This is a genomic window from Gilliamella sp. wkB112 (genome assembly GCF_001690685.1).
Lineage (GTDB): Bacteria > Pseudomonadota > Gammaproteobacteria > Enterobacterales > Orbaceae > Gilliamella > Gilliamella apicola_J.
In genome coordinates this window covers 461,372-519,042 of the sequence record NZ_LZGL01000017.1, presented here as the reverse complement: position 1 = coordinate 519,042, position 57,671 = coordinate 461,372, and the positions used below count along the sequence as shown (strand labels likewise).

The window sequence follows — 57,671 nt, the reverse complement described above, 5'->3', positions numbered from 1 at the left end:
AAAGGAATATTACCATCCTTATCTTCTATTCAATATCAAATTAATCCTGATATTACATTACAACCATTAGAGGGTGTTAATCAAATATCCAATAAAGCTAAATTATCAAGTATAATGACCAACAATAGTGCTATGTTGTTATACACATTAGCAGAAGATGCACCAGATAAATTAAAAAAACAATTGATAAAACTTGCTAACCATGCAAAATAAATAAACATAAGAAAATAATTTAATATAATTAAATAATGAACAACTACAAGGAGTGAAATATGGATAAAGATATGATGACTTATCTTGTCATTGGGTTAGTAATTGGTTTTGTTATTGGATTAATTTTTATGAGTATCATTAGTCCGAAAGCCCGTAAATATGCTAAAGTTAAACGTGAACTTGAGCAAACTCAAGAAGAATTAAGTGCTCAAAAACAAATGATTGTTAAACATTTCTCACATAGTGCTGAAATATTAGATAATATGGCTAAAGATTTCCGACGACTTTATCAACATATGGCTGAAAACTCCGGACAATTAATTTCCGGCAATGATATGCCAGTGATTGATCTGGATACCAATAATGATTCTAGTCTTACAAAAGAACTTACTCTTGAAAAACAACCTAAAGACTATTCTGATAACCCATCTGGGTTGTTCAAAAATGATGAAAATAAATCCTAATTGTTACTGTCTATTTTCGCCAGAGTAATCTGGCGAAGCATTATCGAAAACATTAAATTCTTTAACATAAGCGAGAGAGTTGTATTATGAACAATTCATTACGAAAATCTAAGAGGTTATTAAGTTTGGTTGCTTTAAGTTTAGGTATTAGTTTGGTTTCTTTACCAAGCAGCTATGCCACTTTCCCAGCAATTACCAACAGTAATGATACCGAACAACCGAGTTTAGCTCCTATGTTAGAAACTGTGTTACCTTCTGTAGTAAGCATAAAAGTAGAAGGAACAGCACAGATGCAAAATAACATGCCAGAGGAGTTTAGACGATTTTTCGGTTACCCTGATAGTCAATCAAGATCATTTATAGGTCAAGGCTCAGGGGTAATCATAGATGCTGATAAAGGATATGTTGTAACAAATAATCACGTTATTGATAATGCCGATAAAATTACAGTAGTACTCAATGATGGGCATGAATATAAAGCTAAACTAATTGGTAAAGATCCTCAAAGTGATATTGCATTACTTAAAATTGATGATGCCAAAAAATTAATAGCAATTAAGTTAGCTGATTCTGACAAATTACGTGTTGGTGATTATGCGGTAGCCATTGGGAATCCATTTGGTATTGGTCAAACAGTGACTTCGGGGATTATTTCTGCATTAGCTCGCAGTGGCTTGACTATGAATGGTTTTGAAAATTTCATTCAAACAGATGCTTCTATTAATCAAGGTAATTCCGGTGGAGCGTTAATTAATTTAAATGGTGAATTAGTCGGTATTAATACAGCTATTATAGCACCTAGTGGTGGTAATGTTGGTATTGGTTTTGCAATTCCAAGTAATATGGTTAAAAGTTTAACTTCACAACTTATTGAATATGGAGAAGTTAAACGAGGGGTACTTGGTATAAAGGGTAACGAATTAACTTCAGATATAGCCAAAGCATTTGATTTAGATGTTCAAAAAGGAGCTTTTGTTAGTGAAGTTATGGATGATTCAGCAGCTAAGGCTGCCGGTATTAAATCAGGTGATGTTATTATTTCCATAGATGATAAACCAGTGAATAGCTTTGCTGAATTGCGGGCTAAAATTGCTACGACTGGTGCCGGTAGAACTGTACAGTTAGGACTAATCCGTGATGGTAAACAGTTGTCAGTTGATGTTAAGTTAAAAAATAGTGATGAATCCACAACTGAAGCAAAATCACTTCATGTGGCTCTCGATGGTGCAACTTTAAGTAATGGTGAGGTTAAAGGGCAAAAAGGTGTTTTAATAGAAAGTATAGCTAAAAATTCACCAGCATCTCGTTTAAGTTTACAAGAAGGGGATCTTATTACTGGAGTTAATAAAGAACGGGTGAATACTATTGCCGACTTACGTAAAATTATTGATAGTAATCCATCAGCAATTGCTTTAAATATTATACGTGGTGATAGTCGTATTTATCTAATTTTACGGTAATTTTTTGTTGTATTGTCGGTGCATAGGCATCGACAAAAACAAAAATTTTAACCTGTATCTAGATATGATAAAATCATTTATACTTATTTATTATGATCTTTATTATAAATGCTTAAAAAACTACTATGGCCAATATTAATTGGTGCTGTTTTAGCGCTGGTATTATTAATTATTTTTCCTTCATTACGTAATGGAAAGCAATCTAGCTTTTCAGTATCTATTTTTAATAATGATCCATTAAGTTATTCTGATGCCGTGAAAATGGCAGCCCCCGCAGTTGTTAATATTTATAGCCGTTCCATTAATACTATACCTCAACAATCACAAGATAACTCCATTACACCTTTAGGTTCAGGAGTAATTATGAGTGAATCTGGCTACATTATTACTAATTATCATGTTATTGATGGAGCTCAACAAATCATTGTTGCTTTGCAAGATGGTCGTATTTTCGAAGCTTTATCTGTTGGTTCAGATAAGCTTGTGGATATTGCTGTACTGAAAATTGAGGCCGCTAACATTCCTACTATTCACATTAATCCTAATCGCGAACCCAAAATAGGGGATGTTGTTCTGGCAATAGGTAACCCTTACAATATAGGGCAGACTATTACACAGGGAATTATCAGTGCAACAGGGCGTGATGGTTTAAGCCCATACAGAAGGCAAAACTTTATTCAAACAGATGCTTCGATTAATCATGGTAATTCTGGTGGTGCATTAGTTAACACTAAAGGGGAGTTGGTTGGTATTAATACACTTACCTTTGCCAAAAATATGGGTAATGAAGTTCCTGAAGGGATTGGTTTTGCTATTCCAACCTCATTAGCTGTAAAAATAATGAATAAATTAATCCAAGATGGTAAAGTTATTCGGGGTTATATTGGTATTGATGGCTTGGAGTTTGCACCAACACAAAATCCTAGTGATAAACCTGAAATGTTAGGTATTTTGGTGACTAATGCAGAAGGCCCTTCATTAGAGGCGGGTATCCAAGCTAATGATATTTTAGTCATGGTAGATAATAAACCAGTAAAATCTATTGTAGAAACCATGGATCAAATAGCAGAGTTGAAACCTGGCACAATCGTCCCCATAGTAGTGTTGCGTAATGGAGAAAAAATTGAATTGCAAGTGACAATAGGTCTGTTACCAGTTTAATAATATTCATTCACTTGCTTATATACTTAATCAAGCGTATAATCCGCAAGCTTATCATGTTTTTTAACATCCGTATGGTGTATAGATTTTGCTTTTATATATTGCTATCTATATAGCGATACGTACAAATTTTAGAGGTTTATTATGAAAGAAGGTATTCATCCAGAATATACAGCGATTACTGCAACTTGTTCTTGCGGTAATGTTATTAAAACTCATTCAACTATTGGTCACGATATCCATCTTGACGTGTGTGGTGAGTGTCATCCGTTCTATACGGGGAAACAACGTGATGTTGCAACTGGTGGACGTGTAGATAAATTTAAACAACGTTTTGCAATGGTAGGCGGTAAAAAATAATATTTACCAATTAGATTGCAAATAACTATATTAAAAAGGCGCTTTATGCGCCTTTTTGCTTTTCAATAATTAAATCACTTGACTTGGCAGTGATTAACTAATCTTCTAATAATTCCGGATTTATACCTAAATCACGCATCATTTTTTGAGCTTGCTTAGGAATACCATCATCATGATCTTTTTGTAAATCTTCATCACATGGTAGTGGCTGACCAGTGTAGGCATGCAAAAAAGCTTCACATAATAACTCACTATTAGTTGCATGGCGTAAATTATTAACTTGTCGTCGAGTACGTTCATCAGTCAATATTTTTAGGACTTTTAAAGGAATTGATACAGTTATTTTTTTGACCTGCTCACTTTTTTTACCATGTTCAGCATAAGGGCTTATATATTCACCATTCCATTTCATCATATTGTTTACCAAATCGCATCACAAATAATGTGGTTAATTTTAGCGTTTTTTTTATTATGCTGCAATCTATACATCAAGATAGTTAGACGTCTAGACATATTGACGTCCCGTGTATATGTGATATTCTTATAAACTAATACTAATTGACCAATAATTGTTATTTAGGAATGTTACTATGGCTACTCAATCTAAAGATCTAAGTCAAGGAACCATTGCAGTTCGTGGTGGTTTAAATACTGACGAACAATATGGAAGTGTTGTACCTGTTATTACTCCTTCTACTTGCTACCGTTATCAAGAATTTGCTGTACCAAGAGAGTTTGATTATGCGCGAAAAGCTAATCCGAGTAGACGTTTGGTTGAAGAAACGGTGGCTAAATTAGAGAGTGGTGTAGATGCGATTTTAACTAATTGTGGCATGTCAGCAATTCATTTAATTAGCATCGCACTTTTAACGCCTAATGATCTAGTAATCGCTCCTCATGATTGCTATGGTGGTAGTTATCGTCTTTTTAATAGTTTAAGTCAACGAGGTTACTTTAAGACTAAATTTGTTGACCAATCAAATCCAGAAGCATTAAAAGAAGCATTAGATTTAAAACCAAAATTAGTCTTGATAGAATCACCAAGTAATCCATTATTACGTGTAGTTGATATTAAAGAAATTGCTAAACAAGCTCATGAAGTAGGTGCTTTGGTATTAGTGGATAATACGTTCATGACCCCTATTCTACAAAAGCCTTTAGACCTTGGCGCCGATATTGTTACCCATTCTTGTACTAAATTCTTAAATGGTCACTCGGATCTACTTGCGGGAATATTGGTCTTTAAAGATCAAAAGCTAGCGACTGATGTTTTATGGTGGGCAAATAATATAGGAACATCAACCTCGTCATTTGATAGTTATCTATTATTACGCGGATTACGTACTCTGGCTGCTCGAGTAACATTACAACAAATAAATGCACAAAAAGTGGTAGAATTTTTGGTTAATCATCCAAAAATTGCCAAAGTATATCACCCTTCTTTACCTACAAATCTTGGACATAATATTGCTAAAAAACAACAAAAGGGATTTGGTTCTTTATTAAGTTTTGAATTAATAAATAAACCAGATGCTATCGCTAACTTTCTAAAAGCGCTAAAGATTTTTACTTTAGCACAATCATTGGGTGGTGTTGAAAGCCTTATTTGTCATCCGGCAACTATGACCCATTCAGGAATTACAGCTGAAGCAAGAAAAACGGCAGGTATTTCAGAACAGTTATTACGAATATCTGTAGGACTTGAAGATGTTAATGATTTACTCACTGATTTAGAACAAGCATTAGCGATAATTTAAATAATTATTATGCATTAGGGTCGATAAAATTGTTGCAAAAGTACAGATCAGTAAAACAAAAGCAAGATACCATTTAGAATATAGGGTACAGACCAAGTTACTAACGGTGGAACTTAATCACGTTAAAATTGGTCGTCCCGAAAGACTTTACAAAGGATTAGGGAAATAGTCGGATTAAATATATAAAATAATTTGATTATCAGATCATTATAATTAATTTATAAGATTATGTTATTTCAAAGGTAAATAAACATCGGTTATCATCTGTTCAGGAGAAATATTTATACCAACATTAACATAATGAAAAATTGGAGGGAAATCACCAATTTTTTCCCCACTATATGGCAACCATTCTTCTAGCAAATAAATAATGGCTTTGTTGTTATTTCGAGATCCAATATCTCGGCATTTTGCACAACGAAGAGTTGGAATGGTTTTATTGATAATACCATAAGAGTTCTTTGCTATTGGTTGAACAATAGAAATAGCAAAATCGACATGATGGTGTTCAATAGGTGTAATAGATGGGTTGGTATAATGAATACCATAGCTTTGATATTTTTCATTATCTAAAAAATTATTTTCTTGCCGCCACTTAACTAATTTATCAACTGTTTTATATTCCAGTAATGGTGAACCAAAGTGTTCTAGTACAGCTACGAGTGTTAATGGAAATTTTACAATTGTTACATCCATAGCAACCTCAAAATTAGATATTGTTTATTAATTAAATTAATATATTGCTACCCAACTATTACATTATTAATGATTAATATTGAGATAAAAACCAAGTAATGTCAATTAAGTCAGCAGAACAACTATGGCTTGTTGTTGTACAACATTCAAACCCTTAAGCTCTCTCATTGAGGCTAAATTGGTATCTTGATTATAAGCAAGCAAATGTAACATGGTTTGTAATCAGTTTATTTCTTCATTATAAACATATTGTTGTATTTTATTCTAAATAGCTGAAAAGATTGTTTTAGTAGTCGCATAGACAGATTTGTTTTTCCTCTAGCTCCTGATTGATTATGTTATTTGAAAAGTTTTTCTTCTACTGTGTTAGTCGAATTATTTTAGTTGATTATTGACGATGCCTTAGCAAATAACAAATACTTCATCACTAATCGTTTGTATATTGACTGTCAAGCCAATTGTTCTAATTTACCAATGGTACCGAGTAACAAGCAAAAGTAAAATACCACCTCATTTATTGTTACCCGCTTTTCTTTTTATATGGCATCATCTTTTAGTTTAATTACGCAAATATCAATAATCATTATGAGATGTTTGAGCGAGTACTTCTCTATTACCGTTATGGCTAGGAGCACTAATAATTCCTTCAATTTCCATCTGCTCTACAATTCTTGCCGCACGATTATATCCAATTCTAAATTTGCGCTGTACACTTGAAATGGAAGCTCTTCTAGTTTCTACTACAAAGGCAACGACCTGATCAAATAATGGATCCAGTTCTTCATCAATCGAATCAATACTACTACTATCATTATCATCGGTTGCAACAGTAACATTTTCAATATATTTTGGTACACCACGGGCTTTCCAATCTTGAACAACAGCATGTACTTCTTCATCACGCACAAAGGCACCATGCACACGTATTGGAATTGAACTATTTGGTGCTAAGTAAAGCATATCCCCCATACCAAGCAGTGATTCTGCCCCCATTTGATCTAAAATAGTGCGAGAATCAATTTTACTTGATACAGTAAAAGCAATACGGGTTGGAATATTGGCTTTAATTAAACCGGTGATAACATCAACTGATGGGCGCTGGGTAGCCAAAACCAAGTGTATACCAGCAGCACGTGCTTTTTGCGCCAATCTGGCAATGAGCTCTTCGACCTTTTTACCTACCGCCATAATAAGATCTGCAAATTCGTCTACCATCACCACAATATAAGGTAATTTTTCCAGTGTTGGAATATTAAGATCCATACTATCAGTTGGTTTCCAAAGTGGATCTGGTATCGGTCTATTCATGTCCTCAGCTTGTTTTATTTTTTCATTATAGCCGGCAATATTACGTACCCCTAACGCTGACATTAGACGGTAGCGTTTTTCCATTTCATTAACACACCAATTTAACGCATTAGCAGCATCTTTCATATCAGTCACAACTGGTGTTAATAAGTGAGGAATGCCTTCATAAATAGAAAGTTCAAGCATTTTGGGATCAATCATAATAAAGCGCACATCTTCAGGTTGCGATTTATATAAAATACTTAATATCATTGCATTTACACCAACTGATTTACCAGAACCGGTGGTACCTGCAACGAGCAAATGTGGCATTTTGGCTAAATCTGCAACCACAGACTGACCTGCAATATCTTTACCTAATACAATTGTAAGAGGGGATTGGGCATCACGAAATTGAGGACTATCTAATACTTCTCTAAAAAAGACGGTTTGACGATTTTTATTTGGTAATTCAATCCCAACATACGGTTTACCAGGAATCACTTCTACCACACGTACTGATGGCATGGATAAAGAGCGAGCTAAGTCCCGATCTAAGGTAGAAATTCTTGCAGCTTTGATTCCGGGCGCTAGCTCTATTTCAAAACGAGTGATCACCGGACCTGGTAGATAATCGACAACTTTAGCCTTGACTCTATAGTCAGCTAAACTTTTCTCTATTAGTTCAGACATGGCATTTAATGCAGCATGATCGATTTCAATTCGAGTTTTCGGTGGAGCAGTTAATAAACTCAATGATGGTAATGGGGTGGTCGGCTTTGGTAATGGTTTATCATTTCGCCTTAATAGTGGATGAATCAAGCTGTCTTTATCGTCATCTAATGTATCGGTATCATCTTGTAAATCGTCAATACTAGCTTCTGCTGGTGTATTTTCTAATATTTGATGGGGTTGTTCATCTATAGCTAAGTTAATTGTTGGCGATTTTTCGTGCTCAGTGAATAGGTATTCTTCGGTTTCTTCTGACACATCATCAGTATATACATCAATTATAGCTTGCTGATCTTCATTATTATTGGTTGCTACTATTGATTCATTATTAACTTCTGTAAACAATGGTTTACTCGGGGCATCTGCAATTGTGAATTTATCTTCTCCAATAACTGGTTCGTCTTCTGAATTATTGGTTTGGACTTCTGACATTGTTGATTCATTTGATTTAATGGCTATTTTACGCTCATTCATATTTTTAATAATTAATTCCATACGAGCTAAAATATCATTAGGATCAACGTCTTTTTTAAGTTTCTTATCATCAGTTTCATTTAGTACATCTGATTTTTGAGGATTAGTGTTTTCTAGTGTTTGTATTAGTTCTGCTGCTGTTTTTATTAAAATCTTTTCATCTTGGGAAGCAGTGGTTATTATTTGCTCCGGTTTGGCTGATATAGAAAGTTCTGAATTACTGTCACTTTTACTTACTGGTAAAGAATCAGAAGCATTACTGTCTAAATTTTGCTTATCCAGAGGTAATGTAAATTTGTGTTGTTCTGGTTCGTTCGTTAATACTACTTTCTCTTCACGAATATTAGCTTCTTTGTTTTGATTATGTTGGCGAGATGTTAACAGCCATCGAATAGGTGCCAGTAGTAACATAACAAAGGCACCTAACTTTTCAATAAGGTTTAACCATGATAACCCTGTTAACAGGGTCACGCAGGCGAGGCAAGTACCGAGCAACACCAATGACGTAACAAAGCTATTCATAACTGGTAATAGGCTTTCAATGACTATTGACCCTAAATAACCACCTGCGGCAAATTGTTCTGTATCTTGAATATTAAGGGTAAAAAAACCAGTAGTGCTAAAAATAAAAGCTAAAATACCAATTATTCGAAAAGATAGACTAAAATAATTAATAGGATCGTGAGCATGCCTATAAAAGTAGATCATTAACTGTAAACAAATAAAAATGGCGATAAAAGGTATGCTGTAAGCAATGAAACCAAAAAATTGCAACAAAATATCTGCGGCGTAAGCTCCTATATAACCGCCAAAATTAGTTACTGGGTAGTGCCATGCAGTTCTAGACCAACCAGGATCAGAAGGGTCGTAAGATATTAATGATAATAATAAGCCAACAGATAATGCTATTATAGCTAATAATAAAAGTTGAATAATTATCTGCTTTCTTGTGATTTTTGATTTTTTCAAACCAGTACCTAAAAAACTATCGCGATTAAAATTATTGGCATTTTAGCATAATTTAACCCTCTATACAGTGTGAATACTGTATAAAAATTAAATTTCTAGAGAGGATTATTCTTTGAGTAGGTAAAGTGTTTGGTTAAATCGCTGTCCATTTTTAGTATATCTTTCTGCATTAGCAATATTAGCAGCGATTTCAGTATCCGTTAATTTGCGAACGATTTTAGCAGGCGATCCCATAATCAAACATCCTTCTTCGTAGGGTATGCTATGAGTAACAAGTGAGTTAGCTCCAACTAAGCAATTTTTAGCTATTTTAGTATTATTCAAAATAGTACTACCCATACCAATTAATACATTATTTTCGATGGTACAACTATGAATAATAACATTGTGGCCAATTGTAACATTTTCACCCACAATGCAAGGAATATCAGTATCAATATGTACGGTTGAATTATCTTGTACATTACTATTTTTGCCTATGCGAATAGGCGCAATATCACCGCGTAATACAGCATTAAACCAGATAGATACACCTTCTGCTAACACGACATCGCCAATAACATCTGCAGACTTAGCTATAAAACAATTCTGATGAATTTTAGGTTGCAAATCACCTAGTTTATATATCATTTCTGTTTCCTTTTGATATCTCTAACACTCAAAAATAATGCAACTGCAATAAAATTGCATAATACCATTGATCCAACCATAAGCCATTCAGTTATATTATTAGTGACAGTAGAAGTTACAGTATCAGAAGAGGCAAACATAGAAAGTAATATCCCAATTACACCAGCAACAGCAAATCGTATTGTACCAGCTAGTGAGGAGGCGGTGCCGGCAATGTGTGGATAAAAATCGAGCACTACCGCCATGCCATTACCTGCAATAATCGACATACAACCAATATAACCGGCAATACAAGCAACTAAATATACAAAACCAAGATTAAATAGTGTTACCAACATTAATCCAACAGCCATAACAAATTGAACGCTAAGTCCAAATTGCATCATTTTAATTGAACCAATATGCCTAACAAAGCGGCTATTGAGGGTATTCATGAACACCATCACAATAATATTAAGAGCAAAATAATAACCAAAATTAATTGAAGCAACCCCATGTAGGTTCATATATACAAAAGGTCCTAAACTGAGAAATGAAAATAAGCCAGCTCCCGAAAATGCGCCTATCATCATGTAAGTTAATACTTGCCTATGACGAAATAATGTTATGAAATTACTTAATATGCGTACTAAACTAAATTTTGCTCGTTTAATTTTAGGTAGTGTTTCTGGAATAAAAGCAATTACCAAGCATAAACACAATAGGGCTATAGCTCCAATAGTATAGAAATTGGCTTGCCAATTAAACCAGTTTAAAATGAATCCACCAATAATAGGTGCTAGTAACGGCGCTACATTTGAGATCAGCATGACAAACGACATCATTTTGGAAAATTCATCACGGTCATGAAAAATATCTTTCATCAACGCATTAATGATAATAGTAGTTGCTGCCGCAGCGATACCATGGAAAAAACGAGCGGTAATTAATTGGTTAATATTGATTGCAAAGCCACAACTTAACGCTGCACAGGTGAAAATAATTAAACCAATAATTAGCACCTTGCGGCGACCATAACTATCAGTGATGGGACCAAATAATAGTTGACCAAATGAAAAACCTAATAAATAGCAACTGATGGTAAGCTGAACAGATCCATCTGTTACATTAAAATCATGAGCGATAGTTGGCATACTTGGTAAATACATATCTATTGATAATGGCATTAACATAGATATAAAACCGAGAACGAAAATCAGCGCTTGTTTAGAAATTTTAATTTCTACTTGGTTTTCCGACGTTAACAACTTAGTACTTCCTTTTTGTTTTAAAAGTTAAAATAGATACAGCAAATTAAATATTTATCAAAATGCTAGACAATATTAATTAAACGAGTCGATTTCATCTCGGGTAAGTGGACGATATTCACCCTCGGGAATATCCAGCATAATCGATCCAATTTGTTTGCGATGTAATTCAACTACATGATTTTTCACTGCAGCAAACATCCTTTTAACTTGATGATAACGTCCTTCACTAATAGTTAATTCGGCATGGTAATCATCAATAATATTCAATAAAGCTGGTTTGGTAAGTGATTTTTCATTATGCAATTGAATACCATGTTCAAAAGTATGAATTAGATCCGCATTCAACGGCTGTTCAACCGTTACCACATAGACTTTTTGACAATGGTGTTTTGGGGAAGTGATACGGTGTGACCACTTACCATCATCAGTTAATAAAACTAGTCCAGTAGTATCTAAATCAAGGCGTCCAGCAGCATGTAGTTTTTCTGACATAGGTTCATCAATAAAATAAAGAATGGTTGGATGATCAGGATCATCAGTTGAGCAAACATAACCTTGAGGTTTGTTCAACATAAAATAACGATTATTGGTTATAGGTGTTATTTCGTAACCATCATATTCAACAATTTGTTGCGGAGTTAATTGATAAGCTCCAGATTTTATGATTACACCATCAATGGTTACTTTTTTTGCTTTTAATTCTTTGTTTACAATTGTGCGGCTAGCGCCAAGATGATGAGCAAGAAATTTATCTAATCGCATAATCAAACAATCCTCCTATATTACTTCAATGGGAGTATAAATATCAAAACGATGATTTTTCGTCTTTATGTTGGCAATTGGCTTTTGGTCAGCTAAAAAAGGAGCATAAACTGGTCTTTTTACTACTACACGTTTTTTAGCCAGCAGTCTTGCTGGTTGCAGTAAATTATCGGCATCAATATCACTACCTACCAATTGTTGAAAAATTCGCATCTCTTTTTTAACCAGGGCACTTTTTTGTCGATGCGGAAACATGGGATCCAGATAAACTACATCCGGTTTTTCATTATATGAACTAAGTCCAGATATACTGGAATTATAAATCAAATATAAATGCTGTTGGAGCAAACTTCCTATAGTCGGATCTTGGTAGGCACGTTGTAGACCGTCTTCTAATAGAGCCGCAACCACCGGGTGCCTTTCAAACATAGTTACCTTGCACCCTAAAGATGCTAACACAAAAGCATCGCGACCAAGACCTGCCGTGGCATCAATCACTGTTGGTAAATAATCACCTTTGATTCCTACAGCTTTAGCAATAGCTTCACCACGGCCACCACCAAATTGACGGCGATGGGCCATTGCTCCAGATACAAAATTAACGTAAACCGCACCTAACTTGGGTTCATCTAGTTTTTGTAACTCAAGTTGATTTGCTTGGGATACTAAGTTAAATGGAAGATGTGCATGCGCAGTTAACCATTGCTCAGCTAATAATTTTAGCTGAGCTAAGTTAGAACTAGTGGATACCATAGTGACGAAGTAATGCCTCTAATTGTGGTTCACGTCCACGGAAGTTTTTAAATAAAGCCATAGGTTCATCACTACCGCCTTGTGACAATATATTGTCAAGGAATGAATTACCAGTTTTGGCATTAAAGATACCTTCTTCTTCAAAACGAGAAAACGCATCAGCTGATAATACTTCTGCCCATAGATAGCTGTAATAACCTGCGGCATAACCACCAGCAAAAATGTGACTAAAGGCATGCGGGAATCGTCCCCATTCAACGGTAGGCACTACGGCAACTTGTTGCCTAACTTGTTTTAAAGTTTCTAATATGTTGGCATCTTTTTGAGTATGTAATTTAAAATCAAATAGACCAAATTCTAATTGACGTAAAATAAATAGCGCAGCTTGATAGTTTTTTGCGTCTAACATTTTTTCTAACATTTCTTGCGGTAATGGTTCACCAGTTTGATAATGTCCTGAAATAAAGGCTAAGGCTTCAGGTTCCCAGCACCAATTTTCTAAAAATTGACTTGGTAATTCGACCGCATCCCATGGTACACCATTAATACCAGCAACAGATGAAACTTCAATTTCAGTTAACATGTGGTGTAATCCATGGCCAAACTCATGAAATAATGTCGTAACTTCATTATGAGTAAATAGTGCAGGTTTATCACCAATTGGGCGATTGAAATTACAAGTTAAATAAGCGACTGGTTTTTGCAAATGACCATCAGCAAAGCGCATACGCCCAATGCAGTCATCCATCCAAGCACCACCACGTTTATGTTCACGCGCATATAAATCTAAGTAAAAACTACCTTTCAATTCACCGTTAGCAGAATAAAGATCATAAAATCTAACTTCTGGATCCCAAACTTCGACGTCATTACGCTCTTTAGCTGAGATGCCAAAAATTCGCTGTACCACTTCGAATAACCCACTGATTACTCTTGATTCAGGGAAGTAAGGACGTAATTCTTCATCATTAATGGTGTACAGATATTGTTTTTGTTTTTCACTATAGTAAGCAATATCCCATGGTTTTAATTCGCTGGCACCAAAAAATTCGTAAGCATAACGTTTTAAATCGGCTAACTCTTTTTCGCCTTGCGGTTTAGCTTTAGCTGCTAAGTCAGTTAAGAACGCAATAACTTGTTGAGTCGATTGAGCCATTTTAGTGGCTAGGGATTTATCGGCATAAGTATCAAACCCTAATAAGTGGGCAAGTTCATTACGTAACGCTAAAATTTGCTTAATGATTTCAGTGTTATTCCATTTACCGGCATTAGGACCTTGATCTGAAGCTCGGGTATTATAAGCTTGATAAAGTTCAAAGCGTAAATCACGATTATCACAGTATGTCATCACTGGTAAATAACTAGGTATGTCAAGGGTAAGTAACCAACCGTCTTGATTTTTATCCTTAGCTTGCTGTTTAGCTGCTGCTAATGCACTTTCTGGCATACCGGATAATTGTTCTACATTAGTGATTAATTTTGACCAACCCATAGTTGCATCGAGTACGTTATTGCTGAATTTAGAGGATAATTCCGATAATTTTGCCACAATTTCGCCATAGCGTTTTTGTTTGTCATCTGGTAAGCCAATACCCGATAGTTCAAAATCACGCAAAGCATTATCAATGACTTTTTTCTGTGCTTTAGTGAGTTTGCTATATTCTGTACTTTGTTTAAGCTGTTTGTAAGCTTGGTATAAAGGTTTATGTTGGCCAACCCAAGTACTATATTCAGAAAGTAATGGCAAGCATGCTTCATAAGCTGCGCGTAATTCAGGGCTATTTTTCGCTGCATTAAGGTGACTAACTGGCGACCAAGCCCGACTGAATTTTTCATCCATTTCATCAATTGGTTGAATTAAATTATCCCAAGTGTACTGACTATTTTGTTGAAGAACTGTTTCAATCGTGTGGCGGCAATTGTCCAGAGTCTCTTTTATAGCCGGTAAGACATGTTCAGGCTTAATCTGCGAAAACAATGGTAATGGAGCAGAGGTTAATAATGGGTTAGTCATATTGTGGTACCTTTATGCAATGATGTTCTCTAGTTATGCGATTATAAGTGGTGGCAAAAACCATCAATTCAAGTCTGTTATAATTGAATACTTATAATCCCATTAGTTTGCGTTCACGTTGCCATTCCGTAGGTGTATAGGTTTTAATTGAAAGCGCATGAATACGATTATCATTAATAAATTCGGCTAGTGGAGCATAAATTACTTGTTGTTTCTTTACGCGACTTAAGTCAGCAAATAACTCACCAACTGCAATAACTTGAAAATGACTATCGTCATCAGTCATCACATAAACATTATCAAGGTTAAGTGAACTTTTTAATTTATTTATGATTTCTTGCTTATCCATTAGTAAAACTCTTTATTAGTATTATTTATTTTGCTTATTTTTGTAAAAATGTTTCAGGTCCAGTATGCGTTTGAGTATATTATTTAGTTAGTACTGGTTGTAAATCATACAGAGCAATTAATGTTTGTAACTGTGGATTAATCCCTGCCAGTTGCAATTGATATTTAATGCAGAAGTAAACTAGGGTAGCGAGTCCAGCAGAGTCAACCCGAGTAAGCTGTGCTACATCAATTGCTTTTGTGCTATTAAATAGCGATTTTTGTGTAGTCCAAATTTCATTTAATGAGTGAACATCAAGCTCACCCTTTAAATATAATATTTGTTGTTGATTTTCTGCTGAGATTCTGGACATTATTAACTAGCCTTTTTGCTTAGCATTGGGATCAATTTTACGATTAGCTAGGTCAGAAAGTTGCTTAGTTAAAGCGTCAATACCATCTTGTCGTAAAATTGTTGACCATTCATTTTGTTTAGTAGTGATCATACTTACGCCTTCAGCGATTAAATCGTAAGCTTTCCATTCACTAGTGACCGAATTTTTGCGCCATTGGAAATCAATACGTAGTGGTTGTTGATTTTTGTCAGGTTGAATCAATAAAATTCGAATAGAAATTAAATTCTTACCATTTAAATCAGAGGCTGGTTCTACTTGGTAAGTTTGGCCATTATACATTGAAAGCGCTTGCGCAAATGCTTGTACTAAATAATTTTCAAAAGCATTAAAATAAGCTGTTCGTTGTGCATCAGTGGCGCTTTTATAGTAATTACCTAAAATCAATGCTCCGGCATATTTTACTTGCACATAAGGTAATAAATCTGTTCTCACTATGTTTTTTAACTTATCCGGATTAGCTTTAATAGCTGACGATTGTGATTTCATGGTATTAAAAATCTTATCAGCAGCAACTTGCATTTCGTTGTATGGATTATTTTCTGCAAAAGCAGTAGCACTAAACACTAAGGTTAGCACTAAAAAAATGGTTTGCTTTAATCTAATTATCATATTAGCTCCTTACTTTTCGCTAGTATCTTGTTTTTTATCTTTATCTGATGAACCGCCCGCGCTATAAAGGAATTGACCAATTAAATCCTCTATAACCATGGCCGGCTTGGTATTATTTATGACAAAACCTTCTTGAAAATAGGCTGGTTTATCGTTGTTATTTGTTGTGGTATGAGTGATACCATTGGGGGCATCTAATGCATCAAGTTCCATTTCGGTACTTGGATCTAAACCGAAGTTAATATCAATAAATTGTTCACCTAATAATCCGGAAGTTTTTATTGACAGGGAACTACTGCTCGGGATTTTATTGTATTGAGTGTCGATTTCCATAGTAACATAAGGTTTATAAATCGCATTATCTGATGATTTTAAAGTAATATCACTGACGCGACCAATCACCACTCCTCCAATTTTAATCGGTGAACGCGCTTTTAGACCACCGATATTATCAAATACAGCATAAACACGATAGGAATTATGACTAACAAATGATGTTGGGTCGGTGACTCTAAAACACAAAAATAGTACCGAGCAGATAACTAACACCATAAATAACCCAACGGTAATTTCAACTTTACGACTCATGTTTAATGACCTCAATTACTAAACATTAATGCGGTTAAAATAAAATCTAACCCCAAAATAACTAATGATGAATAAACAACAGTATTGGTTGTTGCTCGACTAATTCCTTCTGATGTTGGCACACAATCATAACCATTAAATAGTGCAATCCAAGTACTGGCTATAGCGAAGGCAAAACTTTTTACAAAACAGTTACCTAAATCATGCCACCAATCAACATTACTTTGAATAGATGACCAAAAGAATCCGGCATCAATTCCTTTCCAATCAACACCTACTAACACACCACCTAATATACCTACAGCCACAAAAATAGCCGTTAAAAAAGGCAAACAGAAAAATCCAGCCCAAAAGCGCGGAGCAATAATGCGCCTTAAAGGATCAATAGCCATCATTTCCATACTTGATAATTGTTCGGTAGCTTTCATTAAACCAATTTCTGCCGTCAATGCCGAACCAGCACGCCCGGCAAATAGTAACCCGGCTACGACCGGACCTAATTCACGTAGTAACGCTAAAGCTACTAACATACCTAAGCTGGCTTCGGCCCCAAAGGTGGTAAGAATAAAGTAACCTTGTAGCCCCAGAACCATGCCGATAAATAGACCAGAAACAATAATGATAGAAAGTGATTGTACCCCGACGAAATAAAATTGTTTAACCAGTAATGGCAATTGTTTGCCAAATTGTGGAGTACCGATTAAGGAACCAAACAGCATCATACCAGAACGGCCTATCAAGGCAACGAGGTTAATTAGCCATTGTCCCATTTTTGCAAATAGATTCAACATTATTTGGTACCTCTGCTTAGGTCTAATTTATAATCATCAGCAGGATAATGGAAAGGAACCGGGCCGTCCGCCAGTCCTTCAAGAAATTGTTTTACTCGTAAATCATCATTGCTACGTAGTTGTTCCGATGTACCACCAGCAATAATGTGTTGTTCAGCTACAATGTATGCATAATCAGCGATACTCATCACTTCGTTTACATCGTGACTAACCACTATACAAGTTAAACCAAGAGATTGGTTAATTTCGGCAATAAGCTTAACAATTACCCCCATAGAAATAGGATCTTGCCCAGCAAAAGGCTCGTCAAACATAATTAAATCAGGATCGAGCGCGATAGCACGTGCTAAAGCTGCTCGCCTTGCCATGCCGCCAGATAATTCAGAAGGCATCATAGATGCTGCACCACGTAGCCCAACGGCTTGTAATTTCATTAATACTAAATTATGTAATACAGGTTCCGGTAAATTAAGATGTTCACGTAGAGGGTAAGCAACATTATCAAAGACGCTTAAATCAGTAAATAATGCTCCTGATTGGAATAACATACTCATGCGTTTGCGCACTTCATAGAGTCGGGAACGCGTCATGGTCGGAATATTTTCACCATCAAATAAAATTTGCCCAGATTGTGGTTTTAGTTGACCGCCAATTAAGCGTAATAACGTAGTCTTACCAATCCCTGATGGTCCCATAATAGCAGTCACTTTGCCTTTAGGAACGTTTAGGCTCATATTTTTATAAATTGGTCTTGTACCACGATAAAATGACATATCATGGATTTCTACCAAATTTTGCTGCAATGCATTTGCCACAGTCATTCTTCATACTACCCTAATTAAATTTGCGCCTATTCTACTTGATAATAATGAATAATGAAATCTATTAAAGTTATTGTCTTTATATCACTAATCCGGAAGATAAATGCAGGTAAACAATATATATTTAAACGTATAGCTGACCTGAAACATCTTGCATTAAAATAAATTAACTATGCTTTAATGGAGATCTTCTGAAGAATCATACTAAATAACCGGACATAAAGTTTGCACTTTAGTGCCCGGTTGCAATGTTTTTAATGTTGCGTAGCTAAGCGACTATTCATGTCTTGCTTTGCGTGCCAAGTAGTTCCCCATACTTTGTACAAATTGAACTGTGATAATGAGTATAATTACCGTAATTATTACTGCTGTTGTATCAAAACGTTGGTATCCATATGAAATTGCTAAATCACCAATACCCCCAGCGCCGACAGCACCGGCCATGGCAGTTGCATTGATTAGACCAATAGTTGCGGTGGTTAAAGTTAGGATTAAAGAACTGAACGCTTCCGGTAACATAAAATGCCAAATAATTTGTAGTGGGGTAGCACCCATTGATTCCGCCGCCTCAATGATGCCTTCATCCACATCTAGCAAAGAATTTTCAACTAACCGGGCAATATAAGGTGCAACATAGATTGTTAAAGGTACGATAGCTGCTGCTAACCCAATTGATTTGCCAACAAGCAGTTTAGTAAATGGAAGGATAGCGACTAATAAAATAATAAAGGGTAATGATCGCACCATATTAATAATCGGATTAAGAATACGGTATATTTTATGGCTTTCTAGTAAGCCCGAGGGCCTGGTAGTAACTAAGCAGATACCGAGAGGAATACCGAGTGAGGAACCAATTATCAGAGCAAAAAATACCATAATTAGCGTTTCATAAGACGCTTCTACAAATTGGATTGCGGTCAAATTTGTTGAAAAAGAAGATGCTAAATAATTAATAATATTATCGAATATTTCCATTTTAGTTAATCTCCCAATCATGAATTTCGGATACTTGCACGCCATTTTGGCGCAAATAATGTACCGCATCGTTGATATCAATATCGTTCCCTTGTAATTGCACAAACATGCTACCAATAACAGTTTTTTGGATTTCTGACATATGAGCAAATAAAATATTAACTACCACTTTTCGTTGTAAAATAAGAGCATTAACTACTGGCTCAGAGGCCGATAGTCCAAGGAATTCAAGTTTAAACAATTTGAAATTATGTTTAATTTCTTCGGTTTCCAGTAAATTTTCGACTACTCCTGAAGGGATTTGATCATTAATGACAGAACTAACAAAATTTTGGGTTGTTGGTTGCTGAGGGTGACCAAACACTTCAAGCACATTGCCATACTCAATAATTTTACCTTTTTCCATAACCGCAACTTTATGGCAAATTTGTTGAATAACATGCATTTCATGAGTGATTAATACCACAGTGATTTTATACTGCTCGTTAATTTTTTTGATTAAATCTAAAATTGCTTGGGTTGTTTGCGGATCAAGCGCTGAAGTAGCTTCATCACAAAGTAGAATATCTGGATTATTAGCGAGAGCTCGGGCAATGCCAATGCGTTGTTTTTGTCCTCCAGATAATTCTTTCGGATAGCTATTAGCTTTATCTTTTAACCCTACAAATTCAAGCAACTCCGCAACTCTTTGCTCAATATTATGTTTTTTTTCTTTTAGTAAAATTAATGGGATAGCGACGTTTTCAAATACCGTTTTCGATTCAAGTAAATTAAAGTGTTGAAAAATCATGCCAATCTTTCGCCTTACTTTACGTAATTCGCTATTAGATAGATCGTTAAGGATTTGATTTTGAATTGTCACTCTGCCTTGTGTCGGTTTTTCTAAAAAATTGATTAAGCGAACTAAGGTGCTTTTGCCTGCTCCGCTATAACCAATAATGCCATAAATATCGCCTTTATTAATGGTTAAATTAATGTTTTCTAGCGCTTGGGTTGTAACACCATTGCGTTCATATTGCTTGGATACATTTTCAAATCTAATCATTATGCAACCTATTTATTATTATGTTTTAAATCGATAAGTGCTTGCTTAGCCAGTTCATATAGATAATTAGCTGCTGGGGTTAACATATCCAGATTAATTTGAAATTTAGGATGGTGCACCGCATACGAACTTTGCGAACCAAGATTTATAAATGCCCCAGGTACTAGGTGCAGGTAATGAGCAAAATCTTCTCCTCCCAGACCAGATTTAGAATCAACCACTTCATAACCTGTTTGTTTTGCTACTTGCTTTGCCAATGTAACCCATTTAGCCACATTAATAACCGATGGCGGACCATCAAACCATCTAAGTTCTGCTTTGGCCCCCATACTAATAGCTACGTTTTCAACAATACTGGTTAATTGTTGTTTTACTTTAGCTCTAACTTCGGGGGTTAAAGTTCGTACTGTACCTTCCATTTCGACTTTTTCCGGGGTAACATTCCAAGTATTACCGCCTAAAAACTTAGTAATACTGACAACAACAGGATCTAAACCACTAATGGTGCGACTAGAAATAGTTTGTATAGCACTGACAATTTGGGCGCCAATAACAATAGGATCGATACCCCATTCTGGTCTGGCAGCATGTGCGCCAACGCCAGTTACCGTAATTTCTATGCGATCAACATTGGCTGAGAATGGACCAGCACATGAAGTCATTTGATTGACAGTTAGGTTAGGATTATTGTGTAACCCAAGAATTGCATCCACACCATTAAGTGCACCGATATCTATAAAATGTAAAGCGCCACTAAAATTCTCTTCTGCTGGTTGAAACAGTAAGCGCACTGTGCCTTGTAAATTCTTTTCTTGAGCTTTAAGGTGATAGGCGGCCCCCATCAAAACTGATGCATGTAAATCATGACCACAAGCGTGCATAACCTCACTATTTTGGGATCGATAATCTAATTCGGTTTGTTCCTCAATAGGTAAAGCGTCAATGTCGGCACGCAATGCTAGTATTGGTGATCCAGAACCGATTTCAGCAATAACTCCAGTTTTTGCTCCTAGTTCTAATATGCGGATATTAGCTTGTTGTAAATAAGAACGTAATCTTTTGGTAGTTTCAAATTCTTGATTTGAAAGTTCAGGATGTCGATGTAATTCCTTAAAAAGTTTATGGATTGTGTTTGCAACAGAATTAGTCATAGTCGTTCCTACGCTGAATCATTAATCATGATTTAAACGGTAGCACATGTTAATTTGTTGCTCTAATAATCGTTTTTTATATCTTATTCCTTTTAGTTATAAGTTAGAATAACATGGAATAAATGAAGTGTTTTTTCTGTGCTAGAGTAGCTAATATTACAAGTTTATAAGGATTATCAACATGAGAAACTACTTTAGCAAATCGAATTTATTTAAATATATTGCCATAATACTATTAACCAGTTCTGCATTAGTTATAACTGCTTGTGATAACTCAGCAAAGTCAGACAATAATCAAACTAAAAAAGAAATTAGTATGGGAGTTTCACCGGGACCATATAATGACCTTTTTAAAGATGCGGTCAAACCGATTTTAGAATCCGAAGGTTATAAGGTGAAGTTAGTTAATTTTCCGCATTTACTTGAGTCTGATGTAGCATTAAGTGAAGGCAGTATTGATTTGACGGTGGCGCAACACACCGCTTATATGGATGTATTTAATCAGCAGCGCAAAGCTAATTTAAAACCAGTTGTGCATGTTCCCTCAGTGCCTGCGGCAATTTTTTCTAATAAGTATACTTCTTTAAAACAAGTAGTTAGTGGCGCAAAAGTGGCTATTCCGCAAGATGCTTCCAACGCTGCACGAGCCTATAATTTATTAGAAAAAGCGGGCTGGATTAAATTAAAAGCTAATACCAATCCCATTATTGTGAATAAAAATGATATAGCACAAAATTTTGCAGGCATTGAAATTATTGAAATGGATTCGGCTAACATTCCGCGAGTACTTAATGATTTAGACTTTGCCGTGATACCAGGGAGTATTGTTTACTCTGCCAATATTGACTCCAACAAAGCACTATTGTCGGAAACGATTATTCCTGATTTAGAAATTATGGTAGTGGTTAATGGTGGTAATGAAAATAGTCAATGGGCACAAGATGTTAAGCGTATTTACCAATCTCAGCAATTTAAAGATTATATGCAAGCACATAACCAAAATGGTTATTGGGTGATGCCACAATAATAAGGGTAAATTAGGCCTGTTTAACGACAGGCTGTTTAATATCTTGGCATTTGCTTATCTACAGTTAAAGCCCAAGCATCAATACCACCAGTGAGGTTATAAATATCATCAGCTTCAAAGCCATTTTCAACTAAATAATTGGCAACATTAAGGCTGCGATTACCATGATGGCAATAAATTACAATAGTTACGTCGTCAGGAATTTGATCTAAATACAGTGGGATCAGCTTCATCGGAATGTGAGTAGCACCTACAATGGTACAAATTGCTACTTCATTCTCTTCGCGTACATCTAATAAAAAAAGCTGTTCATGCAGATGTAATTTTTGCGCTAACTCTGTTGGTGTTATTTCTTTAATTGTTGTCATAATAAAGACTCATTAAAATAGTTGTAAAGATGTTTCAGGTCCACTATACGTTTGCGTATTAATCACGAACATTAACTTCATTAATCTCATCCTATTGTTAACATAGGATGAGATTTATTTGATTATGCGGCTAGTGCTTTACTAATTTTTTCATAGAGATCTTTTGATAAGTGTTCTATTTTTAATAAAGACTCTAAAGCATGGCGTATTTGTTGCTGACGTTTTTCACCATAGCGTTTTAAACGAATAAGTGGTTCGATTAATCGTGCGGCAACTTGTGGATTTTTCTGGTTTAGCTCAGTAAGAATTTCAACTAAAAATTGATAACCACTGCCATCCTCAGCGTGGAAAGCTACCGGATTATTATTGACGAAAGCGCCAATAAGTGATCGGATTCGGTTTGGATTACTAAGCGTAAATGAGCGATGTGTTAACAACTTTTTCACGGTTGTTAGCACTTGTTTATCCGGGCTAGTGGCATTTAAAGTTAACCATTTATCCATAACCAGTCCATCTTGATACCATTTATTATCAAAATCAGCCAATAGTTCAGCGCGACAATTAAGCTCAGCTTTGACCGCGGTGGTTAAAGCGGATAAACAATCAGTCATATTGTTAGCATGGTAATATTGTTGGCTAACTAACGTACTGGCTTGAGTTTTATTGTCAGCATATGCGAGTAAGGCTAAACAACAATTTTTTAATGAACGTTTAGCAATATCGACATGATTAATATGATATTCATGGGTTTTATTATGCTGATAAACCGCATTAAGTTCGTCATAAAGTTCATTAGCAAAACGGGTTGATAAATAATGACGGACTTGGTAAATCGCAATTGGATCAACTTCTACAAATAAATTAGCTAACTCATTTTCAGATGGCAGTGTCAAAATTTGCGCTATCAATGCCGGATTAACTGTTTCTGAAAGTAATACAGATCTGAATGCATCTATTACCGATTCCGGTAAGATTTGTTGGATATTCTGTTGATAATTTTTGACATTTAAGCGAACGTATTTTGCCAATAACATCTGCGCAGCATCATAGCGGCTAAAGGCATTGCTGGCATGTTGCATAAGGAAAATCAAATCATTATCTTGGTAATCATAGTTTAATTTAACTGGTGCAGAAAAGTCACGTAACAACGAAATAATCGGTTGTTCTGGCACGTTGTTAAATATAAATTGCTGTTTAGTTTGCGTTAAATTTAGAACATGATGAACCGTTTTACCTTGATATTGTAATGGAATAACTTCACCATTGTGTTGATATAATTCAATATCAAGTGGAATATGTAGTGCTTGTTTTTGCTTTTGATCTTGGGTTGCTGGCGTATATTGTTCAACTGTTAAGGTATATTGTTTAGTTTGAGCATCATAACTATCAGTCACGGTTAATTCTGGTGTACCTGACTGGCTATACCATAATTTAAATTGGGTTAGGTCAATGCCTGAGGCATCTTGCATCGCCGCAACAAAATCATCACAAGTGGCAGCGCTGCCATCATGGCGTTTGATATAGAGCTTCATTCCTTCTTGGAATTTATCTTCACCTAACAGGGTATGTAGCATGCGAATCACTTCCGCTCCTTTTTCGTACACGGTTACGGTATAGAAATTATTCATCTCGATGACTTGCTCAGGGCGAATTGGATGAGACATTGGGCTGGCATCTTCAGCAAATTGCACGGTACGCATTAATTTGACATCATTAATGCGTTTTACGGCTCTTAATCCGCTATCAGAAGTAAATTCTTGATCACGAAATACGGTTAAACCTTCTTTTAAACTGAGTTGGAACCAGTCACGACAAGTCACCCGATCGCCAGTCCAATTATGAAAATATTCATGACCAATAACTGATTCAATACCTAAATAATCGTCGTCAGTTGCGGTTTCAGGTTTAGCAAGTACATATTTGGAGTTAAAGATATTAAGGCCTTTATTCTCCATTGCTCCCATATTAAAGAAATCAACCGCCACAATCATAAAAATATCTAAATCATATTCTAGATCAAAACGGGTTTCATCCCAGCGCATAGCATTTTTTAAGCTGGTCATAGCCCAATGAGAACGATCTAAATTACCTTTGTCGACATAGATTTCTAAATCTACTTTACGTTTTGATTTGGTGATGAAATGATCTGTCAAAATATCAAAATCACCAGCCACTAAGGCAAATAGGTAACATGGTTTTGGAAACGGATCTTGCCATTGCACCCAATGACGACCATCAGCAAGTTCGCCTTGAGCAATACGGTTACCATTAGAAAGTAGGTAAGGGTAGTTCTGTTTATTAGCGGTAATCCGTGTTGAGAATCTGGCTAACACATCGGGTCGATCCAAATAATAGGTAATATGACGAAAGCCTTCCGCTTCACATTGGGTGCATAGTGCTTCGCCAGAGACATATAAACCTTCAAGCGCAGTATTATCAATTGGTTTGATTTCGTTAACGATAGTTAAGGTAAATTCAGCAGGAACATTACGGATAATTAAGCCAGTATCCGTAATTTGGTAATCATGCCAAGGTTGTTCATCTATATTGATGGAAATTAATTTAAGATCTTCGCCATCTAAAATTAACTCATTGGCGCTATTATTTTTTTGCACAAGACGGCTACGAGCGGTAACCGTAGTAACTTCGGGGGCTAAATCAAAATCGAGATCGATATCAGTAATGGTAAAATCGGGGGCCTTATAATCAAGGCGATATTTGGCAATCGGTTTAGTTTCAGTGGTATTTGTACTCATTGTCTACGTGCCTTTAATGTTATTGCTTAATTAACGAATTAGATCATTATAATAAATTAATATGCTAAAAAGGCGATAATTATTCTCATTACAATCTAATTAGAGGAAAGATCTTATTAACATTATTAATATGTATATGGGTTAAATTATTTAAATAACTTAGATAACTTAGATAAGTTATTATAACTGATTAAAAATAATCTTATTATATTAATTAATCTATATCTTCATTATTATTCTGCTATAATCACCAGTATTTTTTAAAGTACTGATAATTAATTCACTATGTTACCAGCTATCATCACATCAATATTAGATACTGATGCTTATAAGTTGCATATGCAGCAAGCCGTTTTTCATCATTATCCCGACACTACTGTTGTTGCCGAATTTCGTTGTCGTAGTGATGATTTATTTGGTCAATATGTTGCAGAAATTAAGCATCAAGTCAAATTAATGGAATCATTAGCTTTATCTGATGATGAGTTTAATTATTTATCACAAATATCTTTTTTTAAATCAGATTATTTAATTTGGTTAAAAAAATGGCGCTTTAATAGTGAGTTACTTACCATTGAAAATCAAAATGGATTACTGGTTATTCGTATAGCTGGGCGTTGGTTAGATGTGATTTTATGGGAAGTACCATTATTGGCGGTGATTAGTGAAATTGTGCATAAAGATCGCTCGCCTAATATTGGTGTACCTGAGGCTTTAGCACACCTTAAAGATAAATTAGTAGCATTTGATCAAAACACAGCTGATTTGGATATGTCTGGTTTTAATCTGATGGATTTTGGTACTCGTCGCCGTTATTCATTCGCAGTGCAAGAAACTGTCGTAAGCTATTTGCAAGCCAATTTTAAAAATTTCCATAGTACCAGTAATTATTTGCTAGCCTATCGTTTAGGGTTGAAACCTGTTGGTACCCAAGCGCATGAATGGTTCCAAGCTCACCAGCGTTTAAGTTCAAGTTTAGAAGATTGCCAAAAAAATGCATTGCAAGTATGGTTAGATGAATACCCACACGATTTAGATGTTGCTTTAACTGATTGTATTACTATGGATGCATTTTTGCGTGATTTTAATGTATATTTTGCTACTCATTACCAAGGTCTTCGCCATGACTCAGGTGATCCTATCAAATGGGGTGAAAAAGCAATTAGTCATTATCAGAAGTTAGGTATTGATCCTAAAACCAAATTATTGGTATTTTCTGATAGTTTAAATTTTGATAAAGCTATTAAAATTTATAGACACTTTAATCATCGTGTACAATTATCATTTGGTATTGGTGGCTTTTTAGCTTGTGATATTCCGTCAGTAACTGTTAATACTAAAGCGCTAAATATTGTGCTTAAATTGACGGAGTGTAATCACCAACCAGTGGCTAAGTTATCAGATAGTCCGGGTAAAACCATATCTCAAGATTTGGCGTTCATTGATGAGTTAAAACGAACATTTAGTGTTGAGCATTAATCACAAGTTTAACTTTGGTATTAATGTGGCAATTAAAAATCAGTAAACAAGGTTACCTTATAGTTGTTTCCTTTCTAACTCATTTCTATTGCAAACCGAAATGACAGTTAGAATAGATCTGTATTACTATTACTTATATAATTAAATTAATAACGTAGAGATGGATAATTAAAATGAATTCAGTTGCACCTATTGTTGATGTGTTACAAGGAAAAATTGCTGTTGGTAGCACAATTTCAGTTCAAGGTTGGGTAAGAACTCGCCGGGATTCTAAAGCCGGCATTTCTTTTTTGGCTGTATATGATGGTTCTTGCTTTGATCCTATCCAAGCGGTAATTGAAAAATCTTTACCAAATTATGAACAAGATGTATTACGGTTAACTGCGGGTTGTTCGGTCAAGGTTACAGGTACAGTGGTAGAATCACCGGGGCAAGGACAAAAATATGAATTACAAGCGGCTTCTATAGAAGTTTTTGGCTTTGTTGAAGATCCTGATACTTACCCAATGGCAGCAAAACGCCATTCCATTGAATATTTGCGTGAAGTAGCTCATTTGCGCGCACGTACTAATATTGTTGGTGCAATAACGCGAGTACGGCATACGCTTGCTCAAGCAATTCATCAATTTTTTGATGAACGAGGCTTCTTTTGGTTGTCTACGCCGCTTATTACTGCATCGGATACCGAAGGTGCGGGTGAAATGTTTCGGGTCTCGACCCTCGATCTGTTAAATCTACCTAAAACAGATAAAGGTAACATAGATTTTGATAAAGATTTTTTTGGTAAAGAAGCATTTTTAACGGTTTCTGGTCAATTAAATGCTGAAACTTATGCTTGTGCTTTATCAAAAGTATATACTTTTGGCCCAACATTTAGAGCGGAAAATTCCAATACTACTCGCCATTTAGCCGAGTTTTGGATGATGGAACCTGAAGTTGCCTTTGCAGATCTTAATGATAATGCCAAATTAGCTGAAGACATGTTGAAGTATGTGTTTAAAGCAGTGCTTGACAAACGTGCAGATGATATGCAGTTTTTTGCGCAGCATGTAGATAAAGATGCAATTAATCGTCTTGAAAATTTTATCCAAGCTGATTTTGCGCAAGTGGATTACACTGATGCTATTACTATTTTGCAAAACTGTGATGCCAAATTTGAAAATCCTGTAAGTTGGGGAATTGATTTAGCTTCTGAGCATGAGCGTTATTTAGCTGAACAACATTTTAAAGCGCCAGTGGTTGTCAAAAACTATCCTAAAGATATTAAAGCATTTTATATGCGTATGAATGATGATGGTAAGACAGTGGCTGCTATGGATGTGTTGGCTCCAGGAATTGGCGAAATTATTGGCGGTTCCCAGCGTGAAGAACGTTTAGATATGTTAGATAAACGCATGGATGAAATGGGGCTTAAAAAAGAAGATTACTGGTGGTATCGTGATTTACGCCGTTATGGCACTGTGCCACATTCAGGCTTCGGTTTAGGTTTTGAACGTTTAATTGTGTATGTTACTGGTGTTCAGAATGTGCGCGATGTCATTCCGTTCCCAAGAACGCCACGAAATGCTTCTTTTTAAGTCTAAAAAAATTAGAAATCGACCTCTTGGTTGGTTTCTAATAACTTGCTAATTCTGTTAAATATTCTAAAAATCGCTCAAAAAACAAGCAAACAGACCTTATTTTATAATTAGACATCATATTTAAGTAAAAGTTCTCTTGATTTTAAAAAATTTTTCTACATAATTTACACTACTGTAAAAAGTATATAAAAAAATAATACAAAAATATTATTTTTGGATGAGTTATAAATGTAAAAAATTGACGCTAATTTATAATTAGTGTCTTTTAAAACAATAACCATGAGGGTAAAAAATGAAACGTAATCTATTAGCAATCGCTATTCCTGCACTTTTAGTTGCAGCTGGCGCAAATGCATCTATCGAAGTATGGAACAAAGATGGTAATAAGGTTGACTTTTACGGTCGAGTAAAAGCTGTTAACCATGTTACTGATCGTGGACAAAAAAACGAAGGTGATGACTCATCTGCTCGTTTAGGTATGTCAGGTCAAACTCAAATTACTGATGGCATCACTGGTTATGGCCGTTGGGAATATGAAACTAAAACAGGTGAAGATGCAGATAACGAAACTCGTTATGCATTCGCTGGTTTAAACTTTGGTGACTATGGTTCATTCGACTACGGTCGTAATGACGGTGTGTTAAAAGCAATTACAGCTTATACTGATGTGTTACCTGAATTTGGTGGTGATGCTGCTAATAATGACTGGCATGTATTATCTGCACGTACTAAAGCAGTTGCGACTTATCGTAACAGTAATTTCTTCGGTTTAACTGATGATTTAAGTTTTGCATTACAATATGCAGATAATGGTGACAACTCTAATTCTGTGGATCGTTTCAGAAAGGACTCAAGAGAAGCTTGGGGTGCTAATATTGAATGGCGTATTTTTGATACAGGCTTGACTGCTGGCACTGGTTACGCACAATCAAGTTCAAGTGATCACCGACACAATACATGGACAGCTGGTATTAAATATGATAACTACAATCTATATTTAGCTGCTAACTATTTCCAAAGTAAATTAAAAAATGGTACTCATTTAACATGGACAGATGGTTATACTGCAGATACTGATGCTAAGGTTAAAGGTTTCGAATTAGTAGCTCAATATGGTATTGATTTAGATGTAGGTCGTTTAACTCCATCTTTAGCTTATGTTCAACATAAATTAAAAACAGATTCTTACCATCACTATGGTTACTTATATTCTGGTGATAATTCACCAATGGTTAAATATGTTTCGCTTGGTGCTACTTATGATCTAAATAAGAACTTCAGTACTTTTGTAGAATATAAATTTAATCTACTTGATCGAGATGATGTTGGCGCCGCGATGAATACTAAAGTTCAACGTGATCGTCATGAAAATAAACCAGGTACAAAAGATGTGTTAGGTATTGGTATGATTTACCAGTTCTAATAACTTAATATCTGATTTAAAAAGGCACTTTGGTGCCTTTTTCTTTTTTTACACTTCACTTCTAATAAAATCACATTTTATGTTTAAAAAAATTAAATTGAACGCCTTAGAATAATTACACACAAAAGGTGTGATATCGATGATTTACTTTATTAGTAATAAAAACTGTGAATTTAATAACCAATCAAGATAATAATGTAATTGCTAAATATAAGCAGTTATTTATTAGCACAAGAGCAAAGTAATTTGTATCTTTTTTTAAATATAAAATACCTGTGAGGGTAAAAAATGAAACGTAATCTATTAGCAATCGCTATCCCTGCACTATTAATTGCAGGTACTGCCAGCGCTTCTATTGAAGTGTGGAATAAAGATGGTAATAAAGTTGACTTCTATGGTCGAGTTTATGCTTTAAACTATATTACTGATCGTGATAACCAAACTGGTGAGGGTGACAATACTACTGCTCGTTTGGGTATGTCAGGTCAAACACAAGTTGCTGAAGGCGTAACCGGTTATGGCCGTTGGGAATATGAAACTAATACTGGTGAAGATGCAGATAACGAAACTCGTTATGCTTTTGCTGGTTTAAATTTTGGTGATTTTGGCGCGTTTGATTATGGCCGTAATGATGGGGTGTTAAAAACTCTAACTTCGTATACTGACGTATTACCAGAATTTGGTGGTGATGCTTCTAATAATAATTTGTATGCTTTATCAGCTCGTACTAAAGCTGTTGCCACTTATCGTAATTCAGACTTCTTCGGTTTAGTTGATGGTTTACGCTTTGCTGTACAATATGCAGATAATGGTGACAATAGTTCTACCAAGCATTTCAACAAACATGAACGTGATGATGGTCATGATAGTGCCGAAGCTTGGGGTACTGTAGTTGATTGGGATGTATTAGATACTGGTATATCTATTGGTGCTGGTTATGCACAAACTGGTGGTCATAAAGATGCTAAAGCATGGTCAGCAGGTATTAAATACGACAATGACAATCTTTATTTAGCGGCCTTATATATCCAAGGTAAACAAAAATATGGTTGGGATAATGCCACAATTAACAGAAATGCAGATGATTTAAAAACTAAAGGTTTTGAATTGGTTGCTCAATATGGCATTGACTTTGAAATTGGTCGTTTAACTCCATCTGTTGCTTATATTCAACACAAAGTTCAAGATGCTTCAAAATTATCAAGAAGCGGAGATGAAGAGCTTAAAGGTAATGATTTAGTTAAATATGTGGATGTTGGTTTAACTTATGACTTTAACAAAAATCTACAAGCCATCATTGATTATAAAATTAACTTGTTAGATAAAGATGATATCGGTGCTCGTCGTGGTTTATATGATGATAGTTTTAATAAATCTCAAATTAAAGCTACTACTAAAGACACAGTGGCACTTGGTTTAATTTATCAATTCTAGTCAAGTCTATTGTTGTATCTTTTTAAGGCACTTCGGTGCCTTTTTTATTTTTTAAATTAGGGTTAAATATTGCTTGCTCTTTTATTGATACTCTGTTAAAAACGGCAGATAACTATAAAATAGGAAGACAATAATGCTTTATACTACCCGCAAAATACCAGCCAAGAAAAATATTGCTTTAGTCGCACATGATCATTTAAAAGACAACTTATTAAGTTGGTGTGAAAAAAATCGCCAAGAACTTTCCCATCATAATTTATGTGGTACCGGAACGACTGGAACATTAATTAAACAACAAACCGGACTCAATATCACCCCAATGCTGAGTGGTCCAATGGGAGGCGATCAACAAATTGGCGCATTAATAGCAGAAGGTAAAATTGATATCCTAATTTTCTTTTGGGATCCACTTAATGCGGTGCCACACGATCCAGATGTAAAGGCATTGCTACGTTTAGCTACAGTTTGGAATATTCCGACTGCTACCAATCAAGCCACTGCCAATGCATTGATTCAGTCTTCGATTTTTACCAATGAAGTGGAAATTGCTATCCCTGATTATCAAGGTTATTTAGCGGAAAGAACAAAATAAATGCCGATACCATCACAGATTCGTAAAACGGGAAAACAAATACTATTATTAGATAATTTATTTATTGTCTTAGGATTCTATGTTGTTTTTCCATTAGTTTCGACTCACTTTGTTAGTCAAGTGGGATGGAGTGCGTTATTTGTTGGTTTTGCTTTAGGTTTTCGGCAATTTGTTCAGCAAGGTTTTGGAATTATAGGTGGAGCTATTGCTGACCGTTTTGGTGCTAAGCCAATGATTGTTTGGGGCATGTTTTTACGTTGTGTTGGCTTTGTATCAATGGCAATTGCCAGTGAACCATGGTTGTTACTGCTTTCTTGTTTACTTTCGGCACTTGGTGGATTGTTGTTTGATCCACCACGAATGGGTTTGACGATTAAATTTACCCGTCCTCACGAACGCGGTAAATTTATTTCGCTGTTAATGATTCAAGATAATGCAGGGGCTGTCATTGGGGCTCTTATCGGTGGCATTCTTATTGATTATGATTTCCAATTGGTTTGTTGGTGTGGCGCTACTATTTTCTTTTTATGTGGTTTGTTTAATATATTCTTTTTGCCGGCTTATCATATTGCTATTGGTAAAGCACCTATAATCAATGGTATGAAAATGGTGTTACAGGATAAAAAATTTACGCGTTATGTATTAACTCTAACTGGTTATTATGTGCTTTGGGTGCAAATTATGTTGATGCTACCGTTAACCATTACCAATGTAACCGGTAGTCCAAGTTATGTAAAGTGGATGTATGCTATTCAAGCTGGTATCTCATTGCTATTACTTTATCCGTTAGCACGTTTAAGTGAAAAGTATTTTAGATTAGATCAACGACTGAAATTTGGCTTATTTTTGATGTCATTTGGCTTTATTATCATCGGATTTACCAACGAGCTATCAATGTTATTATCATTAATTGCATTGTTTTATTTAGGTGCAATTATCGCTGAACCAGCACGAGAAACACTCTCTACTGTCCTGACCAATCCTAGAGCAAAAGGTAGTTATATGGGGTTTAGTCGATTAGGGCTTGCACTAGGTGGTTTTATTGGCTATACAGGTGCAGGTTGGTTGTATGATATAGCTATGCGAATAAACTTCCCACATCTGCCTTGGATTGTACTTACTGCAATTGGTTTATTGACACTTGGCTATTTACAATATCTATTTAAAGATGAACCACCAATGGTACGAGTTAAAACCAGGAAGATTGGATAACTTCACCATTTTTAAATAGAATAGCCTCACCCTTTTGCAGTTTATGCCAAACTTCGTTTGAAGTAAGTGGTAGTGTCGAAATAATAGTAACTACATCATCTGGGGTAGTATGCTTTTGGAAATCAATTTCTACATCTTCATCAATTAATTTAGCTTTACCAAATGGTGCTTTTCTGGTTATCCAATGTAAATTAGTTGTGCAATATGCAAAAACATATTGACCATCAGAAAGCAACATATTAAATACGCCAAGCTTACTTAATTCATTCGCACATTGTTTTATAAAATTAAATAATTGTAGATCATCATCGGGTTTATTCGGATATTTTTGGTGTAATTGATTAATTAGGTAGCAAAAAGCATATTCGCTATCAGTTGCTCCAACCGGCTGAAATAATCCAGTTGGTAATTGTTCATAATCAGTTAATTGTCCATTATGGGCAAAAGTCCAGTTTTTGCCCCATAACTCGCGAGTAAATGGATGGGTATTTTCAAGTGCCACTCCACCACGGTTAGCTTGTCGAATATGTGCTACAACAGCCTTAGATTTAATTGGATATTCCTGAACCATTTTAGCAATAGGCGAATAGCTACAAGGTTGCGGATCTTTAAATGTTCGGCAACCTTTACCTTCATAAAAAGTAATACCCCAACCATCTTTGTGAGGGCCTTTGTCTCCACCACGTTTAATTAGGCTAGTAAAACTAAAACAGATATCGGTTGGTACATTAGCACTCATACCCAATAATTCACACATTTACGTTTGCCATCTCTTTTTCAATTAACATTATTAAAATATGGATAACTTTGATATGGATTTCTTGTACACGATCAGCATAGCCGAAATGAGGTACGCGAATATCAATATCAGCAAGCCCATTCATTTTGCCACCATCTTTACCCGTAAGAGTGATTATTTTCATACCTTTTTGTTTAGCCGCATGAATTGCTTTTAATACATTTGCTGAATTTCCTGATGTAGAGATACCTAGTAGAACATCACCTTTTTGACCTACTCCTTCTATATAACGAGAAAAAATTGAGTCAAAACCATAATCATTACCAACACATGAAATGTGGCTAACATCAGATATAGCAATAGCAGGATAAGCCGGGCGATCATTACGATACCGACCAGTTAATTCTTCCGCAAAATGCATGGCGTCACAATGAGAACCACCATTACCACAAGAAAGAACTTTGCCTCCTTGCTTAAATGAATCAGCAATTAATATTGCGGCCTGTTGAACTCGCTTTAGATTTTCATCATTTGAAACGAAATTAGCTAGCACTTCAATTGCTTGGTTCAATTCATTACGGATATTGTCTATATACATTTGTGTTACTCCATCATATAAAATATTTATTTCTCATTTTAAAACGTTCGTTATTGCTTGCAAGTAATAAAATTGAATCTTTATTTATAAGATGAAGATTGATTACATGTACAAGTAAAAATTAATTACAACATTTTGTATTTATTCTAGAAGTAGAATCTTTTTATTTTATTTATCTTATTTAGCTTATTTAGCTGTTAAATCATTGTGGTAGCGTTATTTGCTAATAGGATAAGTCCATAAAATATGATACAATTATGGCATAGTTTTTCACGCAAAGTGATATTTAAATTGCATTTAAATATTAATTAATAAGGAATTAATATGCAAACAGTTAAAGGTAAAGTTGCTGCACCAAAAGCCAAAGTAGCAATTATAGTGGCTCGTTTCAACCATTTTATTAATGATAGCTTAGTTAATGGTGCGATTGATGCATTGACTCGTATTGGGCAAGTCGATGAAAAAAACATTACAGTTATCTGGGTGCCCGGTGCTTATGAAATTCCATTAGCAACCAAAGTCGCCGCCCAATCTAAAAAATATGAAGCAATTGTAGCATTAGGTACAGTGATCCGTGGAAGTACCGCGCATTTTGATTATGTTGCCGGTGAATCAAGTTCTGGTTTATTAAATGCTAGCTTAGAATATTCCATTCCAGTAGGATTTGGTATTTTAACTACTGAGAGTATTGAACAAGCCATTGAGCGAGCTGGGACTAAAGCAGGTAATAAAGGTGCTGAAGCAGCTTTAACGGCACTTGAAATGCTAAATATCATTAACGCAATTAAGGAGTAATTTAGTGGCATCAGTTAATCCTCGTCGTCGAGCAAGAGAATGTGCGGTACAAGCAATCTATTCTTGGCAGATTTCAAAAAATGATCTTGTTGATGTTGAAGCCAGTTTTATCGCAGAACAAGATATGAAGGGCGTAGATGCTAAATATTTTAAAGAGTTACTCCATGGCGTAATCAAAAACACTATTGATTTAGATAATAAAATGGCACCTTATCTTACTGAACGTTCAGTTGATGAATTGGGTCAAGTTGAGTTAGCTATACTTAGAATTGCACTTTATGAATTAATGAAACGTCAGGATGTACCTTATAAGGTAGTAATTAATGAAGCTATTGATTTGACAAAAACCTTTGGCGCTGAAGATAGCCATAAATTTGTAAATGGTGTGTTAGATAAAGTTGCCCCAACAATTCGTAGCCGTTAACTAATTAATATTGAGATTTGATATGAATGCTGATACTGAAAAAAATAAGCCAACCATTTTTTATGCTAAAAATAATGAATCATCAGGAGCTTCCCGTTCCAAACATGGGAATAGCAACGCTAAAAAAGACAAGCGTAAAAATGAACCTTTTCAGTCTAAGTCAAAGGTAAAACCGGATCATAACGATCGTATTGAAACATTTAAACCGCGGGCTAGTAAATCTAGTTTTAGTAAACAGCATAGTGTTGAATCTAAGCAATCTCGATATAAGTCATCTAACGACAATACTTCCCCTTGGCAAAAAAAAGTACGTGATAATGAACAATTACCAACTTTTGGTTATGATGAATATAGTCAACGTAAAGAAGAAACTATAGTTTATAGCGAAAATAGCTGTAAGGCAGTATTCAAGCATCGCCGTACGGCAATTGTTAAATTATTTATTATTCAAGAAATGACTTATCAATTCAGAGAGTTAATTACATGGTTGGTCAAACAACGTTTAGGTTATGATGTTGTTTCTAACGAACAAATTACTAAACTTACCCAAACAGCCCATCATGGTGGTATCTGTTTAATAATTAAAAAACACATTCCTCTAATGTTACTTAATTATTTGCAAGCTAATGGTGATAAAATTGAAGATTGTGTTTTGGCAATAGATGACGTCAATAATCCACATAATTTAGGTGGGCTGATTCGGAGTGCGGCTTTTTATGAAGTTAATGGTGTTATGTTACGGCAAACAAGTCTACTTGATAGTGGGGCAGCTATGCGAGTTGCTGAAGGTGGAATTGAAGCAGTAGAATCCATCAAAAGTGATGATTTTATGGCATCGTTAGATCTGTTTAAACAGCATGGCTATCAAGTTGTGGCGTTATTACCATGTCAAGTAAAATCCATAACCTCCACAGACTTACGACAGGTCAAGTTTGCTAAAAAAGTAGCCTTAGTTATTTTTCAACAAATAAACATGAAATTGATTAGTTGCGCAGATGTGGTGATTCATTTACAAGGCAATGACAATATGCCAGCTCTTAATATCTCAGTGGCTACGGGTATTGTATTAAATGCAATGCAAAATTAGTTTTATGTTATTTAATTTTTGCCATAAATGTTTTTACTGATAAAATTATATCGCTAATTGACAAATTAAGTGAAATAGCATGATTTGGGTAGAAAATGCATTTTTTTAATGTACATTGTTATTAGGTTTTTAAATGTTATTGGTATAAGTTATGGTGTCTAAACATAAAATTGGTTTAATTTTTGGAAAGTTTTATCCGTTACACTGTGGGCATATTTATTTAATTGAAAAAGCAATGAGCCAAGTTGATGAACTTCACATTATGCTTGGATGTGAAGCAACTCGAGATAAACAACTTTTTGAAAAAAGTCGCCTACCGAAACAACCTCAAGTTAGTGATCGCTTCTCTTGGTTACAAGAAACCTTTAAAAATCGACATAATATTCATGTACATGTTTTAAATGAAGCTGGAATTGAGTATTATCCTAATGGTTGGCGGGATTGGAGTGAACGGGTTAAGTGCATCTTAGATGAATATAAAATAAAACCTACCGTAGTCTTCACTAGCGAATTACAAGATATAGAAAATCATCAACTTTATTTTGGTTGTCCAGTAGTAATTATTGATGCTGATCGTGAATTTATGCCTATCAGCGCAACGGCTATTCGTGAAAATCCTTATAAAAATTGGTCTTTTATTGCGCAAGCAGCTAAACCTTTTTTTGTAAAAAAAGTAGCAATTATTGGTTCACAAAAATTTAATGATTTACCTATACAACTCGCTAACATTTATAATACTCAATATGTAGCTAATGGTTATGTGAATTATATTCAGCGTGAAATATCGGCCTGTCATAATCAACGTTATTTAAGCGAGTCTGATTATATTAAAATAGCTATGTTGCAGGTTGAACGCATATCAAGTGCTGAAAGGATTGCTAATAAATTATTATTTACTTCAATTGATTTTGCTGCATTAGCTCAATGTTATCGACAAATTTTTCAAAAAGAGCATGAAGTATTAACAGTATTAACCAAGAGTTATCATTTTGATCTTGTTATTCATGAAAAAGATTTAAACCCACAGCATACCCTGTTACAACATTTTGAAACAGTGTCAAAGAAGGTTGAAGCATTATTGATTTAGTTCATCGCATTTATCATGGCTTATGCTAGAATAGGCTAAATGCTGATGTAAGGTGAATTTTAATGTCTCAATCTTCTGATAAACAAGATAACTCTAATCAAGAAAAAATTGATTTCGGTTTTACTCAAGTTTTAAAACAAGAAAAAGTAAAACGTGTTGCCGAAGTCTTTCATTCTGTAGCAGATAAATATGATGTAATGAATGATTTGATGTCATTTGGAATTCACCGTATCTGGAAAAAAATCACCATTGAATATAGTAGTGTACGTAAAGGTCAAAAGGTTCTAGATCTTGCTGGTGGCACCGGCGATTTAACCGCCAAATTTTCCCAACTTGTCGGTGACGATGGCTTAGTGGTTCTGGCTGATATTAATGAATCAATGTTAAAGGTTGGTCGTGATAAACTGCGTGATAAAGGGCTATTTAAAAATATCGAATATGTCCAAGCCAATGCTGAAGAATTACCTTTTGCCGATAATTATTTTGATTGCATCACTATTTCATTTGGTTTACGTAATGTGACAGATAAAGATAAAGCGCTGCGTTCTATGTGGCGAGTATTAAAACCAGGTGGACGTTTATTAATTTTAGAATTTTCTAAACCACAATATCAAATTTTAAATAAGGCCTATGATCTGTACTCTTTTACCATGTTACCATTAATGGGGAAAATAGTAGCCAATGATGCTGATAGTTATCGTTATTTAGCTGAATCAATCCGTATGCATCCAGATCAAAAAACATTGAAAAAAATGATGGAGAATGCGGGTTTTGTTGATGTTAAATATCACAACATGACTGGTGGTATAGTTGCATTACATACTGGTTTTAAATTTTGATGTGATAATAAATAATGACATTTTTTCGACTATATACCATATTAACGATAATTAGAGCTTATCGATTGCAAGAATTGTTGCCAACTCATCGAGCTTCCAGATGGCTACGATTTTTGTTGATTTGTCTATTTTGGGTTAGACCTAAAGGCAAACAACTTGAAATTGGTGAAAGACTACGCCAAGCGCTACAGGATCTTGGACCAGTATGGATAAAGTTCGGGCAGATGATCTCAACTCGACGCGATGTCTTACCACAACATATTGCTAATGCTTTAGCTAAATTACAAGATCAAGTAAAACCGTTTGATGGTCAAACAGCTAAACAAATTATTGAGTCAGCACTCGGTCAACCTATTGACTATTATTTTTCCAATTTTGATGAAATCCCTTTAGCATCAGCATCTATTGCTCAAGTTCACACCGCTGTATTAAGACGCAGTCAAGCCGAAATTGTTATCAAAGTTATACGTCCCAATATTTTACCGATTATACAATCTGACATAGATCTTATGTTTTGGGTAGCTAAACAATGCACTAAACGCATTAAATCGGGGGAAAAATTAAGGGCAGTAGAAATTGTTCATGACTATCAAAAGACACTATTAAAAGAATTAGATTTGCAACAAGAAGCTTATAATACTGCCAAATTACGCGCTAATTTTATAAATAGCGATATTTTGTATATACCTTATGTTTACCAAGATTTATGTCGAAAAAATGTGTTAGTTGAAGAACACATTAAAGGGGTACCGATTGCTGATATTGAGCAACTTAAACAACATAATGTCAATATGAAACTGCTTGCAGAACGGGGTGTGCAAGCATTTTTCACACAAGTGTTTCGCGACAACTTTTTTCATGCTGATATGCACCCGGGTAATATTTTTGTCGATATTAGTGAACCCCAAAATCCACGTTATATCGGCATTGATTGTGCAATTGTTGGGATTTTAAGTGATGATGATCAACGTTATTTAGCAGAAAATTTCTTGGCATTTTTTAATCGAGATTATCGCAAAATAGCTGAAACTTATGTTTTATCTGGTTGGGTACCTGAAACCACCGATGTAACAGCACTAGAAATGGCAATGCGCAATGTGTGTGAACCAGCTTTTGCTAAACCATTGGTTGAAATTTCTTTTTCTCAGATTTTATTTGAATTATTTCAAGTAGCTCGTCAATTTGATATGGATATTCAGCCACAATTAACCTTACTTGAAAAAACCTTATTTTATATTGAAGGTATAGGACGGCAACTTTATCCGGAACTAGATTTATGGCAAACAGCTAAACCATTTTTAGAAAAATGGTATGAAGACAAATATAGCGCCAAAAAATTAGTGCAACAAATATGGGGAGCATTACCTCAATGGCGGACCATGTTACCAGAATTACCGGCTAAATTAAATGATTGCGAAAGAATCGCTAAACGAATGGCAAATCAAATAAAACAAATAAATGAAGAACTGCAACATAGTCGTCAAAGGCAGAAGCATTTAATCGGTATTATTTGTATAGTTAGTTTGATTTGTATAGTCACACTGGTTACTCATTAAAGTCTATTTAGGATCGAGCAATTTGAGTGTATAATTTAATTTCCTAAACCGTTGGAGATAGTTACCATGATGCCAAGTTTACCCCAGCTGTTAATATTAATTGCCGTGGTTGTATTGTTATTTGGGACTAAAAAATTACGATCATTGGGATCAGATCTTGGCGCTTCCATTAAAGGATTTAAAAAAGCCATGAATGATGACGAAGATAAAAAAGCACCAGATGCTGCTAATAAAGTTGAAAATCATGTGTCAGCAAGTGATAACGACAGCAAAAAAGAGTAATCCATGTTCGATATTAGCTTTGGGCAATTACTCTTAGTATTAGTTATTGGGCTAGTTGTATTGGGCCCCGAGCGTTTACCTGTAGCCATTAAAACAGTAGCTAGTTGGATAAAAGTGCTGCGCCGTATGTCGGCAACCGTACAGTTAGAATTAAATAAAGAACTTAAATTACAAGAGTTACAAGATAGTCTCAAAAAAGCTGAGCAAAGTGGTTTAAAAACTCTGACACCAGAACTCCAAGAATCTATAGATGATTTAAAACGGGTCACCGAATCATTACAAAAAGAAATCGATGCAGTAACCCTAATAGATACTAATATTAATGCAAATAAAGATAAATCATGACAGAAGACGCTACACAACCTTTAGTTGGACATCTTGTTGAACTCCGAACGCGGCTGTTACGTTGCATTATTTGTATTTTGCTGGTGCTGGCTTGTTTGCTCTATTTTTCTAATGATATCTATCACATTGTTGCTAATCCTCTCATTCGCCAACTCCCTAAAGGGAGTAGTATGATTGCTACAGATATTGCCGCGCCTTTTTTTACACCGATTAAACTGACCGCCGTTGTAGCCATTTTTATTTCGATTCCTTATGTGCTTTACCAAATATGGGGATTTATTGCACCGGCACTATATCAGCATGAAAAACGTTTAGTTATGCCACTAATTATTTCCAGTACTATCCTGTTTTATATTGGAATTGCGTTTGCTTATTTTGTGGTATTTCCTTTGGCTTTTTATTTCTTTATTCATACGGCACCGATTGATGTAGCGATCAATACCGACATCACTAAATATTTAGATTTTGTAATGACATTATTTGTGGTCTTTGGCTTTGCTTTTGAAGTACCGGTGGCTATTATTTTACTCTGTTGGACTGGAGTCACTACGCCTAAAAACTTACGCAAGAAACGTCCTTATATAATTGTTGGCGTATTTGCCGTAGCTATGTTTGTTACTCCACCCGATGTATTTTCACAAATATTGTTAGCTGTACCTATTTGTTTATTGTTTGAAATTGGCACCTTTTTCGCAAGGTTTTATCAACCTCGTCGTCAAGAACGATCTGAATCCGAATCAGATCATCAAGCTGAAGATCAGCGATAAATAGAAAAGGATAAAGCTAATTATAAATAAGGATAATTATTGATAATGAAAGTTTCGTTACCAGATTTTAGTCAGGCCAATGTTTTAGTTGTTGGCGACATAATGTTAGATCGTTATTGGTATGGTGGTACTAATCGGATCTCACCAGAAGCCCCAGTGCCAATAGTTAAAATAGATGCGCTGGAAGAGCGACCAGGTGGTGCTGCCAACGTTGCCATGAATATAACTGCACTCAGTGGTAATGTGCGCCTGATTGGTCTAACGGGTATTGATGAACCCGCTAAAATACTCAATGAACAGCTAAATGCACATCATGTACAATGTGATTTTGTTGCTGTTACTACTCATCCAACTATTACTAAATTACGGGTATTATCACGTAATCAACAATTAATACGCATTGATTTTGAGGAAGGATTTGGCAATATTGATCCATCACCTATGCTTGAGCGCATCCAAACAGCCTTAAATAATCACAAAGTTTTAGTGTTATCTGATTATGCCAAAGGGGCTTTATCTGCTGTGCAGTCGATAATTCAATTAGCCAATCAAGTCAATGTGCCAATTTTGATCGACCCTAAAGGTACTGATTTTGAACGTTATCGTGGTGCAACCATATTAACACCTAATATGTCGGAATTCGAAGCCGTGGTTGGGTCTTGTAAAACCGAAAAAGAGATCGCTGAAAAAGGTTATGAGCTAATTAAACATTACGACCTTAAAGCATTATTGGTTACGCGTAGTGAAAAAGGCATGACTTTATTGCAGCTAAATAAACCAATTTACCATTTGCCGACACAAGCTAAAGAGGTATTTGATGTTACCGGAGCAGGCGATACCGTTATTGCTACCTTAGCGACAGCTTTAGCTGCGGGGCAGTCTTTAGAAGATAGTTGTTTTCTGGCTAATGCTGCTGCTGGTGTTGTTGTTGGTAAGTTAGGAACTTCGACAGTTTCTCAAGTAGAACTTGGCAATGCCATCCGTGCCCGAACAGATGACAGTTTTGGCGTGATGACCGAAGAAGAATTAAGAGCAGAAGTAGGTAAAGCACGCATGCGTGGTGAAAAAATTGTCATGACCAATGGTTGTTTCGATATTTTACATGCTGGACATGTTTCTTATCTCGCTAATGCCAGAAAACTAGGTGATCGCCTTATTGTTGCAGTTAATAGTGATGCATCGGTGAAAAAGCTTAAAGGGGAATCAAGACCGATTAATCCATTAATGCAGCGTATGATTGTGCTAGGTGCACTAGATTCAGTAGATTGGGTGGTTCCATTTACCGAAGAAACGCCTCAACGATTAATTGCGAGTATCTTACCGGATGTATTAGTCAAAGGTGGAGATTACAAAATTGAGGATATCGCTGGTGGTAAAGAAGTCATCCAAGCAGGTGGTGAAGTTAGAGTTCTTAACTTTGAAGATGGCTGTTCAACCACTAACATAATTAATGCAATTAAAAACCAATAAAATATGTTGGCTATTTATATATTATAAATAGCCTTTAATTTCATCAAGCATTCTTAGCTTATCTATTTTTTATTGTTAATCCGATCAATCGTTAATATCTATTATTAAATTTCCTATTTATGACTTTTTTTATTGTCTGCTTTGTGCCAAGCTAACTACCAAAATTATGACAAAAGAGTACCGAGGAAATTTTATGACTAAACATTATGATTATATTGCTATTGGTGGTGGTAGTGGAGGCATAGCTTCTGCGAACCGAGCGGCATCATATGGAAAAAAATGTGCCATTATTGAAGCGAAATTATTAGGTGGCACCTGTGTTAATGTTGGCTGTGTACCTAAAAAAATTATGTGGTATGGAGCGCAAATTGCTGAAGCGATAAAAAATTATGGACCTGACTATGGTTTTGATACCACTATAAATCAGTTTAGTTGGGACAAACTGATTGCTAGCCGAACTGCTTATATTGATGATGTACATGAATCTTATGATTGGGTGCTAAATAAAAATAAAGTAGATGTTATTCATGGTTATGCCAAATTTATAGATCAACATACCGTTGAGGTTAATGGTGAACAATATACTGCAGATCATATCTTGATTGCAGTCGGTGGTAAACCAACCATACCAAATATACCTGGAGCAGAATATGGTATAACTTCGGATGGTTTTTTTGCTTTAACAGCATTACCAAAACGTGTTGCTGTGGTTGGTGCCGGTTATATTGCTTGTGAAATAGCAAGCGTCTTACATTCTTTAGGAGCACAAACCCATCAATTTGTACGTAAACAATCACCGTTAAGGTCTTTTGACCCATTAATTGTTGAAACATTAATGGAAGTTATTGCTACGGACGGTCAACAATTACATACTTTTGCTATTCCCAAATCAGTCACCAAAAATAAAGATGATTCATTAACATTAACCTTAGAAAATGGTGAAAGTTATACTGTTGATTGTGTTATTTGGGCAATAGGACGGGAACCGGCTACTAAAACTATGAATTTAGAAGCTGCAGGCATAGCAGTTAATGACAAAGGGTTTGTGATTGTCGATAAATATCAAAACACTAATGTTCCAGGTATTTATTCAGTAGGTGATGATACTGAAGCCACCGCATTAACACCAGTAGCGGTTGCAGCAGGACGTAGGTTGTCTGAAAGACTGTTTAATAATAAACCAGATGAACATTTAGATTATAACAATATTCCAACGGTCGTTTTTACGCATCCAGCTATAGGTACGGTTGGATTAACAGAACCGCAAGCTATAAAGCAATTTGGTCAAGACAACGTTAAAATTTATACTTCCACATTTACGGCTATGTATACGGCGGTAACGCAGCATAATCAACCATGCCGAATGAAATTAGTTTGTGTTGGTAAAGAAGAAAAAATTGTTGGGATTCATGGTATTGGTTATGGTATGGATGAGATGCTACAAGGTTTTGCAGTAGCACTTAAAATGGGCGCGACTAAAAAAGACTTTGATAATACGGTGGCTATTCATCCAACAGCAGCTGAAGAATTTGTTACTATGCGTTAAACCATCCACGATTACTATGCAAAACAAAAAAGCCGGTATTTTACCCGGCTTTTTATTTATTAATAACAATTAACTTCTAATTACTGGACTCACTACGCCAGCCTTGTTTAGCTAATGGGTAAAAACCAACTGCTATGGCAATTAATGAAACAAATGCAATGTAAATTCCCGCGCCAAGATAACTATATTCACCTAATAAATGTTGCGGACTTAATAGATAAAGCGTTAATGTAGGCGTGATGGCACTGAATAAGGCATAAGCTAAGTTATAAGAGAATGATAACCCAGAATAACGAATCGATGGTGGGAATGCTCGGGTACCGATTATTGGTGTAATCACAATGGCCCCAATAAATAAACCAAATAAAGCCCATATCCAATACAATTTAGTTAATGATATATCCGGACTTAATGAACTATAAAAATAAATACTCGTAATTGCTAGCCCACCCCAAGCTATAACTACATTGATAGTTGTACCAAGTTTATCTTCTAACCAACCAAAAATAACACAACCTGACGTCAATGTTAAAGCAGCAATGCAGCCACCGATGCGCCAATCAAGATTAGCAAAATGATACATACCACCAACAATGCGGCCGGGAGTAATTAAGATCCCAACCATAATCGCTGTAGATAAAGACCAAGTTAATAAAGCGACAATCACACACGCAGTTTTATGTTTTTTAATTACGGTCACTACCGGAATGCTTTTTTCTAAGGCTTTACGCGCAGCAAGTTCTTTGAATATTGGTGTTTCTGATAAAAAGCGACGTAAATAAACAGAAATAACCCCAAACACCCCACCGGCGATAAATGGAATACGCCAAGCATAATCCAATATAGTTTCAGTGGTAAAACTTAGGTCAATAAAAATTGTCATGATGAAACCAAGTAAGATGCCACCCGTAATTCCTGATGTTAAAGTACCAACGCCTAAACCATAGCGTTGCTGAGGCACATGTTCAGCAATAAATACCCAAGCGCCTGGCATTTCACCACCGATGGCCGCACCTTGTAACATTCGCATAATCAGTAACAAAAATGGCGCAAAAATACCAATTGACACGTAAGTAGGTAAAATACCAATAATAAACGTTGGTAGAGCCATCATTGCCACGCTTAACGTGAACATTCGCTTACGTCCGACTTTATCGCCAAAGTGTGCCATAATGATGCCACCAATTGGACGAACTAAATAACCGGCAGCAAAAATACCCCAAGCAAATAGATCCAGCGTTAATGGTGATAATGTGTGCGGTAAAAATAGTGGTTTAACGATGGTATCAATATATAGAGCATAGATAACAAAATCATAAAATTCTAAGGTACCACCTAAAGAGGATAAAAATAATGTTTTTAAATCCTTTCCATTTAATGGTCGAGCAACAGGCTGCCATTGTGAGCAAATCTCTACTTGGTTCATGTAATATAACCTTTATATTAATATGATAAAGAAAATAAAGAAATTAAATCCTTTTTGACTAAATCGTGATAAGTAAGTAATAGTTTGCCACAAAATATAGTCTTTTTTTTCATCATAAAAAAATTTAATGTATATGTTAAAACCAACTATTTGATTTATAATTCAACGTTATTTATATTCTTTTTAAACAATTTTTATCATTTTAAATCATAATAGATAATTAAATATTGAAATAATACTGCTAATGAATACTGAAAAATCAACACGTTGTAGTTGGGTAAACAATGACCCTTTATATATTGCTTATCATGATAATGAATGGGGTATCCCTCAACATAATAGTTTAAAATTATTTGAAAAAATTTGTTTAGAAGGTCAACAAGCAGGACTATCGTGGATCACAGTACTCAAAAAACGTGATGAATATCGTCGCTGTTTTTTTAATTTTAATCCTGAAAAAATAATTCAACTTACAACTGAGGATATTGAATTATTACTGCAAAATCCGGGATTAATTCGTAATCGTTTAAAGCTTAATAGTATTGTAAAAAATGCAAAGGCTTATTTAACTATGCAAAGTAATGGTGAGGATTTTTCTGATTTTATTTGGTCATTTGTTGATGGTGAACCCATTATTAATCACTATCGTGATTTGAGCGAAGTACCTGTCAGTACCGAAATTTCGGATAACATGTCTAAGGCGTTAAAAAAGAGGGGATTTTCTTTCGTAGGTTCTACAATTTGTTACGCATTTATGCAATCAATGGGGCTGGTTAACGACCACTTTGTAAACTGTTTTAAAAAAGGTTATTAGTTTGATGCAATTTGAGCGATTAATTAAATATGGTTTGGTGCTAGTTTTATTATATTTTGTTATTTGTAATATTGTTATTTATTATTATGCTCAACAAAAACCAGCTGCAAATGCTGATACTGTGGTTGTTTTAGGGTCGTTGGTAATTGGATCTCCTGCCATTCCTCATCCAACATTAAAAGATCGTTTAGATGTGGCGGTAGCTTATCTACAAACCAATCCGCAGACCAAAGTAGTTGTTTGTGGTGGTCAGGGTAAAGATGAATCAGCAACCGAAGCTAGTGTTATGGCTGATTATTTAGCTCACAAAGGTATTGCAACTTCGAGAATTTATATTGAAGATAAATCAACGCGAACGGCACAACAATTCGTATATGCAAATAATGTGTTACCATTAGGTAAAACGGTTGTGGTAACCAGTGATTTTCATATGTTACGTTCTATAATGTTAGCCAAACGATCTGGTATTAAAGATGTTTCCGGATTACCAGCTAGTTTGAGTTTTACTAATTTAGATAAATATTATGCTTTAATTCGTGAACCATTGGCATTAGTAAATTCTTGGTTGTTTGATCATCCAACAAACTATAGTTTAGTTAATGAATCCCCCGAAAATCAAAATCATTGAATTAAGTCGTTTAGATATACAAGCAAGCAAGGTGATTGATGCCTCAATAACTGGTACTAGCCTAGAAGTTATAATATCTGTGCCGAGTAGTTGTTAGCGGCTGTTTTTGCTTGACGTACATGATATGATAAATCATCGAGATTAAATTTATACATAGATGAACATGAATTCAGATACTATTGTTGCCCAAGCAACACCACCCGGGCGTGGTGGTGTTGGTATTTTGCGAATTTCAGGACCAAAGGCTCAAGCAGTTGCTCATGCAGTATTAGGGAGATTACCTAAACCTCGTTATGCTGAGTATCTCCCTTTTTTAGCTGCCGATGGTTCGATATTGGATGAAGGTATTGCATTATTTTTCCCTAATCCACATTCGTTCACTGGTGAAGATGTACTTGAATTACAAGGGCATGGTGGGCCAGTTATATTAGATTTATTACTAAAGCGTGTATTAGAGATTCCGAATATTCGCATCGCCAGACCGGGAGAGTTTTCTGAGCGTGCATTTTTAAATGATAAACTAGATTTAGCACAAGCAGAGGCGATTGCAGACTTGATCGATGCCAGTTCAGAACAAGCGGCAAAATCAGCAATATCATCATTACAAGGCGTATTTTCTAAAAAAGTTAATGAGCTAGTTGAATCATTGATACACCTGAGGATTTTTACTGAGGCGGCGATTGATTTTCCGGAAGAAGAGATCGATTTTTTATCAGATGGCAAAATAGAATCCCAGCTTAATGAAGTCATTATGCGTTTAGATGAGGTGCGCCAAGAAGCTAAACAAGGTTCTCTATTGCGTGAAGGTATGAAAGTAGTAATCGCTGGTCGCCCTAATGCTGGGAAATCTAGTTTACTTAATGCACTTGCCGGGCGTGAGGCGGCGATTGTTACTGATATAGCCGGTACTACACGTGATGTATTACGTGAACATATTCATATTGATGGTATGCCACTACATATTATTGATACCGCTGGGTTGCGTGAAGCCAGTGATGAAGTTGAACGTATTGGTATTGAACGGGCATGGCACGAGCTTGAACAAGCTGATCGGGTATTATTGATGGTGGATAGCACCACCACCACGGAAACTAATCCGGAAAAGCTGTGGCCTGAATTTATTGAACGCTTACCGCAGCAAATGCCAGTTACAGTTATTCGTAATAAGGCTGATTTAACCGGAGACCCACTTGGTTATAGTGAAGTAAATGGTTACTCACTGATTCGGCTATCGGCTCGTACCGGAGAAGGCATAGAATTATTGCGAGAACACCTAAAACAAGCAATGGGTTTTACTAGTAGTACTGAAGGTGGATTTTTAGCGCGACGCCGGCATTTAAAGGCACTAGCAAAAGCCGCTGAGCACTTAAACAGTGGTAAATACCAACTAACCACATTTCATGCTGGTGAATTACTGGCTGAAGAGTTAAGACTAGCTCAAGAAGCATTGAATGAAATAACCGGAGCATTTACCTCGGATGATTTATTAGGCCGAATTTTCAGTTCATTTTGTATTGGTAAGTAAAGAAGCATATACTTATTACTGTAATGTTTGAATTTAACCGTAAATAGAGAGGTTAGTATGAAATTAATAGTCGATAATATGAGTTGTCAACATTGTGTTAAGGCCATTACTAAAGCGATTAATGATATAGATCCTAAAGCTAAAGTAACGGTTGATTTAGCAAAACGTGAAGTTACCATTGAAAATGGTACTATCTCGCAAGAAGCAGCGATCGCAGCAGTTGATGAAGCTGGTTATCAATTTGTTGGCATCGCTTACTAACTATTTTTAGTTTAATTTGGAAGATTGTCGAGTAATGGTGAGATGCTAGCATTTAAAACATCTTACCATTGACAAGGGGTACTAAAATACTTTAGCTGTGTTTAATTCTTATTGTACATTAGTTAAATTCAGCTATTAAGGTCAGTTTTTTATACTTAAACGTATGCTTCTTTGGAAACATCTTTACAAAATTAACATAATTTCATTTATTACTAAATTACCACCAACGATAAAAATGGTGAGTAGGACCAATTCCTTTACCTATAGCTAAATTATCGGCATGACTAATGGCTCCTTGCAAATAATCTTTGGCTTGGTGTATAGCCATTTCTAAATTATGTCTAGGTAATAAGGCTGTGATGGCGGCAGATAGTGTGCAACCAGTTCCATGGGTATTTTTAGTCTGCACTCTGGTAGAGGTCATTCTTATGGTATTATCTCGTGTAATTAAATAATCAGGACTCTCTTGACTAGTTAAGTGACCGCCTTTCATTAACACTGCTTTACAGCCCAAACTAAGTAACTCATATCCTTGCTGTTGCATTTCTTCTTCGGTTTGCGCTTCGTCACAATCTAACAAAGCAGCCGCTTCTGGTAAATTAGGGGTAATGACGGTAGCTAATGGTAATAACAGATCGCGAATGGCACTAACAGCATCTGATTTTAATAACGGATGCCCACCTTTGGCTATCATTACCGTATCAAGAACTATAATCGGAATTGGTTTATTTTTTAGTAGTTGATATACAGTGGTGACGATTTCTTTATCCATCAACATTCCCATTTTGACGCTATCAATTTTAATATCTTGATATAAGGTATTAAATTGTGCGGCGACAAATTCAGGGGCAATAGCTTGCACTGCAGCCACACCTTGAGTGCTTTGAGCCGTTAATGCGGTAATTACTGACATTCCATAAGCCCCTAATGCTGAAAAAGTTTTCAAATCAGCTTGAATCCCCGCGCCGCCACTTGGATCGGAACCAGCAATAGTTAATGCAACTGTGGTCATAAAATTATTTCCTTTTCGCTGATTGAATTTTTTTAATAAGTGATGAAGTAGCCTGCTGAATATTCTCTTGGCCACAAATTGCTGAAACTACAGCAATACCTTCGATGCCAGTTTGTAAAACCTCTGTAGCGTTATTGGCGTTAATTCCGCCAATAGCAACGGCAGGGCGCTGCTTTAGACGCACTAATTCAGCTAATTGTGACATTCCCATAGCTGGTGCAGCATCTTTTTTGGTCGAAGTTGGGTAGATTGGACCAATACCAATATAATCAACCTGTTGCCAAGCGACAGCATCTAGCTGCTGTCGATTAGCCACTGAAAATCCCAACCACTTGTTACTGCCGATTAATTTACGGGTGACAGCGACTGGCAAATCACTTTGACCAATATGCACACCATCAGCATCCACAGCTAAGGCAACATCAACATGATCATCGATAAATAGAGGCACGGGGGTATCACTAAGAACTTGTTTTAATGCTAAAGCAGCATGATACCAATCCTTACCTGCAAATTGATATTCTGATCTCAATTGTACCGCGGTTACACCATTGGCTACCGCAATTTCAGTTGTAGTTACCATGCCACTAATACCACCACATAATAATGGGTCGAGAACTAAATAGAGGCTTAAATCTAATTGCTTATTCATCTTATTGCCTTATTAATGAGTGATAGTAAAAATAGAAAGCTGATCTATAAGTGCCACTGCATAGCTGCCTAAACCATATTGCTTAGTGGCGAGTTCTCCGGCTGTTTTCATCATATAGCAAGCCGCGGCAGTGGCTAATAAATTATTATTTGTATGGGCAATAAAAGCCGCAACCATGGCTGATAACGAACAGCCAGTGCCGGTAACTTTAGTCAAAGCAATATCTCCGCCAATTATACTATAAGTGTTATTGCCATCAGTGACATAGTCAATATCTCCGGTGATGGCAACAATAGTGCCATGTTTTAGTGCTAGTTGGTTAGCGGCATTTAAGGCTGATTTGGTTGAGTCTTGGCTGTCAGGTCCTTTTGCTGAAGATGCCTCACCATTTAATGCTAATATTTCCGAAGCATTACCACGAATAACGGTGGGTTTATAGGCTAATAATTGGGTGACAATCTCGCTTCGGTAACCAAGTACTGTACTTACAGCAACGGGATCTAATACCCAAGGTGTTTGGTTTTTATGTGCTTGATCTGCGGCCAATAACATACTGTTAGCTGAGTCACGGGTGACAGTACCAAGATTAATTAATAAGCTATTGGCAATGGTAACAAATGCGCTTACTTCTTCTTCGGCAATAACCATGGCTGGCGTGGCACCAATAGCCAATAAAATGTTAGCGGTAAAATTTTGTACTACATCATTGGTAATACAATGCACTAATGGTTGCTGTTGCTGGACTTGTTGGATAAAAGGAAGCGCTTGTTCGGCTAGTAATGTTTTCGTAATTGACATATTATTTTCCTTAATGATTAATCGGTATATAAGGAAGAATGCCAATCTATGAACTATATGACTTAGACTTCCCTACGCTGGTATAACCCAGATCAGGTTCAACGGGTAAAATCTCAGTTTTTTGTGTAACCAAAAAACACCCCGAGTCAAAACTGCAAATTTATTATGAACTGAATATTAACTTTAAACAAGTTATTGTAATAATCTTTCTATATCAGTAATTGCTTTTCTATCCGGTAGGAAGATAATTAGATGATCATTATCTTCAATTGTGAGATCGGTATTGACAATGATCACATCCTCGCCACGGACTACGGCACCGATAGTAGCACCAGACGGTAGTTTTAAACCATTAATATTTTTACCGACTAATTTAGAACTTTCATTGTCATTATGAACTACTACTTCAATAATTTCAGACTCGCCTTGTCTAAGTGAAACCACTTTGACTACACCAGTTTGCCTTACATGGCTAAGTAATTCAGATATGGTCGCGTGTTGCGGTGAAATAGCTATATCAATTACACTCTCATTGATTAGTTCTAAGTAAGCTTGGCGTTGGATTAATACGATAACTTTTTTTGCCCCCATACGTTTGGCAAGCATGGAGGACATGATATTTGATTCATCATCACTGGTAACCGCAATAAACAAATCAGTCAATTCCACTTGCTCTTGCGATAGTAACTCTTGGTCGGATGATTCACCATGCAATACGGTAGTATTTACTAATTGTTCGGCAATTAACTCTGCACGTTCAGCACTACGTTCAATGAGTTTAACTTGATAATCATTTTCTAAACGTTTAGCTAATGCTAAAGCAACACCGCCACCACCACTAATAATAATGCGCTTATAGGGTTTTTCTAACCTTTGTAACTCATTGGTTACTGCTTTAATATTCAGGAGCGGGGTAATGAAGTAAACCATATCGCCAGCTTCTATAAGTGTTGAACCAATAGGACGAATAAAGCGATTTTTACGATAAATTGCCACTACTCGAGCTTCAACATGTGGCAAATGTTCTTTAAGCTCAGACAATTCACTACCTACTAATGCACCACCATAATATGCGGTTACCGCTACTAGGCACACGCGATTATCATAAAAAGAAGCAAACTGTAGTGCCCCGGGGTATTGAATTAATTGGCTAATATGCTTAGTAATAAGATTTTCCGGAGCAATAATATGATCGATTGGTATACAATCCTTATTGAAAAAAGGATAATTTTCGTCATTATATTCTGGTGCACGAATACGGGCTACTTTTTGTGGCACGTTAAATAAAACGTGCGCAATTTGGCAAGCCATCATATTGATTTCATCCGAATTAGTGACGGCAATTAGCATATCAGCTGATTCTGCACCAGCACTTTCTAACACTTGTGGATAAGACGACTTACCCATAATCACTTGTAAATCAAAGCGTTCTTGCAAAGATTGTAATTTATCAGGATCTTCATCAACCACAGTGACATCGTTCTGTTTTTCAGTAACCAGATATTCAGCCAGCGCACTGCCTGTTTGCCCAGCCCCAAGAATAATAATCTTCATAACGGATCCAGCATATCTTCAAATGACTATAATACCCAGCATATTAACTTAATAGCAGGTACTAATAATTAGTTTATTTATACAAAACCAATCGCTTCATATACCTTTTTCAAGGTAGGTTCGGCCTTAGCACGGGCTTTTTCAGCGCCTTCTTTCATAATTGCCAATAAATAATTTTCATCATTACGATATTCATGATACTTAGCTTGCAAATCTGTCATCATATTAATAACTTGTTCGGCAACTTCTGCCTTAAGATGCCCATACATTTTGCCAACAAACTGTTGTTCAAGTTCGGCAATAGGTTTACCGGTTACCCCAGTTAAAATATCTAAAAGATTGGATACTCCAACTTTATTTTTAACATCATAACGCACTACTGGTGGCTCATCAGAATCGGTTACCGCACGTTTAATTTTCTTTTCTACATCTTTAGGATTTTCCAGTAAGCCAATAACATTATTGCGGTTAGTATCTGATTTAGACATTTTTTTAGTTGGCTCTTGTAACGACATGACGCGAGCACCAACTTTAGGAATAAATGGCTCTGGTACGGTAAAAATGTCACCATAAAGTGCATTAAAACGCATAGCGATATCGCGTGATAATTCTAAATGTTGTTTTTGATCATCACCAACCGGAACTAAATTGGCTTGATATAAAAGAATATCAGCAGCCATTAGTACCGGGTAGTCAAAGAGACCTGCATTAATATTTTCGGCATAACGTGATGATTTGTCTTTAAATTGGGTCATGCGGCTAAGTTCACCAAAATAGGTGTAACAATTTAATGCCCAACCTAATTCAGCATGTGCCGAAACCTGCGATTGTACAAAAATAGTACTTTTCTTAGGATCGATACCGCAGGCTAAGTAAAGTGCCATTGTGTCTAGTGTTGCTTTACGTAATTTAATTGGATCTTGGCGCACGGTAATAGCATGTTGGTTAACAATGCAATAAACGCAGTCATATTCACCTTGCAAGGCAACCCAATTTTTTAATGCACCTAAATAGTTGCCAAGTGTAAGTTCTCCTGATGGCTGGGCACCACTAAAGACAATAGGTTTACTCATAATTTATTCCTAATTTATGCTAATTATTTTTTTGCATCAGCTTTAGGCTGAGGTAGTATCGTTAAAATATCTTTAAAATCATCAAATAAAAAATCTGGTTCACTAGTAGCGATGGATATTCCATAGTTATAGCCATAACTTAAAGCGACAGTAGGGCAGTTAGCGTTTTTGGCTGCACTAATATCATTTTTAGAATCACCCACAAACAGAAGTTGATCATTAAACAAACCAAAAGTAGCTAACACTTGATAAAGAGGCGCCGGGTGAGGTTTTAACTTAATAACATCACCACCGCCGAGTACTAATGAAAAATAGTCCTTAATACCTAATGAGGTTAACAATGTCGGTAAAAATTGCGCTGGTTTATTGGTAACCAATGCTAATGGGTAATGATTTTCATGAAGTATTTTCAGTGTTTCTTTAACATTTGGAAATAATTTAGTTTCAGCGTCAATAACTTTATCATAATGTTTATTAAATAGATTTTTAGCATCAACTAACAGTTGCGGTGACTGTTCAACTTTAATTGCTGTAAATACCCTTTCTAACATTACATCAAGGCCATTACCTACCCAGTTTTTGACTTGTTCATTGGTCACGGTAGGCAATTTCAGGTCTGCTAGCATAAGTTGTATGGCTAAAGCTAATCCAGGGACACTATCAACTAAAGTGCCATCGAGATCAAATGCTAGAGCCTGTATATCATCTAATTTACGCATACTGAACTCCTGCTAACTCTCTACGCATTGCATCTATCACTGTTTTGTAATTTGGTTGTCCAAATATGGCCGAACCAGCAACAAACATATCGGCTCCAGCCTTAGCAATTTCAGCAATATTTTCGACTTTAACACCACCATCGATTTCTAAGCGAATATCACGGCCTGAATCTAAAATACGTTGTTTAACTTGTTGTAGTTTTTTTAGGGTTGAGGGAATAAATGATTGCCCACCAAAACCAGGGTTAACACTCATTAATAAAATAAGGTCAACTTTATCAATAATATAATCTAAATAATCAAGAGGTGTGGCAGGGTTAAGCACCACTCCCGCAGTACACCCATGATCTTTAATTAATTGTAAAGAGCGATCTAGATGAATGGTTGCTTCGGGGTGAATTGATATATTGGTCGCTCCAACCTTAGCAAAAGATATGATTAATTCCTCAACTGGTGATACCATCAAATGCACGTCAATAGGAGCACTTATGCCATAATCACGTAGAGCTTTGCAAAACATTGAACCCATGGTTAAATTGGGTACAAAATGATTATCCATGACATCGAAATGAACTACATCAGCTCCTGCATCGAGTACTTTCTGGGTGTCTTCACCAAGACGAGCAAAATCAGCTGATAAAATCGATGGAGCAATAATAAAATCTTTCATAATATACCTCTAATAATTAAGCATATACGCAAAGTAGTTTATGGTTTTTTGTATAATGCTAAAATTTCATCAATTTTTTTGCGGCCTTCACCAGCACAACTAATTGATCGCCGTATTTCGGTGCGGTGAAGATAGTATGCTTTATTATAAAGTGTTTTAGTGTAATCAGTATAATGATTAGACACTAAAACCGGAATATCATTTTTATAAGCTATTTTTTCCGCTAATTGTGATAATCTTTTATGCTCTTCAAAACCAAAATTATTTGAGTAATAGGCAGTAAATCCAGTTGCTTCATTGGCTGAAAGGTAAGGTGGGTCACAATAAATCACGGAATTACGTTTGGCTTTTTTCATTACATCTTGATAAGGTGCACAAATAAATTTGGCTGTTTGTGCTTTTTCAGCAAAAAAATAGAGCTCTTTTTCAGGGAAATAGATGGTGTTATAACGCCCAAATGGTACATTAAATAGCCCGCTATTGTTATAACGGCATAAACCGTTATAACAATGTCGATTTAAATACACAAATAACAGTGATCTTAAATATTGATCTTGACTAGCATTGAATACATCACGTAGTTGATAATATGCATCTGAATTATTATTTTGTGAATTGAACAGCAATTTAAGATCATTAATAAATTGATCAGGATTGGTTTTCAATAAATTAAATAATTCAATTAAATCATTATTAATGTCCGCGAGAATATAACTTTTATAGTTAGTATTCAAAAATACCGAACCAGCACCGACAAAAGGTTCTATTAATTGATCCCCCTCCGGTAGATACTGCTTAATTGTATCCACAAGCTCATATTTTCCTCCAGCCCATTTTAAAAAGGCTCGTTGCTTTTTCAACGGATGCTCCTGTTTCGTTTTTGGTAGTAGGATAAATGAACCATATCCTTTATTTTATTAATTTTTCTTTATTAAGGCTTGCACTCGATTTAACCCACGGTTTATCTTTCTGTAGTACACTAGGTAAAGATTTGATAGCTTTTTTGGCTTCATCCATTGAGGCATAATTCCCTTTAGTTAACACATACCATGTTACATTATTGCGTTGCGTTTCGTGAATTTGATAATTGATAACATTGTGTTTTTTAACAAATTGTTTTAATTTGTCAACTGATGTAGATGCAGTAATTTGAATAGTATATTGGCCATTTTTTATTTTAGCATTTTTACCAGAACTGTTTTTTTCTTCTTTAGGATTAACATCTTTTTTGGTAGAAGTACTTTTAATCACTGGCGGATTAAGTTGAGTACTATTAGTATTATTTGCGTGAGTTGTGGCATTACTGGCAACTTCATTGTTTGGTGTTCTGGTAACTGAATTTTGAGTTACCGGAGAAGATATATTTGGATTATATGAAGGTGAACTTCCAGAAATACTACCATTAGAAACTTCTGGATTTTCCGGAAT

The 57,671-nt window shown here is 35.6% G+C and carries 59 protein-coding genes, 2 pseudogenes and 1 riboswitch (2 of these 62 running past the window's edge); of the genes and pseudogenes, 29 read left to right on the top strand and 32 right to left on the bottom strand.

The genetic code is table 11. From position 1 onward, the window contains the following. The 5 genes from A9G12_RS09065 to rpmE all read left to right on the top strand — a co-directional run. Window positions 1–213, top strand: partial view of a DUF721 domain-containing protein gene (locus A9G12_RS09065; RefSeq protein WP_065565503.1) — the final stretch only. The gene continues 249 nt to the left of window position 1, outside the view; only the last 213 of its 462 coding nucleotides appear in the window; the start codon falls outside the window, past its left edge; its stop codon occupies window positions 211–213. Window positions 214–272: 59 nt separating this feature from the next. Then, window positions 273–677: a YhcB family protein gene (locus A9G12_RS09060; RefSeq protein WP_081299716.1), complete on the top strand. Its 405-nt coding sequence runs from the start codon at window positions 273–275 to the stop codon at window positions 675–677. An 86-nt stretch (window positions 678–763) separates the two neighbouring features. Beyond that, on the top strand, window positions 764–2,137 hold the full coding sequence (locus tag A9G12_RS09055) for a Do family serine endopeptidase (RefSeq protein ID WP_065565502.1): 1,374 nt from the start codon (window positions 764–766) through the stop codon (window positions 2,135–2,137). 108 nt (window positions 2,138–2,245) lie between these two features. Continuing rightward, window positions 2,246–3,298 carry an outer membrane-stress sensor serine endopeptidase DegS gene (gene degS / locus A9G12_RS09050; RefSeq protein ID WP_065565501.1) on the top strand — a complete coding sequence of 351 codons (1,053 nt, stop codon included), beginning with the start codon at window positions 2,246–2,248 and terminating at the stop codon, window positions 3,296–3,298. 144 nt (window positions 3,299–3,442) lie between these two features. Continuing rightward, a complete protein-coding gene (gene rpmE / locus A9G12_RS09045) occupies window positions 3,443–3,658 on the top strand; it encodes a 50S ribosomal protein L31 (protein ID WP_065557564.1) in 216 nt (71 codons plus the stop codon). A gap of 97 nt (window positions 3,659–3,755) precedes the next feature. Here the strand turns inward: rpmE and metJ are convergent, their stop codons facing one another. Then, a complete protein-coding gene (gene metJ, locus A9G12_RS09040; protein ID WP_065565500.1) occupies window positions 3,756–4,073 on the bottom strand; it encodes a met regulon transcriptional regulator MetJ in 318 nt (105 codons plus the stop codon). Between the two features lie 175 nt (window positions 4,074–4,248). Here metJ and metB point away from each other — a divergent pair, with 175 nt between their 5' ends. Both metB and A9G12_RS12665 read left to right on the top strand, forming a co-directional pair. Beyond that, the gene (gene metB, locus A9G12_RS09035; protein WP_065565499.1) at window positions 4,249–5,415 is read left to right on the top strand and encodes a cystathionine gamma-synthase; all 1,167 of its coding nucleotides are present in this window, start codon (window positions 4,249–4,251) and stop codon (window positions 5,413–5,415) included. A gap of 13 nt (window positions 5,416–5,428) precedes the next feature. Then, window positions 5,429–5,584 (top strand): hypothetical protein, encoded by a 156-nt coding sequence (locus A9G12_RS12665; protein ID WP_442903482.1) that lies wholly within the window; start codon window positions 5,429–5,431, stop codon window positions 5,582–5,584. 62 nt (window positions 5,585–5,646) lie between these two features. Here the strand turns inward: A9G12_RS12665 and A9G12_RS09030 are convergent, their stop codons facing one another. The 17 genes and pseudogenes from A9G12_RS09030 to A9G12_RS08955 all read right to left on the bottom strand — a co-directional run bounded on the left by A9G12_RS09030 (window position 5,647) and on the right by A9G12_RS08955 (window position 21,705). Continuing rightward, complete coding sequence (locus A9G12_RS09030) at window positions 5,647–6,111, bottom strand: AraC family transcriptional regulator (RefSeq protein ID WP_065565498.1); 465 nt, start codon at window positions 6,109–6,111, stop codon at window positions 5,647–5,649. Window positions 6,112–6,237: 126 nt separating this feature from the next. After that, a pseudogene (locus tag A9G12_RS12660) lies at window positions 6,238–6,333 on the bottom strand (triphosphoribosyl-dephospho-CoA synthase CitG); the annotation flags it as partial. A gap of 351 nt (window positions 6,334–6,684) precedes the next feature. Continuing rightward, window positions 6,685–9,573, bottom strand: coding sequence for a DNA translocase FtsK 4TM domain-containing protein (locus A9G12_RS12655; RefSeq protein WP_081299715.1), 2,889 nt, complete (start codon window positions 9,571–9,573; stop codon window positions 6,685–6,687). A 105-nt stretch (window positions 9,574–9,678) separates the two neighbouring features. After that, entirely contained in the window at window positions 9,679–10,203 is a 525-nt protein-coding gene (locus A9G12_RS09020) for a gamma carbonic anhydrase family protein (protein WP_065565497.1), read from the bottom strand. Then, window positions 10,200–11,450, bottom strand: a complete 1,251-nt coding sequence (locus A9G12_RS09015) for a Bcr/CflA family multidrug efflux MFS transporter (protein ID WP_065565496.1) — start codon at window positions 11,448–11,450, stop codon at window positions 10,200–10,202. The genes A9G12_RS09020 and A9G12_RS09015 overlap by 4 nt, the downstream gene beginning before the upstream one ends. 75 nt (window positions 11,451–11,525) lie before the next feature. Beyond that, window positions 11,526–12,215, bottom strand: a complete 690-nt coding sequence (gene rsuA, locus A9G12_RS09010; protein ID WP_065565495.1) for a 16S rRNA pseudouridine(516) synthase RsuA — start codon at window positions 12,213–12,215, stop codon at window positions 11,526–11,528. A 15-nt stretch (window positions 12,216–12,230) separates the two neighbouring features. Next, window positions 12,231–12,968 carry a class I SAM-dependent methyltransferase gene (locus A9G12_RS09005; protein ID WP_065565494.1) on the bottom strand — a complete coding sequence of 246 codons (738 nt, stop codon included), beginning with the start codon at window positions 12,966–12,968 and terminating at the stop codon, window positions 12,231–12,233. After that, a complete protein-coding gene (prlC, locus tag A9G12_RS09000; RefSeq protein ID WP_065565493.1) occupies window positions 12,955–14,982 on the bottom strand; it encodes an oligopeptidase A in 2,028 nt (675 codons plus the stop codon). Before prlC ends, A9G12_RS09005 begins: the two co-directional genes overlap by 14 nt. Before the next feature lie 91 nt (window positions 14,983–15,073). Then, on the bottom strand, window positions 15,074–15,331 hold the full coding sequence (locus tag A9G12_RS08995; protein ID WP_065565492.1) for a BolA family protein: 258 nt from the start codon (window positions 15,329–15,331) through the stop codon (window positions 15,074–15,076). Window positions 15,332–15,410: 79 nt separating this feature from the next. Next, a complete protein-coding gene (locus A9G12_RS08990) occupies window positions 15,411–15,683 on the bottom strand; it encodes an STAS domain-containing protein (protein WP_065565491.1) in 273 nt (90 codons plus the stop codon). 6 nt (window positions 15,684–15,689) lie between these two features. Continuing rightward, window positions 15,690–16,334, bottom strand: a complete 645-nt coding sequence (mlaC, locus tag A9G12_RS08985) for a phospholipid-binding protein MlaC (protein WP_065565490.1) — start codon at window positions 16,332–16,334, stop codon at window positions 15,690–15,692. A gap of 9 nt (window positions 16,335–16,343) precedes the next feature. Beyond that, on the bottom strand, window positions 16,344–16,922 hold the full coding sequence (gene mlaD / locus A9G12_RS08980) for an outer membrane lipid asymmetry maintenance protein MlaD (protein WP_065565489.1): 579 nt from the start codon (window positions 16,920–16,922) through the stop codon (window positions 16,344–16,346). Window positions 16,923–16,933: 11 nt separating this feature from the next. Further along, window positions 16,934–17,713 (bottom strand): lipid asymmetry maintenance ABC transporter permease subunit MlaE, encoded by a 780-nt coding sequence (gene mlaE, locus A9G12_RS08975; RefSeq protein WP_141674133.1) that lies wholly within the window; start codon window positions 17,711–17,713, stop codon window positions 16,934–16,936. Beyond that, complete coding sequence (gene mlaF, locus A9G12_RS08970; protein ID WP_065565487.1) at window positions 17,713–18,534, bottom strand: phospholipid ABC transporter ATP-binding protein MlaF; 822 nt, start codon at window positions 18,532–18,534, stop codon at window positions 17,713–17,715. The genes mlaE and mlaF overlap by 1 nt, the downstream gene beginning before the upstream one ends. A 276-nt stretch (window positions 18,535–18,810) precedes the next feature. Continuing rightward, window positions 18,811–19,509, bottom strand: coding sequence for a methionine ABC transporter permease (locus tag A9G12_RS08965; RefSeq protein ID WP_065565614.1), 699 nt, complete (start codon window positions 19,507–19,509; stop codon window positions 18,811–18,813). Between the two features lies 1 nt (window position 19,510). Continuing rightward, the gene (locus tag A9G12_RS08960) at window positions 19,511–20,554 is read right to left on the bottom strand and encodes a methionine ABC transporter ATP-binding protein (protein ID WP_065565486.1); all 1,044 of its coding nucleotides are present in this window, start codon (window positions 20,552–20,554) and stop codon (window positions 19,511–19,513) included. Between the two features lie 8 nt (window positions 20,555–20,562). Continuing rightward, entirely contained in the window at window positions 20,563–21,705 is a 1,143-nt protein-coding gene (locus tag A9G12_RS08955) for an amidohydrolase (protein WP_065565485.1), read from the bottom strand. Window positions 21,706–21,886: 181 nt separating this feature from the next. On the opposite strand from A9G12_RS08955, the gene A9G12_RS08950 reads away from it, so the two are divergent. Beyond that, on the top strand, window positions 21,887–22,732 hold the full coding sequence (locus tag A9G12_RS08950; RefSeq protein WP_065565484.1) for a MetQ/NlpA family ABC transporter substrate-binding protein: 846 nt from the start codon (window positions 21,887–21,889) through the stop codon (window positions 22,730–22,732). A gap of 35 nt (window positions 22,733–22,767) precedes the next feature. Here the strand turns inward: A9G12_RS08950 and A9G12_RS08945 are convergent, their stop codons facing one another. Both A9G12_RS08945 and pepN read right to left on the bottom strand, forming a co-directional pair. Continuing rightward, window positions 22,768–23,100: a rhodanese-like domain-containing protein gene (locus tag A9G12_RS08945; protein WP_065565483.1), complete on the bottom strand. Its 333-nt coding sequence runs from the start codon at window positions 23,098–23,100 to the stop codon at window positions 22,768–22,770. A gap of 122 nt (window positions 23,101–23,222) precedes the next feature. Further along, entirely contained in the window at window positions 23,223–25,856 is a 2,634-nt protein-coding gene (gene pepN, locus A9G12_RS08940; protein WP_065565482.1) for an aminopeptidase N, read from the bottom strand. 285 nt (window positions 25,857–26,141) lie between these two features. On the opposite strand from pepN, the gene pncB reads away from it, so the two are divergent. The 6 genes from pncB (at window position 26,142) to mdtH (ending at window position 33,576) form a co-directional block, all read left to right on the top strand. Further along, entirely contained in the window at window positions 26,142–27,335 is a 1,194-nt protein-coding gene (pncB, locus tag A9G12_RS08935; RefSeq protein ID WP_065565481.1) for a nicotinate phosphoribosyltransferase, read from the top strand. Window positions 27,336–27,508: 173 nt separating this feature from the next. After that, the gene (gene asnS, locus A9G12_RS08930; RefSeq protein ID WP_065565480.1) at window positions 27,509–28,912 is read left to right on the top strand and encodes an asparagine--tRNA ligase; all 1,404 of its coding nucleotides are present in this window, start codon (window positions 27,509–27,511) and stop codon (window positions 28,910–28,912) included. 295 nt (window positions 28,913–29,207) lie between these two features. Continuing rightward, on the top strand, window positions 29,208–30,338 hold the full coding sequence (locus tag A9G12_RS08925; RefSeq protein WP_065565479.1) for a porin: 1,131 nt from the start codon (window positions 29,208–29,210) through the stop codon (window positions 30,336–30,338). Between the two features lie 288 nt (window positions 30,339–30,626). Further along, on the top strand, window positions 30,627–31,772 hold the full coding sequence (locus tag A9G12_RS08920) for a porin (protein ID WP_065565478.1): 1,146 nt from the start codon (window positions 30,627–30,629) through the stop codon (window positions 31,770–31,772). Between the two features lie 133 nt (window positions 31,773–31,905). Continuing rightward, window positions 31,906–32,364 carry a methylglyoxal synthase gene (locus A9G12_RS08915; protein WP_065565477.1) on the top strand — a complete coding sequence of 153 codons (459 nt, stop codon included), beginning with the start codon at window positions 31,906–31,908 and terminating at the stop codon, window positions 32,362–32,364. Then, the gene (mdtH, locus tag A9G12_RS08910; protein ID WP_065565476.1) at window positions 32,365–33,576 is read left to right on the top strand and encodes a multidrug efflux MFS transporter MdtH; all 1,212 of its coding nucleotides are present in this window, start codon (window positions 32,365–32,367) and stop codon (window positions 33,574–33,576) included. It begins immediately after the preceding gene. Here the strand turns inward: mdtH and A9G12_RS08905 are convergent. Then, a complete protein-coding gene (locus A9G12_RS08905; protein ID WP_065565475.1) occupies window positions 33,554–34,333 on the bottom strand; it encodes a class II glutamine amidotransferase in 780 nt (259 codons plus the stop codon). The genes mdtH and A9G12_RS08905 overlap by 23 nt on opposite strands. Continuing rightward, window positions 34,326–34,913, bottom strand: coding sequence for a D-sedoheptulose 7-phosphate isomerase (lpcA, locus tag A9G12_RS08900; RefSeq protein ID WP_065565474.1), 588 nt, complete (start codon window positions 34,911–34,913; stop codon window positions 34,326–34,328). Before lpcA ends, A9G12_RS08905 begins: the two co-directional genes overlap by 8 nt. 324 nt (window positions 34,914–35,237) lie before the next feature. Here lpcA and ribH point away from each other — a divergent pair, with 324 nt between their 5' ends. The 11 genes and pseudogenes from ribH to gorA all read left to right on the top strand — a co-directional run bounded on the left by ribH (window position 35,238) and on the right by gorA (window position 45,111). Then, on the top strand, window positions 35,238–35,708 hold the full coding sequence (gene ribH, locus A9G12_RS08895) for a 6,7-dimethyl-8-ribityllumazine synthase (RefSeq protein WP_065565473.1): 471 nt from the start codon (window positions 35,238–35,240) through the stop codon (window positions 35,706–35,708). A gap of 4 nt (window positions 35,709–35,712) precedes the next feature. Further along, window positions 35,713–36,132 (top strand): transcription antitermination factor NusB, encoded by a 420-nt coding sequence (gene nusB / locus A9G12_RS08890; protein WP_065565472.1) that lies wholly within the window; start codon window positions 35,713–35,715, stop codon window positions 36,130–36,132. A gap of 22 nt (window positions 36,133–36,154) precedes the next feature. Further along, window positions 36,155–37,219, top strand: a complete 1,065-nt coding sequence (locus A9G12_RS08885) for a TrmH family RNA methyltransferase (RefSeq protein WP_065565471.1) — start codon at window positions 36,155–36,157, stop codon at window positions 37,217–37,219. 154 nt (window positions 37,220–37,373) lie between these two features. Further along, on the top strand, window positions 37,374–38,306 hold the full coding sequence (gene nadR, locus A9G12_RS08880; protein WP_176701755.1) for a multifunctional transcriptional regulator/nicotinamide-nucleotide adenylyltransferase/ribosylnicotinamide kinase NadR: 933 nt from the start codon (window positions 37,374–37,376) through the stop codon (window positions 38,304–38,306). A 62-nt stretch (window positions 38,307–38,368) separates the two neighbouring features. Next, entirely contained in the window at window positions 38,369–39,145 is a 777-nt protein-coding gene (ubiE, locus tag A9G12_RS08875) for a bifunctional demethylmenaquinone methyltransferase/2-methoxy-6-polyprenyl-1,4-benzoquinol methylase UbiE (RefSeq protein WP_065565469.1), read from the top strand. 14 nt (window positions 39,146–39,159) lie between these two features. Continuing rightward, window positions 39,160–40,701, top strand: coding sequence for a ubiquinone biosynthesis regulatory protein kinase UbiB (ubiB, locus tag A9G12_RS08870; protein ID WP_081299714.1), 1,542 nt, complete (start codon window positions 39,160–39,162; stop codon window positions 40,699–40,701). A 66-nt stretch (window positions 40,702–40,767) separates the two neighbouring features. After that, entirely contained in the window at window positions 40,768–40,983 is a 216-nt protein-coding gene (gene tatA, locus A9G12_RS08865; protein WP_442903476.1) for a twin-arginine translocase TatA/TatE family subunit, read from the top strand. A 3-nt stretch (window positions 40,984–40,986) separates the two neighbouring features. Beyond that, a pseudogene (tatB, locus tag A9G12_RS08860) lies at window positions 40,987–41,268 on the top strand (Sec-independent protein translocase protein TatB); the annotation flags it as partial. 56 nt (window positions 41,269–41,324) lie between these two features. After that, the gene (gene tatC, locus A9G12_RS08855) at window positions 41,325–42,095 is read left to right on the top strand and encodes a twin-arginine translocase subunit TatC (protein WP_065565467.1); all 771 of its coding nucleotides are present in this window, start codon (window positions 41,325–41,327) and stop codon (window positions 42,093–42,095) included. 45 nt (window positions 42,096–42,140) lie between these two features. Beyond that, a complete protein-coding gene (gene hldE, locus A9G12_RS08850) occupies window positions 42,141–43,565 on the top strand; it encodes a bifunctional D-glycero-beta-D-manno-heptose-7-phosphate kinase/D-glycero-beta-D-manno-heptose 1-phosphate adenylyltransferase HldE (RefSeq protein ID WP_065565466.1) in 1,425 nt (474 codons plus the stop codon). A gap of 193 nt (window positions 43,566–43,758) precedes the next feature. Next, window positions 43,759–45,111 (top strand): glutathione-disulfide reductase, encoded by a 1,353-nt coding sequence (gene gorA / locus A9G12_RS08845; RefSeq protein ID WP_065565465.1) that lies wholly within the window; start codon window positions 43,759–43,761, stop codon window positions 45,109–45,111. A gap of 76 nt (window positions 45,112–45,187) precedes the next feature. Here the strand turns inward: gorA and A9G12_RS08840 are convergent, their stop codons facing one another. Next, window positions 45,188–46,537, bottom strand: a complete 1,350-nt coding sequence (locus tag A9G12_RS08840; RefSeq protein ID WP_065565464.1) for an MFS transporter — start codon at window positions 46,535–46,537, stop codon at window positions 45,188–45,190. Window positions 46,538–46,781: 244 nt separating this feature from the next. Between A9G12_RS08840 and A9G12_RS08835 the strand changes: the two genes are divergently transcribed. The 4 genes from A9G12_RS08835 (at window position 46,782) to A9G12_RS08820 (ending at window position 49,765) form a co-directional block, all read left to right on the top strand. After that, entirely contained in the window at window positions 46,782–47,351 is a 570-nt protein-coding gene (locus A9G12_RS08835) for a DNA-3-methyladenine glycosylase I (protein ID WP_065565463.1), read from the top strand. A gap of 4 nt (window positions 47,352–47,355) precedes the next feature. After that, window positions 47,356–47,979, top strand: coding sequence for a YdcF family protein (locus A9G12_RS08830; RefSeq protein ID WP_065565462.1), 624 nt, complete (start codon window positions 47,356–47,358; stop codon window positions 47,977–47,979). A 163-nt stretch (window positions 47,980–48,142) separates the two neighbouring features. Beyond that, window positions 48,143–49,504 (top strand): tRNA uridine-5-carboxymethylaminomethyl(34) synthesis GTPase MnmE, encoded by a 1,362-nt coding sequence (gene mnmE, locus A9G12_RS08825; RefSeq protein WP_065565461.1) that lies wholly within the window; start codon window positions 48,143–48,145, stop codon window positions 49,502–49,504. Window positions 49,505–49,561: 57 nt separating this feature from the next. Beyond that, complete coding sequence (locus A9G12_RS08820) at window positions 49,562–49,765, top strand: heavy-metal-associated domain-containing protein (RefSeq protein ID WP_065565460.1); 204 nt, start codon at window positions 49,562–49,564, stop codon at window positions 49,763–49,765. A gap of 217 nt (window positions 49,766–49,982) precedes the next feature. On the opposite strand, the gene thiD is transcribed toward A9G12_RS08820, so the two are convergent. The 9 genes from thiD to A9G12_RS08775 all read right to left on the bottom strand — a co-directional run. Further along, window positions 49,983–50,777, bottom strand: coding sequence for a bifunctional hydroxymethylpyrimidine kinase/phosphomethylpyrimidine kinase (gene thiD / locus A9G12_RS08815; RefSeq protein WP_065565459.1), 795 nt, complete (start codon window positions 50,775–50,777; stop codon window positions 49,983–49,985). Window positions 50,778–50,781: 4 nt separating this feature from the next. Next, window positions 50,782–51,429, bottom strand: coding sequence for a thiamine phosphate synthase (gene thiE, locus A9G12_RS08810; RefSeq protein WP_065565458.1), 648 nt, complete (start codon window positions 51,427–51,429; stop codon window positions 50,782–50,784). Between the two features lie 12 nt (window positions 51,430–51,441). Beyond that, window positions 51,442–52,227, bottom strand: a complete 786-nt coding sequence (gene thiM / locus A9G12_RS08805; RefSeq protein WP_065565457.1) for a hydroxyethylthiazole kinase — start codon at window positions 52,225–52,227, stop codon at window positions 51,442–51,444. A 52-nt stretch (window positions 52,228–52,279) separates the two neighbouring features. After that, a riboswitch (TPP riboswitch) is annotated at window positions 52,280–52,381 on the bottom strand. 38 nt (window positions 52,382–52,419) lie between these two features. Then, the gene (gene trkA / locus A9G12_RS08800) at window positions 52,420–53,781 is read right to left on the bottom strand and encodes a Trk system potassium transporter TrkA (protein WP_065565456.1); all 1,362 of its coding nucleotides are present in this window, start codon (window positions 53,779–53,781) and stop codon (window positions 52,420–52,422) included. A 77-nt stretch (window positions 53,782–53,858) separates the two neighbouring features. After that, window positions 53,859–54,854: a tryptophan--tRNA ligase gene (gene trpS / locus A9G12_RS08795; RefSeq protein WP_065565455.1), complete on the bottom strand. Its 996-nt coding sequence runs from the start codon at window positions 54,852–54,854 to the stop codon at window positions 53,859–53,861. A gap of 23 nt (window positions 54,855–54,877) precedes the next feature. Continuing rightward, window positions 54,878–55,573 carry a phosphoglycolate phosphatase gene (locus A9G12_RS08790; RefSeq protein ID WP_065565454.1) on the bottom strand — a complete coding sequence of 232 codons (696 nt, stop codon included), beginning with the start codon at window positions 55,571–55,573 and terminating at the stop codon, window positions 54,878–54,880. Beyond that, window positions 55,566–56,243, bottom strand: a complete 678-nt coding sequence (gene rpe, locus A9G12_RS08785; RefSeq protein WP_065565453.1) for a ribulose-phosphate 3-epimerase — start codon at window positions 56,241–56,243, stop codon at window positions 55,566–55,568. Before rpe ends, A9G12_RS08790 begins: the two co-directional genes overlap by 8 nt. A gap of 38 nt (window positions 56,244–56,281) precedes the next feature. Then, window positions 56,282–57,103, bottom strand: coding sequence for a Dam family site-specific DNA-(adenine-N6)-methyltransferase (locus tag A9G12_RS08780; protein WP_065565452.1), 822 nt, complete (start codon window positions 57,101–57,103; stop codon window positions 56,282–56,284). 49 nt (window positions 57,104–57,152) lie between these two features. Next, window positions 57,153–57,671 carry the 3' portion of an SPOR domain-containing protein gene (locus tag A9G12_RS08775; RefSeq protein WP_065565451.1) on the bottom strand. The gene runs 360 nt beyond the window's last position, so 519 of the gene's 879 nt are visible here — the last part of the coding sequence; the start codon falls outside the window, past its right edge; the stop codon is at window positions 57,153–57,155.

Bases quoted from the DNA above. Each gene is read 5' to 3' on its own strand.
- A9G12_RS09060 (WP_081299716.1), top strand. From the start codon at position 273: ATGGATAAAGATATGATGACTTATCTTGTCATTGGGTTAGTAATTGGT.
- A9G12_RS09055 (WP_065565502.1), top strand. From the start codon at position 764: ATGAACAATTCATTACGAAAATCTAAGAGGTTATTAAGTTTGGTTGCT.
- degS (WP_065565501.1), top strand. From the start codon at position 2,246: ATGCTTAAAAAACTACTATGGCCAATATTAATTGGTGCTGTTTTAGCG.
- rpmE (WP_065557564.1), top strand. From the start codon at position 3,443: ATGAAAGAAGGTATTCATCCAGAATATACAGCGATTACTGCAACTTGT.
- metJ (WP_065565500.1), bottom strand. From the start codon at position 4,073: ATGATGAAATGGAATGGTGAATATATAAGCCCTTATGCTGAACATGGT.
- metB (WP_065565499.1), top strand. From the start codon at position 4,249: ATGGCTACTCAATCTAAAGATCTAAGTCAAGGAACCATTGCAGTTCGT.
- A9G12_RS09030 (WP_065565498.1), bottom strand. From the start codon at position 6,111: ATGGATGTAACAATTGTAAAATTTCCATTAACACTCGTAGCTGTACTA.
- A9G12_RS09020 (WP_065565497.1), bottom strand. From the start codon at position 10,203: ATGATATATAAACTAGGTGATTTGCAACCTAAAATTCATCAGAATTGT.
- rsuA (WP_065565495.1), bottom strand. From the start codon at position 12,215: ATGCGATTAGATAAATTTCTTGCTCATCATCTTGGCGCTAGCCGCACA.
- A9G12_RS09005 (WP_065565494.1), bottom strand. From the start codon at position 12,968: ATGGTATCCACTAGTTCTAACTTAGCTCAGCTAAAATTATTAGCTGAG.
- prlC (WP_065565493.1), bottom strand. From the start codon at position 14,982: ATGACTAACCCATTATTAACCTCTGCTCCATTACCATTGTTTTCGCAG.
- A9G12_RS08995 (WP_065565492.1), bottom strand. From the start codon at position 15,331: ATGGATAAGCAAGAAATCATAAATAAATTAAAAAGTTCACTTAACCTT.
- A9G12_RS08990 (WP_065565491.1), bottom strand. From the start codon at position 15,683: ATGTCCAGAATCTCAGCAGAAAATCAACAACAAATATTATATTTAAAG.
- mlaC (WP_065565490.1), bottom strand. From the start codon at position 16,334: ATGATAATTAGATTAAAGCAAACCATTTTTTTAGTGCTAACCTTAGTG.
- mlaD (WP_065565489.1), bottom strand. From the start codon at position 16,922: ATGAGTCGTAAAGTTGAAATTACCGTTGGGTTATTTATGGTGTTAGTT.
- mlaE (WP_141674133.1), bottom strand. From the start codon at position 17,713: ATGTTGAATCTATTTGCAAAAATGGGACAATGGCTAATTAACCTCGTT.
- mlaF (WP_065565487.1), bottom strand. From the start codon at position 18,534: ATGACTGTGGCAAATGCATTGCAGCAAAATTTGGTAGAAATCCATGAT.
- A9G12_RS08965 (WP_065565614.1), bottom strand. From the start codon at position 19,509: ATGGAAATATTCGATAATATTATTAATTATTTAGCATCTTCTTTTTCA.
- A9G12_RS08960 (WP_065565486.1), bottom strand. From the start codon at position 20,554: ATGATTAGATTTGAAAATGTATCCAAGCAATATGAACGCAATGGTGTT.
- A9G12_RS08955 (WP_065565485.1), bottom strand. From the start codon at position 21,705: ATGACTAATTCTGTTGCAAACACAATCCATAAACTTTTTAAGGAATTA.
- A9G12_RS08950 (WP_065565484.1), top strand. From the start codon at position 21,887: ATGAGAAACTACTTTAGCAAATCGAATTTATTTAAATATATTGCCATA.
- A9G12_RS08945 (WP_065565483.1), bottom strand. From the start codon at position 23,100: ATGACAACAATTAAAGAAATAACACCAACAGAGTTAGCGCAAAAATTA.
- pepN (WP_065565482.1), bottom strand. From the start codon at position 25,856: ATGAGTACAAATACCACTGAAACTAAACCGATTGCCAAATATCGCCTT.
- pncB (WP_065565481.1), top strand. From the start codon at position 26,142: ATGTTACCAGCTATCATCACATCAATATTAGATACTGATGCTTATAAG.
- asnS (WP_065565480.1), top strand. From the start codon at position 27,509: ATGAATTCAGTTGCACCTATTGTTGATGTGTTACAAGGAAAAATTGCT.
- A9G12_RS08925 (WP_065565479.1), top strand. From the start codon at position 29,208: ATGAAACGTAATCTATTAGCAATCGCTATTCCTGCACTTTTAGTTGCA.
- A9G12_RS08920 (WP_065565478.1), top strand. From the start codon at position 30,627: ATGAAACGTAATCTATTAGCAATCGCTATCCCTGCACTATTAATTGCA.
- A9G12_RS08915 (WP_065565477.1), top strand. From the start codon at position 31,906: ATGCTTTATACTACCCGCAAAATACCAGCCAAGAAAAATATTGCTTTA.
- mdtH (WP_065565476.1), top strand. From the start codon at position 32,365: ATGCCGATACCATCACAGATTCGTAAAACGGGAAAACAAATACTATTA.
- A9G12_RS08905 (WP_065565475.1), bottom strand. From the start codon at position 34,333: ATGTGTGAATTATTGGGTATGAGTGCTAATGTACCAACCGATATCTGT.
- lpcA (WP_065565474.1), bottom strand. From the start codon at position 34,913: ATGTATATAGACAATATCCGTAATGAATTGAACCAAGCAATTGAAGTG.
- ribH (WP_065565473.1), top strand. From the start codon at position 35,238: ATGCAAACAGTTAAAGGTAAAGTTGCTGCACCAAAAGCCAAAGTAGCA.
- A9G12_RS08885 (WP_065565471.1), top strand. From the start codon at position 36,155: ATGAATGCTGATACTGAAAAAAATAAGCCAACCATTTTTTATGCTAAA.
- ubiE (WP_065565469.1), top strand. From the start codon at position 38,369: ATGTCTCAATCTTCTGATAAACAAGATAACTCTAATCAAGAAAAAATT.
- ubiB (WP_081299714.1), top strand. From the start codon at position 39,160: ATGACATTTTTTCGACTATATACCATATTAACGATAATTAGAGCTTAT.
- tatA (WP_442903476.1), top strand. From the start codon at position 40,768: ATGATGCCAAGTTTACCCCAGCTGTTAATATTAATTGCCGTGGTTGTA.
- tatC (WP_065565467.1), top strand. From the start codon at position 41,325: ATGACAGAAGACGCTACACAACCTTTAGTTGGACATCTTGTTGAACTC.
- hldE (WP_065565466.1), top strand. From the start codon at position 42,141: ATGAAAGTTTCGTTACCAGATTTTAGTCAGGCCAATGTTTTAGTTGTT.
- gorA (WP_065565465.1), top strand. From the start codon at position 43,759: ATGACTAAACATTATGATTATATTGCTATTGGTGGTGGTAGTGGAGGC.
- A9G12_RS08840 (WP_065565464.1), bottom strand. From the start codon at position 46,537: ATGAACCAAGTAGAGATTTGCTCACAATGGCAGCCTGTTGCTCGACCA.
- A9G12_RS08835 (WP_065565463.1), top strand. From the start codon at position 46,782: ATGAATACTGAAAAATCAACACGTTGTAGTTGGGTAAACAATGACCCT.
- A9G12_RS08830 (WP_065565462.1), top strand. From the start codon at position 47,356: ATGCAATTTGAGCGATTAATTAAATATGGTTTGGTGCTAGTTTTATTA.
- mnmE (WP_065565461.1), top strand. From the start codon at position 48,143: ATGAATTCAGATACTATTGTTGCCCAAGCAACACCACCCGGGCGTGGT.
- A9G12_RS08820 (WP_065565460.1), top strand. From the start codon at position 49,562: ATGAAATTAATAGTCGATAATATGAGTTGTCAACATTGTGTTAAGGCC.
- thiD (WP_065565459.1), bottom strand. From the start codon at position 50,777: ATGACCACAGTTGCATTAACTATTGCTGGTTCCGATCCAAGTGGCGGC.
- thiE (WP_065565458.1), bottom strand. From the start codon at position 51,429: ATGAATAAGCAATTAGATTTAAGCCTCTATTTAGTTCTCGACCCATTA.
- thiM (WP_065565457.1), bottom strand. From the start codon at position 52,227: ATGTCAATTACGAAAACATTACTAGCCGAACAAGCGCTTCCTTTTATC.
- trkA (WP_065565456.1), bottom strand. From the start codon at position 53,781: ATGAAGATTATTATTCTTGGGGCTGGGCAAACAGGCAGTGCGCTGGCT.
- trpS (WP_065565455.1), bottom strand. From the start codon at position 54,854: ATGAGTAAACCTATTGTCTTTAGTGGTGCCCAGCCATCAGGAGAACTT.
- A9G12_RS08790 (WP_065565454.1), bottom strand. From the start codon at position 55,573: ATGCGTAAATTAGATGATATACAGGCTCTAGCATTTGATCTCGATGGC.
- rpe (WP_065565453.1), bottom strand. From the start codon at position 56,243: ATGAAAGATTTTATTATTGCTCCATCGATTTTATCAGCTGATTTTGCT.